This is a genomic window from Acetobacterium sp. MES1, assembly GCF_002237635.1.
Classification (GTDB): Bacteria; Bacillota; Clostridia; order Eubacteriales; family Eubacteriaceae; genus Acetobacterium; species Acetobacterium wieringae.
The window spans coordinates 1-43079 of sequence record NZ_MJUY01000021.1 but is presented as its reverse complement, the minus strand read 5'-3'; the positions used below and the strand labels follow the sequence as shown (position 1 = coordinate 43079).

General features: G+C 46.4%; 42 protein-coding genes, 2 rRNA genes and 2 riboswitches. Of the genes, 39 read left to right on the top strand and 5 right to left on the bottom strand.

The window, feature by feature from the left end:
* Positions 1-440 precede the first annotated feature (440 nt).
* The 12 genes from BI182_RS07835 (at position 441) to BI182_RS07775 (ending at position 13510) form a co-directional block, all read left to right on the top strand.
* Complete coding sequence (locus tag BI182_RS07835) at positions 441-1382, top strand: LysR family transcriptional regulator (RefSeq protein ID WP_286806686.1); 942 nt, start codon at positions 441-443, stop codon at positions 1380-1382.
* Between the two features lie 114 nt (positions 1383-1496).
* Positions 1497-2435 carry a nickel ABC transporter permease gene (gene nikB, locus BI182_RS07830; RefSeq protein WP_286806684.1) on the top strand — a complete coding sequence of 313 codons (939 nt, stop codon included), beginning with the start codon at positions 1497-1499 and terminating at the stop codon, positions 2433-2435.
* The gene (nikC, locus tag BI182_RS17260; RefSeq protein WP_353744759.1) at positions 2435-4867 is read left to right on the top strand and encodes a nickel transporter permease; all 2433 of its coding nucleotides are present in this window, start codon (positions 2435-2437) and stop codon (positions 4865-4867) included. Before nikB ends, nikC begins: the two co-directional genes overlap by 1 nt.
* Before the next feature lie 26 nt (positions 4868-4893).
* Complete coding sequence (locus BI182_RS07815; protein WP_286806683.1) at positions 4894-5676, top strand: ABC transporter ATP-binding protein; 783 nt, start codon at positions 4894-4896, stop codon at positions 5674-5676.
* 6 nt (positions 5677-5682) lie between these two features.
* Positions 5683-6435, top strand: coding sequence for an ABC transporter ATP-binding protein (locus BI182_RS07810; RefSeq protein WP_070370635.1), 753 nt, complete (start codon positions 5683-5685; stop codon positions 6433-6435).
* Positions 6436-6525: 90 nt separating this feature from the next.
* Positions 6526-6861 carry a metal-sensing transcriptional repressor gene (locus tag BI182_RS07805; RefSeq protein ID WP_286806681.1) on the top strand — a complete coding sequence of 112 codons (336 nt, stop codon included), beginning with the start codon at positions 6526-6528 and terminating at the stop codon, positions 6859-6861.
* Positions 6862-7050: 189 nt separating this feature from the next.
* Positions 7051-7242: riboswitch (cobalamin riboswitch) on the top strand.
* A 212-nt stretch (positions 7243-7454) separates the two neighbouring features.
* Positions 7455-9050, top strand: coding sequence for a nickel ABC transporter substrate-binding protein (gene nikA, locus BI182_RS07800; RefSeq protein WP_286806679.1), 1596 nt, complete (start codon positions 7455-7457; stop codon positions 9048-9050).
* A gap of 40 nt (positions 9051-9090) precedes the next feature.
* Entirely contained in the window at positions 9091-10017 is a 927-nt protein-coding gene (opp1B, locus tag BI182_RS07795; RefSeq protein ID WP_148637019.1) for a nickel/cobalt ABC transporter permease, read from the top strand.
* A 1-nt stretch (position 10018) separates the two neighbouring features.
* Entirely contained in the window at positions 10019-10912 is an 894-nt protein-coding gene (gene opp1C, locus BI182_RS07790) for a nickel/cobalt ABC transporter permease (protein WP_286806676.1), read from the top strand.
* On the top strand, positions 10909-11742 hold the full coding sequence (locus BI182_RS07785; protein ID WP_070370630.1) for an ABC transporter ATP-binding protein: 834 nt from the start codon (positions 10909-10911) through the stop codon (positions 11740-11742). Before opp1C ends, BI182_RS07785 begins: the two co-directional genes overlap by 4 nt.
* Complete coding sequence (locus BI182_RS07780) at positions 11735-12499, top strand: ABC transporter ATP-binding protein (RefSeq protein ID WP_148637022.1); 765 nt, start codon at positions 11735-11737, stop codon at positions 12497-12499. The genes BI182_RS07785 and BI182_RS07780 overlap by 8 nt, the downstream gene beginning before the upstream one ends.
* A 264-nt stretch (positions 12500-12763) precedes the next feature.
* On the top strand, positions 12764-13510 hold the full coding sequence (locus BI182_RS07775) for a TMEM165/GDT1 family protein (RefSeq protein WP_148637023.1): 747 nt from the start codon (positions 12764-12766) through the stop codon (positions 13508-13510).
* A gap of 94 nt (positions 13511-13604) precedes the next feature.
* On the opposite strand, the gene BI182_RS07770 is transcribed toward BI182_RS07775, so the two are convergent.
* A complete protein-coding gene (locus tag BI182_RS07770) occupies positions 13605-14408 on the bottom strand; it encodes an HAD-IIA family hydrolase (RefSeq protein ID WP_070370627.1) in 804 nt (267 codons plus the stop codon).
* Between the two features lie 230 nt (positions 14409-14638).
* Between BI182_RS07770 and BI182_RS07765 the strand changes: the two genes are divergently transcribed.
* From BI182_RS07765 to BI182_RS07745, 5 genes are all read left to right on the top strand, one after another.
* Complete coding sequence (locus BI182_RS07765) at positions 14639-14923, top strand: hypothetical protein (RefSeq protein ID WP_070370626.1); 285 nt, start codon at positions 14639-14641, stop codon at positions 14921-14923.
* A gap of 153 nt (positions 14924-15076) precedes the next feature.
* Entirely contained in the window at positions 15077-15271 is a 195-nt protein-coding gene (gene thiS, locus BI182_RS07760) for a sulfur carrier protein ThiS (protein ID WP_286806671.1), read from the top strand.
* 77 nt (positions 15272-15348) lie between these two features.
* Positions 15349-16113, top strand: a complete 765-nt coding sequence (locus tag BI182_RS07755; RefSeq protein WP_070370624.1) for a thiazole synthase — start codon at positions 15349-15351, stop codon at positions 16111-16113.
* Between the two features lies 1 nt (position 16114).
* On the top strand, positions 16115-17269 hold the full coding sequence (thiH, locus tag BI182_RS07750) for a 2-iminoacetate synthase ThiH (RefSeq protein ID WP_286806668.1): 1155 nt from the start codon (positions 16115-16117) through the stop codon (positions 17267-17269).
* A 76-nt stretch (positions 17270-17345) separates the two neighbouring features.
* Positions 17346-17930, top strand: a complete 585-nt coding sequence (locus BI182_RS07745; RefSeq protein ID WP_250934285.1) for a thiamine phosphate synthase — start codon at positions 17346-17348, stop codon at positions 17928-17930.
* 230 nt (positions 17931-18160) lie between these two features.
* On the opposite strand, the gene BI182_RS07740 is transcribed toward BI182_RS07745, so the two are convergent.
* On the bottom strand, positions 18161-20998 hold the full coding sequence (locus tag BI182_RS07740) for a bifunctional diguanylate cyclase/phosphodiesterase (protein WP_148637028.1): 2838 nt from the start codon (positions 20996-20998) through the stop codon (positions 18161-18163).
* Between the two features lie 165 nt (positions 20999-21163).
* Positions 21164-21279: riboswitch (FMN riboswitch) on the top strand.
* Positions 21280-21425: 146 nt separating this feature from the next.
* Here BI182_RS07740 and ribD point away from each other — a divergent pair.
* Genes ribD through ribH form a run of 4 tightly spaced genes read left to right on the top strand, consistent with a single transcriptional unit; the run spans position 21426 to position 24894 of the window.
* A complete protein-coding gene (gene ribD / locus BI182_RS07735) occupies positions 21426-22514 on the top strand; it encodes a bifunctional diaminohydroxyphosphoribosylaminopyrimidine deaminase/5-amino-6-(5-phosphoribosylamino)uracil reductase RibD (RefSeq protein ID WP_476756507.1) in 1089 nt (362 codons plus the stop codon).
* Positions 22515-22517: 3 nt separating this feature from the next.
* Entirely contained in the window at positions 22518-23180 is a 663-nt protein-coding gene (locus tag BI182_RS07730; RefSeq protein ID WP_228881851.1) for a riboflavin synthase, read from the top strand.
* 31 nt (positions 23181-23211) lie between these two features.
* Entirely contained in the window at positions 23212-24414 is a 1203-nt protein-coding gene (locus tag BI182_RS07725; protein ID WP_286806665.1) for a bifunctional 3,4-dihydroxy-2-butanone-4-phosphate synthase/GTP cyclohydrolase II, read from the top strand.
* 12 nt (positions 24415-24426) lie between these two features.
* The gene (ribH, locus tag BI182_RS07720) at positions 24427-24894 is read left to right on the top strand and encodes a 6,7-dimethyl-8-ribityllumazine synthase (protein ID WP_070370619.1); all 468 of its coding nucleotides are present in this window, start codon (positions 24427-24429) and stop codon (positions 24892-24894) included.
* Between the two features lie 44 nt (positions 24895-24938).
* On the opposite strand, the gene BI182_RS07715 is transcribed toward ribH, so the two are convergent.
* Complete coding sequence (locus BI182_RS07715; RefSeq protein ID WP_070370618.1) at positions 24939-25568, bottom strand: DUF975 family protein; 630 nt, start codon at positions 25566-25568, stop codon at positions 24939-24941.
* A gap of 111 nt (positions 25569-25679) precedes the next feature.
* On the opposite strand from BI182_RS07715, the gene BI182_RS07710 reads away from it, so the two are divergent.
* From BI182_RS07710 to BI182_RS07700, 3 genes are all read left to right on the top strand, one after another.
* The gene (locus BI182_RS07710; protein WP_286806662.1) at positions 25680-27188 is read left to right on the top strand and encodes a Sapep family Mn(2+)-dependent dipeptidase; all 1509 of its coding nucleotides are present in this window, start codon (positions 25680-25682) and stop codon (positions 27186-27188) included.
* Positions 27189-27286: 98 nt separating this feature from the next.
* Entirely contained in the window at positions 27287-28267 is a 981-nt protein-coding gene (locus BI182_RS07705; protein WP_286806660.1) for a biotin--[acetyl-CoA-carboxylase] ligase, read from the top strand.
* A gap of 12 nt (positions 28268-28279) precedes the next feature.
* Positions 28280-28849 carry a biotin transporter BioY gene (locus BI182_RS07700; RefSeq protein WP_148637034.1) on the top strand — a complete coding sequence of 190 codons (570 nt, stop codon included), beginning with the start codon at positions 28280-28282 and terminating at the stop codon, positions 28847-28849.
* A 53-nt stretch (positions 28850-28902) separates the two neighbouring features.
* On the opposite strand, the gene BI182_RS07695 is transcribed toward BI182_RS07700, so the two are convergent.
* Both BI182_RS07695 and BI182_RS07690 read right to left on the bottom strand, forming a co-directional pair.
* Positions 28903-30261, bottom strand: a complete 1359-nt coding sequence (locus tag BI182_RS07695; protein WP_286806659.1) for a sensor histidine kinase — start codon at positions 30259-30261, stop codon at positions 28903-28905.
* Positions 30258-30977 (bottom strand): response regulator transcription factor, encoded by a 720-nt coding sequence (locus tag BI182_RS07690; RefSeq protein ID WP_286806657.1) that lies wholly within the window; start codon positions 30975-30977, stop codon positions 30258-30260. Before BI182_RS07690 ends, BI182_RS07695 begins: the two co-directional genes overlap by 4 nt.
* A gap of 146 nt (positions 30978-31123) precedes the next feature.
* Between BI182_RS07690 and BI182_RS07685 the strand changes: the two genes are divergently transcribed.
* The 15 genes from BI182_RS07685 to BI182_RS07615 all read left to right on the top strand — a co-directional run.
* A complete protein-coding gene (locus BI182_RS07685; protein WP_228881861.1) occupies positions 31124-32038 on the top strand; it encodes an ABC transporter ATP-binding protein in 915 nt (304 codons plus the stop codon).
* Positions 32035-32787 carry an ABC transporter permease gene (locus BI182_RS07680; protein WP_286806656.1) on the top strand — a complete coding sequence of 251 codons (753 nt, stop codon included), beginning with the start codon at positions 32035-32037 and terminating at the stop codon, positions 32785-32787. Before BI182_RS07685 ends, BI182_RS07680 begins: the two co-directional genes overlap by 4 nt.
* Positions 32788-32790: 3 nt before the next feature.
* Entirely contained in the window at positions 32791-33525 is a 735-nt protein-coding gene (locus tag BI182_RS07675; RefSeq protein WP_286806654.1) for an ABC transporter permease, read from the top strand.
* A 424-nt stretch (positions 33526-33949) separates the two neighbouring features.
* Complete coding sequence (locus BI182_RS07670; protein WP_070370610.1) at positions 33950-34189, top strand: biotin/lipoyl-containing protein; 240 nt, start codon at positions 33950-33952, stop codon at positions 34187-34189.
* Between the two features lie 12 nt (positions 34190-34201).
* The gene (gene lipA, locus BI182_RS07665) at positions 34202-35068 is read left to right on the top strand and encodes a lipoyl synthase (RefSeq protein WP_148637041.1); all 867 of its coding nucleotides are present in this window, start codon (positions 34202-34204) and stop codon (positions 35066-35068) included.
* Positions 35055-36035: a lipoate--protein ligase gene (gene lplA / locus BI182_RS07660; protein WP_070370608.1), complete on the top strand. Its 981-nt coding sequence runs from the start codon at positions 35055-35057 to the stop codon at positions 36033-36035. Before lipA ends, lplA begins: the two co-directional genes overlap by 14 nt.
* 269 nt (positions 36036-36304) lie before the next feature.
* Positions 36305-37789 carry an arylsulfotransferase family protein gene (locus tag BI182_RS07655; protein ID WP_286806650.1) on the top strand — a complete coding sequence of 495 codons (1485 nt, stop codon included), beginning with the start codon at positions 36305-36307 and terminating at the stop codon, positions 37787-37789.
* Between the two features lie 26 nt (positions 37790-37815).
* Entirely contained in the window at positions 37816-38187 is a 372-nt protein-coding gene (locus tag BI182_RS07650; RefSeq protein WP_070370606.1) for an arsenate reductase family protein, read from the top strand.
* 105 nt (positions 38188-38292) lie between these two features.
* Positions 38293-38493 (top strand): hypothetical protein, encoded by a 201-nt coding sequence (locus BI182_RS07645; RefSeq protein ID WP_070370605.1) that lies wholly within the window; start codon positions 38293-38295, stop codon positions 38491-38493.
* Positions 38494-38844: 351 nt separating this feature from the next.
* Positions 38845-39438: a TatD family nuclease-associated radical SAM protein gene (locus BI182_RS07640; RefSeq protein WP_070370604.1), complete on the top strand. Its 594-nt coding sequence runs from the start codon at positions 38845-38847 to the stop codon at positions 39436-39438.
* Positions 39439-39445: 7 nt separating this feature from the next.
* A complete protein-coding gene (locus BI182_RS07635) occupies positions 39446-40198 on the top strand; it encodes a peptide arginase family protein (RefSeq protein ID WP_070370685.1) in 753 nt (250 codons plus the stop codon).
* 58 nt (positions 40199-40256) lie between these two features.
* The gene (locus tag BI182_RS07630) at positions 40257-41057 is read left to right on the top strand and encodes a hypothetical protein (protein ID WP_286806647.1); all 801 of its coding nucleotides are present in this window, start codon (positions 40257-40259) and stop codon (positions 41055-41057) included.
* 50 nt (positions 41058-41107) lie between these two features.
* Positions 41108-41224, top strand: a 5S ribosomal RNA gene (rrf, locus tag BI182_RS07625).
* A 410-nt stretch (positions 41225-41634) separates the two neighbouring features.
* Complete coding sequence (locus tag BI182_RS07620; protein WP_070370602.1) at positions 41635-42477, top strand: pirin family protein; 843 nt, start codon at positions 41635-41637, stop codon at positions 42475-42477.
* A 458-nt stretch (positions 42478-42935) separates the two neighbouring features.
* A 16S ribosomal RNA gene (locus BI182_RS07615) occupies positions 42936-43079 on the top strand; the annotation flags it as partial.

The window sequence follows — 43079 nt, the reverse complement described above, 5'->3', positions numbered from 1 at the left end:
CCATTATTACAATCGACGACGAATTTACAGTACAAATAATGGCTATCCACCGCTGGTTTATCGGGGGCTTTTTATCGACAATCATCAACTCGCTGCATAGCATTCAAAGTTTTGATGATTGTTACCGACGATGAGGGCTGGCTATTCTATAGGGGCTTGGAAAATTCCTTGCGTGTTTTGACTGAACTATTATTGACAATTCCAAAGACTATTTTGGCAAGGTTTTGCAAACTTGCATCGCAAAGTATGATGGGATCGTTCTTTATCAGGTCAGTTCGCTGGTAATTCTCAAAAACAGCCCAATGATTGCCTATGGAAAAATAAAAAATGATGGGGATAATAGCAACGAGAAATAAAAAAAGTTAAAGGTAGCGACAATTGATTTTAGCAGAAGGATGGTTTTTTAAATGAAGGATAATCACTTCAAAAAGGTGTGTGATATGATTGAACTTAAGCAACTGAAATATTTTGTGGTCTGTGCCGATGTGGGATCATTCAGTAAAGCTGCCGAAATCCTTTATACGACCCAACCCAATGTCAGCAAGGCGATCAAGGCGCTGGAAGAACATCTCGGATTTAGTCTCTTTCATCGCAAAAGTCGGGGGATTCTATTGTCATCCCGGGGTAAATACGTCTATGAGTATGCCTGCAAAGCCATTGATAACATCGAAATGCTGGCTTCGTTTTCGCAGACGGACCGGATTGAGCAATTGCAGATCGCCAGTAATCCCAGTGCCTGGATGGCTAAGGTATTTGCCGATTTTTATAATCAGTTTCACGTCAAACAATTGCATTTTGAGCTTTATACGGCTTCGGTAGCAGAAATCATCAAGCGGGTGGCCGGTTATCAGGATGAACTGGGTTTTGTCTATGTGATGGACAGTCAGAATACCGCCTTTCAGTATATCTTGACCAGAAACCACCTGGAATTTGTGGAGCTTAAAAAAACCCAGGTGGTTTTGTATCTGGGTCAGAAACACCCGCTCTATCAGGCCCGTGAGATCAGTGAAGCAGAACTGAAGAAGCTCAAGCTGGTGCAGTGCTATGAAGACGAATTTGATCTCAACAATTACTGGAAAATAACCAATCCGCAAGGAAAAGACATGCCCGCCCTGGAGAGTGTGGTGGTAACCAACAGCGACTGTGTGATGATGCAGCTGCTGCAAACCACTGATCTGGCTAATATCGGCAGCGGTTATATCACTGCTGACGTGGACGAGAAGGAGCTCAACGGTATTCCCCTATTCGAAAAGGAGAATGTCGTGATGTTTGGATATATCCGCAGACGGCAAGAAGAACACAGTGAATGGGGCAAGCGGTTTCTGGAATTTATGATGGCAAATCTGGAATCGGGGGATCCCGTTAAAGGCCAAATGGAATAAGAAGGTATGCTAAATTGGAATGGCGAAATAACCCCCCATGGAGGTTGTAATGCCATTTTTTAAGTGATAAAATCTTACCGGCAAATGCGCTAATGCGAGAAAGGCTTTGCATCAATGAAAAAATATGTTGGAAAACGTCTATTACAATTAATCCCAATCATTCTGGGTATCACCCTGTTATCCTTCACCCTGATGCAGTCAGCCGCCGGGGATGCCGTTGATGCCCTTTACGATAACGCCAGTGGCGGCGTATCAGAAGAAGTCAAGGCCGAGAAAAGGCACGAACTGGGGCTCGATCAGCCCTTTATTATCCAGTATACCAACTGGCTGGGCGGGGTATTAACCGGCGATATGGGCGTTTCCTATATTTCCAATAAACCGGTTTTTGAAACCTTTGTGTCAAAGTTGCCAGCGACGATATATCTGACACTAACTTCAATTTTACTTACCGTCCTGATTTCGATTCCCTTTGGGGTTTTAGCGGCCGTCCGTCATAATCGTTTCACCGATTATCTGATCCGCTTTTTCAGTTTTATCGGCAATGCCTTACCGGGGTTTTTTGTCTCGCTGCTGCTGATCTATTTTCTGGCCTTACAGCTCAAGCTGTTTCCGGTTATGGGCAATGGCAGTTTAAAGAGCATCGTTTTGCCGACGCTGACTCTGGCGATAGCCATGTCGGCCAAATACACCCGCCAGGTTCGCACCACGGTACTGGAAGAACTCAATAAGGACTATGTCATCGGAGCCCGGGCCAGGGGGATCAGGGAGCCAGTGGTGCTTTTTGCCAGTGTACTGAAAACTGCGATGCTGACCATTGTCACCCTGCTGGCGCTGTCAATTGGTTCCTTACTGGGTGGTACGGCAATTGTTGAATCCATCTTTATGTGGGATGGCGTCGGGAAGCTGGCGGTGGATTCGATTATGATGCGGGATTACCCGATGATCCAGGCCTATGTCATCTGGATGGCGATTATTTATGTGGGCGTTAATCTGGTGACCGATATCATTTATCATTATCTGGATCCCCGGATTCGATTGGAACAGGAGGCCTGATGGAAGTAACAGAGCGTACAGCGATTCGGGTCAGAACCCGGAAAATAAAAAAAAATCACACGATGACGAAATTCTATCTTTTTCTGACCTTGGTGATAATTTTATTGCTGGTGGCAGCCCTGGCACCCCAGATTGTTTCCTATGATCCCTATGCTCAGGATCTGATGCAGGCCTTGCAGCCCCCCAGTCCGGAGCATCCGCTGGGGACGGATCGCTATGGCCGGGATATGTTGTCCCGGGTGATAATGGGGGGACAAACCACTATTTACTCGGCACTGCTGCTGGTAGCGATCATCACCGGATTTGGAACCCTGGTGGGATTGTTCTGTGGGTATCAGGGGGGTAAAATCGACTCGTTTATCATGCGGGTTTCGGATGTCTTTCTGGCGTTTCCGGGAATGGTCTTTGCGATAGCCGTGGCTGGCATTTTAGGTGGTGGGCTGATCAATGCGGTGGTGGCGCTGGCCTGTATTTCCTGGCCTAAATTTGCCCGGTTGGCCCGAGGGCAGGTGCTGGCGATTAAAAACATGCCCTATATCGCCGCCGCCAGGCTGAGTGGTTCCGGTTCGATCAAAATTATTTTTAAGCATATTTTACCGAATATTATTGGCCCGATTCTGGTAACGGCCACCCTTGACATTGGCACCATGATGATGGAACTGGCGGGATTGTCCTTTCTGGGTTTAGGGGCAATGCCCCCAATTGCCGAGTGGGGTTCAATGATGAGTGAAGGGCGCAGTATGCTGCAGACATCGCCATGGGTAATTTTAGCACCCGGTTGTGCTATTTTTATATCAGTAACGTTATTTAACTTACTTGGGGATACGGTCAGAGATGTTCTGGATCCCAAAACTAAAAGAAAAAAAGGAGTAGAAATGAAAGTAAAAAGTAAGATTCTGGCAGTGCTGCTGACCACCACACTGGTTGGCGGGATGTTGACTGGCTGTGCCGGTTCGACCAGCACCAAAAGTGCGGAAGAAAAGGTATTTAATTATGGAACCGTAGCCTATAGTGTCGGTAATTCAAATGTGGGAATGAATCCACATGAATCCTACATCGGTTGGTCAACCCTGCGTTATGGGGTCGGTGAAACGCTCTTTAAGTTTAATGAGAAGATGGAGTTGGAGCCCTGGCTGGCCAAAGATTATGAACAGATTGATGACTATACCGTTAAAATCAATTTACGGGATGACGTTACCTTCTCCAATGGCAAGAAAATGACCGGAGAAGCGGTTAAAGCCTGCTTTGATAACTTGATTGCCGTTCATGATCGGGCCCCCAAAGATTTACAGATTAAGTCAATCACCGCCGACGGACAAAGCATCACGATCGTATCAGATAATAAGGTACCGGCATTGGTAAATTACCTCTGTGACCCCTATGGCTGCATCATCGATATGGAGGCTGGGGTAACGGCGGATAAAAACGTCGTTGGAACAGGACCTTATGTGGCCAAAAATATCACTGAGACCGAAATCAATCTGGAAGCCAACAATGACTATTGGGGTGGAAAGCCAAAGGTTGGAAAGGTAAATATCAAGAGTATTGTCGATGGCGATACCTTAACCATGGCTCTGCAAAGTGGCGAAATTGATGCGGCCCAAGGTCTGCCCTATGCCAGTCTGGAACTGTTTCAAAATAATGATGACTTTACCATCAGTTCCACCAACACTTCCCGGGTTTACCAGGCTGCTCTAAACTATGATTCAGCGGTGATTAAAGACGATGCCGTTCGTAAAGCCATGGCCATGAGCATGGATAAGGACGGTTTTACCACGGTGCTGTTAAAGGGCAATGGAACGCCAGCAGTCGGTCCCTTCCCGGCTAACTTTACATTTGGCGGCGATGTGGTTAAGGACACCGGTTATGACATCGACGGCGCCAAAAAAGTGCTGGAAGCAGCAGGCTGGATTGATTCTGATGGTGATGGGATACGGGAAAAAAATGGCCAGAAATTATCGATCAAGTGGCTGACCTACACCTCCCGTCAGGAGTTGCCGCTACTGGCCGAATCGGTTCAGGCCACCTATAAACAAGCCGGGATTGATGTACAGGTCAACGCCACCGATTCCTACAAGGATTTTTTGAAAGCCGGCGATTATGATGTTTTTGCCAACGCCTTTGTAACTGCGCCCACCGGAGATCCCCAGTATTATTTCACCACCCATGTGGTTGATAATTCTGACTACAACCGGGGACATTACCATAGCGACAAGGTGGAAGCCCTGGTTGCGCAGCTGCGAAGCGAATTTGACACCGAAAAACGGGCAACGCTGGCGGTTTCAATTGCCCAGCAAGTTCTTGATGACAATGCTTATATCTACGCCTCTCATTTAAAAATGTCTTTTGTGATGAAAAAGGGGGTAACCGGCTTTACCGCTCACCCATCAGACTATTATGAAATCACAGCCGATCTGGACATTAACGAATAAGTCGTCCCGATCAGAAGAGAGGGTTTATGCAACAACCATTACTGGAATTTAAAAATGTTGAAATATCCTATGATGGGGAGCCGATGGTTCGGGGGATCAACTTAACCATGCAACCGGGTGAAATCCTCGGGATTGTCGGCGAGTCCGGCAGTGGCAAAAGCACCCTGATCAAGGCGGCCATGGGTCTTCTGGGCCCGGATGGATTGGTCAATCGGGGCGAGATCGTATATAAGGGGAAGCCGGTTCTTGATCTTGATGATGAAGCATTGCGGATGCTGCGGGGACCAGAAATGGGGATGATTTTTCAGAACTGTGGCGGTGCCCTGTGTCCAATCCGGACCATTGGCGAGCAGCTTTATGAAACCATGGCCCAGCATGGCATCAGTGACCGCCGGCTGGTTCGGGAAAAAGCCACAGCTCTGTTTAAGAAGATTCATTTATATGACACTGAGCGGATTTTAAAGAGCTATCCCTTTGAATTATCCGGCGGGATGAATCAACGGGTCGGGATTGTCATGGCAATGCTGCTGGAACCGGAGCTGCTCTTTGCCGATGAGCCGACCTCGGCGCTGGACGTCACCGTCCAGGCCCAGGTGGTCCGGGAACTGATGGCGATGCGGGAAGCATTTGGAACCGGAATTGTGGTGGTGACCCATAATATTGGGGTGGTGTCATTTATGGCCGATACCGTGGCGGTGATGTGCAAGGGTAAGCTGGTTGAATATGGCAAAGCCCGGGAGGTCATTGATCATCCTCAGCAGGATTACACCCGCCAGCTGATTGCGGCCATGCCCCGGATAAAAAGGTGAAATGTGATGACGATTTTAGCAGTCAACAATTTAAAAAAAACCTATACCAAAGGAAAAACCACCATTTGTGCGGTTGATGAGATTAGCTTCCATGTCGAAAAAGGCGAATGTCTGGCCCTGGTGGGCGAAAGCGGCAGCGGTAAAAGCACGGTTGCCAAGCTGATCACCGGACTGGAATCGTTGGATGGCGGTGAGATTGTTCTGGATGGCAAAACACTTAAAAACCCTAAGGGAAAAGAACTGAAACGGCTTTACCATCTGGTTCAGATGGTCTTTCAGATGCCGGTGGATTCCTTTAATCCCCGGATTCGGCTGGGGGAAAGTGTCATGGAAGGGCTGATCAATCAGGGTATGGGGCGTCGGGAGGCTAAAAATAAAGCCATTGACTATCTGGAAATCTGCGGCCTTGGCCCGGAATTTGTTAGCCGTTATCCCAGTGAGGTCAGCGGTGGCGAGTGTCAGCGGGCCTCAATTGCCCGGGCACTTGCCCGGCAACCCCAACTGCTCATCTGTGATGAAGCGACCAGCGCCCTGGATGTAACCGTCCAGTCTCAGATTATGGCACTCCTAACACAATTGCGAAAAGATCAGGGGATGTCGCAACTGATGATCTGTCATGATCTGGCCCTGGTGCAGCAATGCTGCGACCGGGTGCTGGTAATGCATCAGGGGCGGGTGGTGGAAGCCGGTACCCCGGATGAGGTGATTGCCAATCCCCGGGAAGCCTATACAAAAAAACTGATCGATTCGATTCTGTAAAATATGAAAGGGCATCTCCCCTTGGGTGGTGTCCTTTTTCTATATCTGTTATAATGGGTTAAACAGATATAGAAAATGAGGTGAACGGAGATGCATAAACATCAGGGCGAATGGGAGGATGCTGGACATGATGCGGGCCACAGCGGAGATCATCACCATCATCATGAACATACCCAAACCAAATCCGTGTTGAATCGCCTTTCCCGGGCTGCGGGTCATCTTGAATCGGTGAAAAAAATGGTCGAATCGGGAAGAGACTGTACCGAGGTGCTGATCCAGTTGTCGGCGGTGAAGTCAGCCATTAATAACGTCGGTAAAATAATTTTACAGGATCATATTGAGCATTGTATCGTTGATGCGGTGGAAAATAACGACGAAAAGGCTTTGGAAGAACTCAGAAAAGCAATTGACCGCTTTATGAAATAATGGCTGTGGCTAAAAACCGGGTAAAACGCGACTGGCATGGAACGATATTCCAAAACAGAATATCATTTCCACAAAAGAGACTTGCATAGGTGGTTTAAGCATGTTAAAATGGCAAACAGAAACAATGAAAGACACCTGATTGTGGCATTGTTTCTGTTTTTTAGTGTTTTTTAAAACACCGACAACGAATTAAATATTAATAAAACAGGTGCCGGCAGTAACGAAGGGTTACAGGCCGGTGAAAAGGGAAGAGGGGTGAAAGTCCCCCGCGGTCCCGCCGCTGTAAAAGAAGAGTTCCTCCAGGAATGCCACCAGAAATGGGAAGGCAGGAGGTAATGTTGACGCTTGAGCCAGAAGACCTGCCTGCTTTAATTACTCAGACTCTACGTGCGATAGAGGAGGTGTTTTTTTTGCAGGCTTTTTGCGACCTCACTATCTTTTTGGAGATGGTGAGGTTTTTTTATGGAAAAAAGCATCAATATTGCCACAGTGAAGTCTTACATTGTGATAGAGCGGGGTTTCTTTACCAGAATGTGCAATGGTAAAAGCCGAGCAAATCAAATAAATAAGTATTTTTTGAGGAGAAAAAGAAAATGAAATTAAAAAAGGGTTTAGCGGTGGTAATGACTGCCGTGTTGTGTGCCGGAATGTTTGCCGGTTGCTCAGGAGCGTCCGCTAAAAGTGATGTGTCGACTAAAGAAGCGTTAAATTATGCCTGCACCAAGGATATTCGGGATATCAACCCGCATTTGTACTCGGGTGAAATGTCAGCCCAGAACATGGTGTTTGAAGGCCTGACCAAGAATGAAGGCGGAGAAGTGAAGCCAGCTCTGGCTGAAAGCTGGGAAATTTCAGCAGATGGACTGGAATACACCTTTCATTTAAGAAAAGGGGTCACCTTTACCGATGGTGCGCCGTTTAATGCTGCCGCAGTCAAGCTGAACATGGATGCCATTCTTGGTAATGCGGAACGCCATTCCTGGCTGGACATGGTTAATGAGATTAAAGAAAATGTGGTGGTCGATGACCACACCTTCAAACTGGTCTTAAAGCATCCCTACTATCCAACCCTGGTGGAGTTGGGACTGACCCGACCCTTCCGCTTTATTTCGCCCAACTGTTTTGTCAATGGCACCACCAAAGAAGGGGTTAGCGGCTATATCGGGACCGGCCCCTGGGTCTTATCGGAGCATGTCGACAATCAGTATGCCACCTTTACGCAGAATGAAACTTACTGGGGTGACAAAACTAAAATTAAAACCATTAACTGGAAGGTCATGCCAGATTCCCAGACGATTCTGTTAGCGTTGCAAAACGGCGAGGTCGATTTACTTTTCGGAGCCGATGGTGATCAGGTTGATCTGGATTCCTATAAGAAGTTGGAAGATGAAGGAGCCTACAAAACCTATATAAGTGAGCCGGTCGCTTCACGAGCGATTCTTATCAATAGTAATTCACCGATTACCAAAGATATTAAAGTTCGAGAAGCCATTGAATATGCCGTAAACAAGGAAAACATCATTCAGGGAATTTTAAATAACTCGGAGGATCAGGCCGATACGCTACTGTCTAAAGATGTTCCCTACTGTGATATCGATTTTAAAACCATCACCTATAATCAGGATAAAGCCAAACAACTACTCGATGAAGCCGGTTGGAAACCAGGAAGTGATGGGATTCGGGAAAAGGATGGTCAGAAATGTGAGATTACCCTTTCCTATAATTCCAAGAACGCCCAGGAAGGTACCATTGCCACCTCCATTCAGGCCGATCTGGCAGCCGTAGGCATCAAGATGAATATTCTCGGGGAAGAAAAACAGGCCTTCCTGGATCGTCAGAAAACCGGCGATTTTGATCTGCAGTATTCGCTGTCATGGGGAACCCCTTATGATCCCCAATCCTATGTTTCATCATGGCGAATTCCCGCTCATGGAGATTATCAGGCTCAGGTTGGTCTGGAAAAAAAGCAGTGGCTGGATGAAACCATCACGAAGATTATGATCGAATCAGACGATAGCAAGCGGGCCGACATGTATAAAGAGGTACTGACTTATATTAATGATCAGTATGTCTATGTCCCGATTTCCTATTCAAAAACCAAGGCAGTGGGAATCAAGGGACTTGAAGGGGTAAGCTTTAACGATTCGCAATATGAAATCCCCTTCGAAAAAATGTACTTTTCCAATTGACCACCAATTTTGATTATCCAAAAAAAAAGGGAGTAAGACCATGAAGCAATACTTCGTCAAAAGGCTCCTGTGGATGATTCCGATTTTGATCGGAATCTCCTTTTTTGCCTTTATACTGATTAATTTAAGCCCCAGTGATCCCGCTGAGGTGGCAATCCGGGTCAATGAGATCACCCCAACGGCTGAAAATGTCGCCCAGATGCGGGAGCAACTCGGTCTCGATGATCCCTTCTTAACCCGCTACGCTACCTGGCTGGGCAATGCCCTACAGGGTGATTTTGGTCACAGTTATGTCAATAATAAACCGGTAGCACAGGAAATTGCCAAGGCTCTGCCGCCAACGCTCTATCTGGCTGGGGTATCCTTATTGATCATTGTGGTTGTTTCAGTGGGGGTTGGGGTTTTATGTGCGGTAAAGGAAGATAGCCTTAGAGATAAGGCCTTACGGGGGATTGTCTTTGTGGGAACCGCTATCCCCGGTTTTTGGGCCGGGATACTCCTGATGTGGCTATTTGCCGTTAAGCTCAAGTGGTTGCCAACCAGCGGGATGACGGCTCCCGGTGCTGTCATTTTACCGGCAGTAACCCTGGCGCTGGGGTATATTTCCACCTATGTCCGGCTGATCCGCAACACTATGATTCAGAACAAGCGGGAAAATTATGTGCTGTATGGCCGGGTTCGGGGTCTATCAGAGAAGACCATCACCCGGCATGTTTTTAAAAACTCACTGCAAACTTCGCTAACCGCTTTGGGGATGTCAATTCCGAAGTTGATTGCTGGAACCGTGGTAATTGAAAATATTTTTGCCTGGCCGGGTATCGGTAGGCTTTGTGTGACCGCTATTTTTAATCGGGACTTTCCGATGATTCAAGCCTATGTCCTGATTATGGCGGTGTTGTTTGTTTTTTGTAATTTGCTGGTCGATATGGGATCGGTCTGGATTGATCCCCGCAGAAGGGAGGCCTGAGATGGTCGGTTTTTTTAAACGTTTCCGTAAAGATAGCCTGGCAATGTCTGTCAGCTTTTTTCTGGGGACGGTGATTCTGCTAGCTGTTCTGGCACCCCTGGTTGCGCCCTATGATCCGACTGCCCAGAACATTATCAATAAATTTCAGGGGCCGTCGCTGGCTCATTGGTTTGGAACCGATCAACTGGGTCGGGACGTCTTTTCCCGGATTTTATATGGTGGCCGGGTCACCATTCTGGTCTCGCTCCTGACCATGGCGGTAACGATTTTAATCGGCACGGTGCTGGGGGTGCTTGCCGGTTATTTCCGGGGCCGGCTTGATGATGTGATAATGCGGATTTGTGATATCATGCTGTCTTTTCCCAGTGAGGTGCTGATTCTGGCCATTGTGGGAATCCTCGGAACCGGAATCGCCAATATTGTTCTGGCCACGGTGATTGCCAAATGGGCCTGGTATGTGCGGATGATCCGGGCAATCATCATTCAGTTTATGGATAGTAACTATATCCGATTTGCCAAGGTATCCGGCTGTTCAACCGGACACATCATCAGAAAACATCTGTTGGTTGGAGCGCTGGGGGAGATTGCGGTGCTGGCGACACTGGATACCGCAGGAACAATTCTCAATATATCAGCCCTGTCCTTTCTGGGACTGGGGGTGCAGCCGCCCACCGCCGAGTGGGGGATGATGCTCAACGAAGCCAAAAATGTGATGACCACCAATCCTGGCCAGATGCTGGCGCCGGGCGTGGCGATTTTTATGGTGGTGGCAGCCTTTAATTTTTTGGGTGACAGTATTCAGGAAGCGATGAATCCCAAGATCGACAAGGTCTTTAAAACCAGGCGATCATTGTTTGGGGCGATGTTTGGGCGCAAAAAGGCGGTGATCGAATGAGTGTAATTCTTGAGGTGAATAATTTGCGGGTAACTGATTCGCGGGATCAGGATGAAATCATTCATGATATCAGTTTTTCAGTGGCCAAAAACTCTTGTCTGGGAATTGTCGGGGAAAGTGGCAGTGGTAAATCGATGATCACCCGGGCCCTGTTGGGAATCACCAACCCCTGGTTAAAACACCAGGGAAAGGCCGTTTTTAAAACGTCCGGTGAAGCCATTGATTTGCTCAGACAAAACGAAGATACCCTGCGGGAAATCCGCGGAAAACAGATTGCCATGATTCTCCAGGATGCCATGTCGGCCTTTGATCCGATCACCAGAATCGGCGATCAGATGGCCGAAACCTTTGTCGAGAATAAGGGGCTAACAAAAAAGCAGAGTATGAACCTGGCGAAAGAGGCCCTGGCGGTGATGAATATTCGGGAACCGGATCAGGTAATAAAAAAGTATTCCCACCAATTATCCGGCGGGATGCTGCAGCGTTGCATGATTGCCACCGCCCTGGCAATGGAGCCGGAGTTGATTATTGCCGATGAGCCGACCACCGCCCTGGATTCGATTAATCAGGGACAGGTTGTGGAGGAGTTTTTAATCATCCGCCAGAAAATTGGCACCGCCCTGATTTTTATTTCCCATGATCTGGGGGTGGTTAAGCATCTTTCCGATCAACTACTGGTGATGAAAGATGGGGTAGCGGTGGAATATGGCGACGCTGTTGACATTTTTAAAAATCCCCGGCATGCTTACACCCGATATCTGATTGATACCCGACTGGAATTGACACACGCTTTTCAGAGGGCGATGAAAAAAGGAGACCACCATGGCTAATCTGCTGGAAATAAAGGATTTGGAAAAAAGCTATCTGCAGGTAGGAACAAATTTTAAGGGAGCCCGGAATAAAATCCTCAATGGTGTTAATTTAAGCATCACTGCTGGCTCCTGTGTTGGCCTGATTGGTGAAAGCGGCAGTGGCAAAAGCACCCTGGCCCGGCTGGTGATGGGGCTGGAAAAGCCGGAGAAAGGCAGTATTTTATTTGAAGGGCTGCCAGTCAGACAGTGGCTTAAAAATAATAAGGGAAAAATGTCGGTGGTATTCCAGGATTATACCGCTTCGGTCAATCCCCGCTACACCGTAACAGAAGCAATAGCTGAACCGCTTTGTGCCAGTGGTGCAGAAAAAGATTTGGATTGGCACATTGAGCAACTGCTGGTGAGGGTAGGGCTGGAGCCAGAGGTCAAAAACCGTTACCCCCATGAACTCAGCGGTGGGCAGCTGCAACGGGTCTGTATTGCCCGAGCCATTGCCACGAAACCCCGCTTTATTGTGCTGGATGAAGCCATCAGTTCACTGGATGTATCGGTTCAGGCCCAGATTTTAAAGCTGCTTCATCAACTGCGGGTAGAGATGAACATCACCTATCTCTTTGTGGCCCACGATCTGCAGGCGGTGGCCCATCTTTGTGATAAGATTGCTTTTTTGTATCAGGGGCAAATTGTCGAAGAAGTAGAAAGTGGGGAATTGGCCCGGGTCAACAATCACTATGCCAGAGCTTTGCTGGCATCGGTTATTCCGTTTGAGGTTTAGATAAAACCGGAACGCCTGCGTAAAAATAGCATTAAAAAGGCGTTCCGGTTTATATATTGACAAAAGCAGGGATATTGTTGTAAAATAACACTGTTAAAAGGGAGTAGTTGTTATACAAAGTCAACATACTGGTGACGATGGTCGCCTGGCTTTGTAGCCGATTCCGGTAACGAGACTTTTAGCATAGTCCATTTTGTGGTGGGTTATGCTAGGAGTCTTTTTATTTTGGGATGCTTTCAAATTACAAAACAGGAAGGAATACAAATGTACACAGGATTTATTGCTTTTTTAGTAGCGGTAGGAGCCGTGGTGCTGGCTGAAATGGGAGATAAAACCCAGTTGTTGGCGATGGCCTTTGCTACCAAGTATCAGGCCGGGAAGGTGATGCTCGGAGTCTTTATTGCCACCGTCTTTAACCACGCCCTGGCGGTAGCCGTGGGAAACTATATCACCCGCTTTGATGGTGCCCAGATCTGGATTCAGGGGATTGCGTCATTGTCCTTTATCTTTTTTGGACTCTGGACGATTCGGGGGGATAAACTGGATGGCGAAGAGAACCGGACCACCCGCTTTGGTCCGGTGATTACCGTGGCGGTGGCTTTCTTTATCGCCGAAATGGGCGATAAAACTCAGCTGGCAACCATTGCCCTGGCCACCAAATTTCCCGAAAATGCTCTTGGCGTGTTGATCGGAACCACCACCGGAATGCTGATTGCCGATGCCATCGGGATTATCATCGGGGTGGTACTCTGTAAAAAAATACCCGAGCGGACGGTCAAACTGGTATCCGCCGGAGCTTTTATGTTGTTTGGTTTTATTGGTACCTATCAGGTGGCCACCCAGCAGTTGCAGTTGGCGATGACAACCGTGCTGCTGTTGATGTTGGCCTTGCTTATTCTAACAGCCGGGGCATCCTATTATCTGATTAAAAAGGAAAAGGAAGCAGGGCATTCGGATACGTATCCGTCATGTCCAGTGGATCAGACAAAAAAACGATCAGACGACAAATAAAAAGCAGGTAAGACTGTAGCGGTCTTACCTGCTTTTTATTATTGTTGAATGACATAAGCGCAAATACCCGGGGCTAAAGCCAACACAATTATTTTTATTGAAGTCCCAGACCGGCGACAATCTCATCAATACCGGTGAGAATATAGTTGGGACGGTAGGGGAATTGCTTAACCGTGTCCCGGGTTGACACGCCACTAAGGACCAGGAAGGTCGTCAAACCCGATTCAATACCAGCAATAATATCGGTATCCATCCGGTCACCGATAATCAGGGCATCATCACTGTGAACGCCCAGCCGTTTGATACCGGTACGCATCATCAGTGGATTGGGTTTACCGACGTAGTAGGCTTCTTTACCGGTGGCCAGTTCAATCGGTGCCACCAAGGCCCGACAGGCTGGTACAATGCCTTCTTCGGTGGGGCCAGTTAAGTCCGGATTGGTGGCGATCAGTTTGGCACCTTTCTGAATCAATTTGACTGCCCGCATCACGGATTCGTAATTATAAGAGCGGGTTTCGCCGAAAACGACATAGTCCGGATCGACATCATTCATGGTAATTTCGACGTCGTAAAGGGCATTAACCAGACCCGGTTCACCAATGACATAGGCCGAACAGCCGGGGGACTGATCTTTTAAGAATTTGGCAGTGGCCAGAGCACTGGTATAAAAATGGCTTTCATCAATTTCCAGACCCAGTCGAGCCAGTTTTTCTTTTAGTTCAATGGGTGAACGTTCGCTGGAATTTGTTAAAAAGAGGAAGTTCTTATCTTCAGCATAAAGCCAGTTGACAAACTCCTTGACTCCCGGCAACAGTCTGTTACCATGGTAGATGACACCATCCATATCGCAAATAAAGCCTTTTTTATCTTTAATTAATGCTAATAACTCTTCATTCATTTTATTACCTCCGATTAATTTTCACTTATTTACAATATTATACCCCAACAAAACCGGGTTCGTCTTAAAAATTTGGCAATTTTATGTAAAAAACTGAAAATATATGTAAAAAGATCATTAAAAATAAGCATGGCAAAATTTTTTCGTCTTCGCATAGGTATTTGCACGATCAGCTGTGATAAACTGCAATAAAAGAAAAATACGATGCCAGGAAGGCGAGGGGATAAAAAATGGAGACAATCTTAAATAATTATGATGATATGCGGGTGATGCGAATGATTAAAAAACAGTTGATCTCTTGTGAGTCAAACCTGGAACTGCTCCGTAAAGAGTATGAGGAAAAAGACGATCAGCTGTTAGCCCTGGGAATTAAGAAAGAAGTGACCAATCGTCCGGTTGACGAAGCAGAAGTAGCGGAATTAACAGTTCGGCTGGAAGCTTTAAAAAAAGAAATTCAGGAAATTGAAGAAGATAAGAGTAAAATGGCGGCCTACAACGCCTATACCCGTCGTTAGACAAAAACGGTTAAAAACAGATCTTGACTTTAGTGGGCTGATGTAATAAAATCAAAACAGAATAAATAAAGCACAAAATGGGGTACACCACCGAAAGGGTGTAATCGCATTTTGTGCTTTTTTTGCGTCTGCAACAGCAAAGGAGGAAGCGAGATGCGTGTCAATGGAAAAGAAATGACCCTGGTTAACAATCAGAGTCTGTTACAGTTTTTGGAAACCAATGGTTTTGATGTGGCTACTCTGGCTGTCGCCAGAAATGGTGAAATCGTTCCGAAATCGAGCTATGATGCGGTGCTGCTTTGTGAAACGGATACCCTGGAAGTGGTACGTTTCGTTGGCGGTGGGTGATGGTAAGTAGCCGACTAAAGATCACCATGAACGAACAGGGCTTAAAAAACAAGAAATAAAAAACAAAAGGAGAAAAGATGACAGATCAATTAGTAATTGGCGGACACACGTTTAATTCCCGGTTTATCCTGGGATCAGGAAAGTTTTCACTGGAAATTGTCAAGGCGGTGGTTGAAAACGGCGGGGCAGAAATCGTCACGCTGGCCCTACGGCGGGCGAATCACGGTGGGGAAGAAAATATTCTGGATTATATCCCCAAAAACATTACCCTGCTGCCCAATACCTCCGGTGCCAGAACGGCTGAGGAAGCGGTCAAAATCGCCCGGCTGGCCCGGGAAATCAATTGTGGGAATTTTATCAAGGTGGAAGTGATCAGGGATTCCAAATATCTGTTTCCCGATAATTATGAAACCATCAAGGCCACCGAGATTCTGGCCAAGGACGGCTTTGTGGTGATGCCCTATATGTATCCGGACTTAAATGTGGCCCGGGATTTAGTCAGTGCCGGGGCAGCGGCAGTGATGCCTCTGGCATCCCCGATTGGCAGCAACAAGGGCCTTTGTACCCGGGACTTTATTGAGATTCTAGTTAGTGAAATCCCAGTTCCGATTATTGTCGATGCGGGGATCGGGCGGCCGTCCCAGGCCTGTGAGGCGATGGAAATGGGCGTGGCAGCGGTGATGTGCAATACCGCAGTGGCCACAGCTAAAAACATTCCGCTGATGGCCAAAGCTTTTGGTCAGGCGATTGCGTCGGGCCGTAATGCCTATCTGGCCGGTCTCGGCCGGGTCTTAACCCATGGCGAAGCGTCCAGCCCCTTAACCGGATTTTTGGAGGATTAGAATGATAAAAAAACGCACCGATCCCATGGTCTATCAACCTGAGATGGAGAAAATAGACTCCGATATTCGGGATAAAGTCTTAAAAAATGTGGATAAGTATGATGATCAGAAAATTACCGACAGTGATGTGGAAGAAGCCCTAAAAAAAGAACGATTATCCATAAGCGATTATGGAGCCTTATTATCACCGGCAGCGACGCCATATTTAGAAGAAATGGCAAAAAAAGCGATAATCGAAACAAACAAACACTTTGGTAACAGCATCGGTCTGTTTACCCCGCTTTACATTGCCAATTATTGTGAAAATAATTGTGTATACTGTGGATTTAATTGTAAAAATAAAATCCGCCGGGGTAAGCTTAGTCTGGCGGAAATGGAGACGGAACTGAAAGCCATCGCCAAAACCGGATTAAAAGAGATCTTGATCTTAACCGGCGAATCCCGGCATCATTCGGGAGTGGAATATATCGGCGAAGGGGTTAAGCTGGCAGCAGAATATTTTGCCACTGTGGGGATAGAAATCTATCCGCTGAATACCAATGAATATGCGTATCTGCATAACTGCGGAGCCGATTTTGTTTCGGTTTATCAGGAAACCTATGATTTGAGCAGATATGAACAGGTTCATTTAAGTGGGCCCAAGCGGGTTTTTCCCTATCGCTTTGAGGCTCAGGAGCGGGCCTTGCTGGGGGGGATGCGGGGCGTTTCTTTTGGGGCTCTGTTGGGGTTGGGTAACTTCCGGAAGGATGCCTTTGCCACCGGACTCCACGCCTATTTTATTTTGCAGAAATACCCCCATGCCGAAATCAGCTTTTCCACGCCCCGGCTTCGCCCCTTTATTAACAAAGCCGATAACAACCCTAACGACGTCCATGAGAAACAGCTGCTGCAGGTGATGCTGGCCTACCGGTTGCTGATGCCTTTTGCCGGGATCACCATTTCCACCCGGGAACGGCCGGGCTTTCGGGACCATGTCATCGGGATGGTGGCAACAAAAATTTCGGCCGGTGTCAGTGTTGGGGTTGGTGGACATGAGCAGGAAGAAAAAGGCGATGAACAATTTGAGATATCTGATCCCCGCAGCGTTCCCGAGGTCCATCAGATGATTTTAAACCGGGGCCTTCAGCCGGTTTATTGCGACTATATCCGGGTATAATACCTTCACTAAAATGGGTGGTGTTTTTTAGTCGGGATATGATAGACTATAGACAAGAAAAATAAAGGAGCCAAGTATGCTGATTTGTATAACGAACCAGAAACTGTGCCAGGATGATTTTCTCGGTCGCATTGAAGAAATCGCCAAGGGGCAGCCCCATGCCATCATGCTGCGGGAAAAAGAACTCAGCGAGGCAGACTATAGGGAACTGGCCATCAAAGTAAAGGAAATCTGTGATCGGCACCTGATTAAACTGATTATCAATCATAATCTTGAGATTGCCGAGGAACTGAAGGTGGAAGCGGTACAGGTGTCAATTCATGACATTCGGAGAACCTGCGAAGCGATCCGGAACTTTAAGCAGGTCGGGGTCTCGATTCACTCAGTGGAACAGGCCCGGGAAGCCGAAGCCTGGGGGGCCAATTATTTAATCGCCGGTCATATTTTTCCCACTGATTGCAAAAAAGGTCTGCCAGCCCGGGGACTGATTTTTCTTAAAGAGATCTGCAGTTCCGTCTCAATCCCGGTTTTTGCCATAGGCGGGATCAGTCAGGCCAACTATAAAATTGCGATGATGGCTGGCGCTAAAGGCGTTTGCATCATGAGCGAAGCGATGACTACCGATCATCCTGAAACCCTGGCGCAACGATTTATCGTTTAATGAGTGGTTCTTTTATAGCACCACAACAATTGAAGCGGATCGGAGATAAATAAATAAAGGGATAAGGCTATGTGCCATATCCCTGAGGTTGTCGTAAACTATCGTACCGACCAATTGTTAATCTGTTGTACGCTGCGGAATCGGACAGGCGATGCCGTGTCCGCTCCGATGCGTACAACATGATGTAACAATTGTCGGTACTAGGTTATCTTTTTTGACGAGGGATAAGGCTATGCCATGTCCCTTTTTGTTTTTTCCATAAAAGTCAGTAGTCGATCCTCATCAAGCGGTTTGGCATAGTAAAAGCCCTGGGCAATATGACAATTATTTTTCAGTAAAAAGTCAATCTGTTCGGGGGTTTCCACTCCTTCGGCAATGACCTGGAGATTAAAATTTGAGGCCAGTTCAATGATAACTTTGGCAATGGTGCCATTGTCATAATGGGGAATCCCTTTAATAAAGGAACGGTCGATTTTGATCTTATCCACGGCAAATTTCTTGAGATAACTCAAAGAAGAGTAGCCGGTGCCAAAATCATCGATGGAAACCTGGATCCCCATCCGGTGAAATTCGCTCAGGATGGCTTCGCATTCGTCCTCATTATCCATCAGAATTCCCTCGGTGATTTCCAGTTCCAGCAGCTCTGGTGGTAACTGGGTGCGGGTTAAAATGGATTGAATCAGTTCCCCGATATAGGGGGCCTTAAACTGAAGCATCGAAAGATTAACCGCAATCGGTATTTGATAACCCAGCGATTGAAGCTTTTTCCCAAACTCACAGGCATTTTCCAGCACCCATTCGCCCAGAGGGATAATCAGATTCGATTCTTCGGCTATGGGAATAAAACTTGCGGGAGGAACCATCCCATTGCTGCTGTTCCAACGAATTAAAGCCTCCAGGCCGAGAATCTGATTGGTGGCCATATCCACCTGGGGCTGGTAGTAAAGAACAAATTCCTGATTGCTTAGGGCATTGCGCAGCTTGTTTTGCATTTCGTATTTTTGAATCGAGAGGCTGTTGATGTCCTTATCATAGAACTCAAAGCGCCGTCCCTTGTTGGCTTTGACATTATTGAGGGCAGAAGCGGCAGTCTTTAAAAGCTTGCCATAGTGGTTGGCATCGTTGGGGTAGAGACTGATTCCGATACTGACATCAACAATCAGTTCTTCATCATGGATGGAAATCTGTTTTTCCAGTTCCTTGCTTAAATCCATGATGTATTCATATAAATCTTCGTTGGAAGAAACATACGCTTTCAGTATACCAAACTCGTCATTACCCAAACGGGCCAGCACATCCTGATCGCTGACCAGGGTCTTTAGGCGATTGGCCAGGGCAATCAATACCTTGTTGCCAAAATCAAAACCTTTGGCCTCATTGATAATTCGGAAATCATCAATGTTGATTAGGATCAGGGCATGGTTCCCGGCAATGTTGCTGTCCCCGTTGATCAGTTCCATTCCTGATTCATCCAGAAAGACCTTATTGTTAAGCTTGGTAAGATGGTCGAAATACTTCAGATAATAAATATCCTTTTCAATTTGCTTATGGGCCGTGAGATTGGTGATGTTGCCGATATAATAATCAGCTCCGTCGTTTTTCACCTTACTGATCCGCAAAAACAGAAACAGCGTTTCGGTGGAATTTTGAGCATATTCAATTTCGCCGGACCAGACCGGATTCATCTCGAGGCTGTCAATCAGGGGTTGATTGATCAGGATGCCCTTTTCAGAAAGGTTCAGCGCCGGGATTTCAGTTTCCGGAATCCCAATCATTCGGGAAAAGGCGGTATTTTGATAGATACAGAAGAATTCTGCGTTTAAAATAAAAATACCTTCATCGGTACCGGATAAAAGCTCCAGAATCATTTCCAGCTGGGATTGAACAGCCTGGCGTTTGTCAATTTCCTGGTTCAACGCCTGATTGTTGGTTTGAACTTCTTCGATGTATTGGATGATCCGATGGCTCATCATTTTGAGCCCCCGGGATAAAATACCAAGCTCATCTTCCCGGTCATAAAGGGTGCTCGGCAGATTAATTTCCTGATCACCCTGGCTGAAGGTTTCAACGGCACCGGAAATGGTTATAATCGGTTCGGAAATAAGCCGGGTCATCCGCCGGATAAACAGCGCAATCATAAACAGCAGTACCAGGGAAATAAAGAACAGACTAAAAATAAACTGATTCAGCGGGGCCAAAACTTCCGACCGGGGGATGACCGTGACCACAATCCAGTTGGATGACTGGGTGGGCACATAGGCGATGTATTTGGCGTTATTTCCCATTTGGTATTCAATGACACCACTATCACCGGAGGTGATTTGGCTCATATAAAGGTCAAGATAGGCGAAGGGATTAACCCCTCCCGCAGCAAAAACTTCAGGATCATCAGGATGATAAAAAATACTGCCGTCTTTATTAATTAATAGGGTATAGCCGTTTTTGCCGACTTTGTAGGTGCTCATCAATTTGGAAATATCAGTCACCTGCAGGTCAATGCCCATGGCGCCGATCACATTGTTGTTTTTCAGGATCGGGGTCGTAATGGAGACCACCATTTTTTCGGTAACAATGTCAATATAGGGACTGGTGACGGTCACACCCCGGGATTGTAAGGTTTCCATGTACCAGAGTCGTTTATTCAGATCATAGTCTGGTTTGGGATCAAATTCGGGGGTCGAGGAAATCAGATCGTTGGATTTGGTAACCCCGATGTAAGCCAGAGAAATATTGGGATCAGAAGCCTTGATGGCCTGGAGTTCCTGGGTTATCACATTAAACAATGGATGTTGGCGCTTTTCCTCCCGGGTGTTGAGCGCTTCAGTGATAGCCTGATAATCCTGATTGGTTTTCATCTGTTCGACAATAATAATATTCTTCTCGATAAACTTGTCAATTTCAGTGGCAATTTGCTGGGCGTCCTTGGAAATTTGTTCTTTACTGTTGGTTTCAAAAAAACCACTTAACATTTGGATGGAAATGATCCCATAAACGGCAAAGGCAACAAAAATAAATCCAATAACAATTGTTCCCACCCGTCGAATCAGGCTTTTTTTAAACCAGTGCACAATGGGGCCATCCTTTCTCTGAAGGGTCAGTCAATAGTAGATATATGTTAGTTTTATCTTGCTTTTTCATGTTCCTATTATAAACGAAAAAGCGCTGAAAGAAAAATAAATTTTATTCTATTGACAGGAATATTGCGATTATGTTAAAGTTTAATCAATTAAATATGAAGTCTTCAGGGCAGGGATAGTTTCCCTACCGGTGGTATAGCCCACGAGCCGCAAGGTATGATTCGGTGAAATTCCGAGGCCGACAGTTAAAGTCTGGATGAAAGAAGATAATCAAGTTTGCATGTCAAATATCTTTGTTTATTTAGCTCTGAAATGGTAATCATTTCAGAGTTTTTTTATACGAGGATCAGGAAAGCTGTGAACAAAAGTGCCCTGGATGTTTATTCAGGGCACTTTTGTTTTTGAGGGAGGAATACTGGTGGAAAAACAGGATCATTACATGGAAATAGCCATCGATTTGGCTAAAAGAGGTCGAGGTTGGGTAAATCCCAATCCTCTTGTGGGAGCAGTCATTGTTAAAGATGATGTGATTATTGGCAGCGGTTATCACGAAAAGTATGGAGGACTGCATGCTGAGCGTAATGCGCTGGCGGCCTGCAATGAGTCACCGGTCGGGGCGACCCTATATGTGACGCTCGAGCCCTGCTGTCATTATGGCAACACACCACCATGTACCGAGGCCATTATCGAAAGCGGGATTAACCAGGTAATAATCGGTGCGACTGATCCCAATCCGTTAGTTGGTGGCAAGGGAATTGAGATTCTCAGACAGCAGGGGATCTCAGTGATAACCGGAGCGCAGGAAGAGGCGTGTCAGGAGCTAAACACTATTTTTTTTCACTATATCAAAACGAAAACCCCTTATGTGTTAATGAAATACGCCATGACTCTGGATGGCAAAATTGCCACCCGTACCGGGAAATCGAAATGGATTACCGGAGAGGCGGCCAGGAACGCCGTTCATCAGACCCGCAATGAAGTGATGGGAATCATGGTGGGGGTTAACACCATTTTACAGGATGATCCCCAACTGACCTGTCGGATTGAAGGCGGCAGAAACCCCATCCGGATTATCTGTGATACCTATTTGCGCACTCCGCTGACAGCACAGGTGGTGACATCGGCCCGGAAAATACCGACCTATCTGGCCACCTGCTCTGAGGATCAGCAAAAAATAAAACGGTTTGAAATCATGGGCTGCAGAATTTTAAAAAGTGCAAAAGACGGGGAGCATCTTGATCTCCGGGAACTGATGGTGCAATTGGGGCAGGAAGGAATCGACAGTATTCTACTGGAAGGGGGCGGTACCCTGAATTTCAGCGCTTTAAAAAGCGGTATTGTGAGTAAGCTCCAGGTTTATCTGGCCCCCAAAATATTTGGTGGTGCGGCCGCCAAAACTCCGGTGGAAGGCCTGGGGCTGGCAGATCCAGCCGAGGCCTTCCAGTTCACGGATCGAAAAATAAAAATATTCGGGGATGATATCTGCCTCGAATACACAAAGAGGTAAGACATGTTTACAGGAATTATTGAAGAAGTTGGCAAAATCACTGCGGTCATTAAGGGACAACGATCTTCCCAACTGTGGGTTCAGGGTGCGGTCACGATGGATGATTTAAAACTGGGCGACAGCGTGGCGGTGAATGGAGTGTGCCTGACGGTATCCCAGTTAAGCGGAAATAAGTGGATGGCCGATGTCATGAGTGAAACGCTGAACCGCAGCAATCTGGGCGATCTAAAAGGCGGATCAGCCGTCAACCTGGAACGGGCAATGCCCGCCAATGGCCGTTTTGGCGGGCATATCGTGGCTGGTCATATTGACGGAACCGGTCACATTGTGCAAATCACCAAAGATGATAATGCCGTGATCTTTGAGATTGGTGCACCGCCAAAAATACTCCGCTACATCATCGAAAAAGGGTCCATTGCCATTGATGGCATCAGCTTAACGGTCATCGAAATGACTTCCGTCAGCTTTAAGGTGTCCATCATTCCCCATACGGTGAAGCAGACGATCCTGGGCATTAAGAAACCTGGCGATCCGGTCAATCTGGAAAACGACCTGGTCGGCAAATATATCGAAAAGCTGTTGATGAATCCAGCCCCCAAAACAGACCGCCACCAGGAAAAATCCGCTGGTGTGACCATTGATTTTCTGACTAAGGCCGGGTTTTAATAAAAAAATAATCAAAATAAGTGAGGGTACTATGTTTAAATTTAATACCATTGAAGAAGCACTGGAAGATTTACGAGCCGGTAAAATTATCATCGTGACCGATGATGATGATCGGGAAAACGAGGGCGATTTTGTCTGTGCGGCTGAATTTGCCACCACCGAAAACGTCAACTTTATGGCTGTCTATGGCAAAGGGCTGATCTGTATGCCGATGAGCGAAAAATTGGTCAAAAAATTAGCCATTCCCCAAATGGTTGCGGATAATACCGATAATCATTGCACCGCCTTTACCGTGTCCATCGATCATGTCGATACCACCACCGGTATTTCGGCGGCAGAGCGCTCAGTTACTGCCATCAAGTGCGTCGACGAGAACGCCAGACCAGAAGATTTTAGGCGGCCTGGCCACATGTTTCCGCTGGTAGCTAAAGAAAATGGGGTATTGGAACGAAACGGCCATACCGAGGCCACCGTCGATCTGGTCAAACTGGCGGGGTTGAAAGAATGCGGTCTGTGCTGCGAAATTATGCAAGAAGACGGCACGATGATGCGGACTCCGGAACTGATCGAATTGGCTCAGACCCATCAACTGAAATTTATTACCATCAAAGATCTGCAAAACTACCGCAAACAAAATGAAAAACTGATCGATTGTGTCACAATCACCAAAATGCCCACCAAATACGGGGAGTTTATGGCTTATGGTTATGTCAACATGCTTAACGGCGAACATCATGTGGCGCTGGTTAAGGGGGATTTAAGTGGTGACAGCCCGGTGTTGTGTCGGGTTCATTCTGAATGTTTAACCGGCGATGCCTTTGGTTCGCTCCGCTGCGATTGCGGCGATCAGTTTGGGGCAGCGATGACCGCCATTGAAAAAGAAGGTCGGGGGGTGCTGCTCTACATGCGTCAGGAGGGCCGGGGCATTGGTCTGATCAATAAATTAAAAGCCTATGCCCTTCAGGATATGGGGATGGACACGGTGCAGGCTAATATTGAGCTGGGGTTTCCGGAAGACTTGCGGGAATACTATATCGGGGCCCAGATTTTAAGAGACCTGGGAATCAAACAGCTGCGGCTGCTAACCAACAATCCGCTTAAAATGGAAGGGTTGTCGGAATTCGGGCTGGAAATGGTGGAGCGGGTACCGATCCAAATGGAAGCATCCAGCCACGATCTGTTTTATTTGAAAACCAAACAGGAAAAAATGGGTCATATTTTAAATTATAACTAAAAGGAGAATGTTATGAACGTATATGAAGGACAATTAGTATCAAAGGGAATTAAAGTGGGGATTGTGGTAGCCCGGTTCAATGAGTTTATTGGCTCAAAGCTGCTTGGCGGTGCGATTGATGGCTTGAAGCGTCACGATGTCAAGGAAGAAGACATTGATGTGGCCTGGGTGCCGGGTGCCTTTGAAATTCCCTTGATTGCGGCTAAAATGGCCAAGCTGAAAAAATATGATGCCATCATCTGTCTCGGGGCTGTGATACGCGGTTCCACCACCCATTATGATTATGTCTGCAGCGAGGTGTCAAAGGGAGTGGCTCATGTCTCTCTGCAGTCAGAAATACCGGTGATCTTTGGTGTGTTGACCACTGAAAACATTGAACAGGCCATCGAACGGGCTGGCACCAAGGCCGGCAATAAAGGCTATGACTGTGCCCTGACAGCCATTGAAATGGTCAATCTGATCAACGAAATAACAAACTAAAAAAACAGGGAGCCGATTTTTGGGCTCCCTGTTTTAGATTAAACCTAAGCTAATTCGTCAAGGGTGACCACGCCATTTTGCAGGGCCAGTTCCTTGAGATCCTGATATTGTCCGGCGATGGCTACATAGAAGTAGGGATTTACATAAAAAATGCCAAGAATTCCAAAGGTCAATCCGTTTAGTAAAAACCAGCCCAGGAAGCTTAGTGACATCATAAAAATTTCGCCTTTGTGGCCCTGGGTTATCCGCATGGAAATTTTAACGGCTTCGGTGGCTGGGACATTAGGGTATTCGGCTAAAATATAAGGGGTGAATGAATAGGCAATTGCCTTGATAATACCGGGTACCACAAAAAGCAGGGACCAGAGAAAAATAAATAATTCCATCCACAGCATTCCCCCCAGTTTTCGACCAAAATCCGAAAAGCCGGTTTTAAACATGTCTTCAATGGTGGGAGCGGGGAGTTCGCCACGGTAAATCCACAGTGAGAAAAATTGCAGACCAACCATCATAGGCGCCCAGACAATCAGACCACCCAGGCCGCCAACGAAGGATGTGACTCCGGAAGCAGCACCAATCACCACAAATGCCAGCACAGTTGCGCCGACGCAGACCCAATAATTTTCGGAAAAGCTCTGCTTGGCCAGGGCTTTTATTTCCTGTCTCGTTTTCATAATAATCTCCTTTTCGTTTATGATTTTAAAGAGAAAGCTTAAGAAAAACATCACTTTCTTAAGCTTCTTTGTATATAATAGCACGACTGATGAAAAGAAGGAAGAATAAAAATGAGTAAAATACTAACGAAAAAAAAGATCCCTCTGGGCCGTTATCGGCATTACAAGGGCAATGAATATGAAGTCATCGGCGTTGCAACCCACAGTGAAACGCAAGAAGCCATGGTGGTTTACCGGCCATTATATGGTGAAGGCGGTTTGTGGGTGCGTCCGGCAGCGATGTGGAACGAAATCCTGGAAAAGGATGGAAAAATCGTCAGGCGCTTTGAATATCTGACTGACAAAAAAGTGGCGACAGAACCAGAATTGGATACAGTGGCCTTATTGCAGGATCTGAAAACGCTGTTGCAGATTAAGACGGTTAATGGCGATGCCGGTGAAATAACCGACGAAGCCCCTCTGGGAACTGGCATCAACGAAGCGCTGAACTTTGTCCTTTTACGGGGCCAAAGCTTTGGCATGCGCACCAAAAACTGCGATGGCTACTGCGGTTACGTAGAGTTTGGCGAAGGCCCGGAACTGGTGGCCGTGACCACCCACATCGATACGGTGGCGGTAGGGGAAGACTGGACCGTCCCCCCCTTTGACTTGACCATTGACGGCGACACTATTTATGGTCGGGGGGTGCTGGATGACAAGGGCCTGACGATGGTTTCGCTTTATGCGCTGAAAGAGTTAAAAGAAGCCAAGGTTTCGCTTGGTAAACGGGTGCGCCTGATTATCGGTGGCGATGAAGAAGGCGGTAACTGGGCCTGTATGAACCGCTATAAACAGACCGAAGAAGTCCCGGTCTGCTCGTTTTCACCGGATTCTGGCTATCCGGCCATCTTTGCCGAAAAAGGCATCATGAATATTATTCTGGAAAAAGAGCTGGATCACCAGACCCCGGCGCTTGTCTTTAGCGGTGGTGGTCAGATCAATTCGGTGCCGGATGCGGCCCAGGCCGTTTTTAATGGCCAGACTTTTGAAGCCAAAGGAAAATCGGCCCATGCCATGGAGCCGGAAAAAGGGGATAACGCCATCCTGAAACTGGCAGCAATATTGACGGCAGAAGGGATCACCCATCCAATCCTTACGCTCTTGGAGCGGGCTACCACAACCGGGTTTGGGATTGATCTATCGGATTCAGTATCGGGAGCGCTGACCTTAAACCCCGCCATTGTTCAAGTCGACGAAAACAAGGCGGTGTTGCGCTGTGATATCCGCTATCCGGTGACGCTAAAAAGCAGTGATGTTGTTGCGCCGATAAAAAAAGCGACAGCTGATCTGGGCTTTTGTTTGGAAATGGATCACGATGTCAAACCCCTCCATGTCGATAAAGACAGCTTTCTGGTAACCACCCTGCAGCAGGTCTATCAGGAATGTACCGGGGATATGGCCGAACCGATGGTTTCCGGCGGCGGTACCTATGCCCGGGCCTTTGACAACTCCGTGGCTTTTGGCGGTGGCTTTCCCGGCGAGGCCAACACCTGTCATCAAACCGATGAGTTCTGGAGCATTGAAAGTCTGGAAAAAAACTTTGAGATTATTGTCAAGGCCCTGGCAGTATTGGCTCAGTAAAAAGAAAACAGCAATGGCGAGAGTTATTGTCAACCAATAGTTCAAAAATGGTTGACAATAACTTTTTTTTTGTTTAGAATAACCCCAGAGGTGATCAAATGTCGACAAAATTAAAATTATTAAAAACCTTGGAAGAAAATAGAGAAAACTATTTATCTGGAGAAGTGCTGGCCAGCACCATGAACGTCTCCCGGTCGGCCATCTGGAAGGCCATTAAAGCGTTAAAAGAAGAAGGATACGAGATTGAATCCACCACCAACAAGGGTTACCGGTTAAAAAGTGAGTCGGATCTGATGTCGGCGGAAGGAATCCACCCCTGGCTGTCTCCTACCAATCAGGATCTTGAATTGATTGTCTACAAAACCATCGGTTCCACCAATCAGGAAGCCAAAAAATTGGCACTGGAAGGGGCCAAGACGGGAACCGTTATTATTGCCGAAGAGCAAACCCAGGGGCGGGGCCGTATGGGCCGTTCTTTTTACTCACCGCCAAAAAGCGGGGTTTATTTAAGTCTGGTGCTGCGCCCCGAGGTGGCCGCCCGGGATGCCGTGCTGTTAACTACCGGGGCATCGGTAGGGGTTTGCCGGGCCATTAAAAAAGTGACGGGGATCGATACTCAGATTAAGTGGGTCAATGATATTTACCGGGACGACCGGAAAATTGTGGGGATTCTCACCGAGGCGGTGACCAATTTTGAAAATGGACAGTTCGAGTTTGTGATCATCGGCATCGGCCTGAATTTCAAGCAGCCGGAAGCGGCTCTGCCTAAGGAACTGGAAGACATTGTCGGGACACTATTTAATGAAAAACCCGATGCCCTGACCCGTAACCGGCTGGCAGCGGAAATTATCAATGAGGTGCTGAGTATCTGTGACGATTTAACCAACCGGGATTTCCTGGCAGAATATAAAACCCATTCCATGGTTTTAGGAAAACAGATTAAGGTTTTCCGGAACAATCAGTGGGAAGTGGCAACTGCCCTGGATATCAGCGACGAAGGTGGATTAATGATTAAAAATCAATTTGGACAAATCGAAACCCTGAACACCGGGGAAATCAGTATCAGAAAATTAGAATAAAGGATGGAATAAATGCTAGAAAAAAATACAATTAATGTAAGAATGTTAGTACTTTGCGGATTGTTTTCCGCTTTGATCGTGGTCGGGGCGATGATTAAAGTGCCGCTACCGGGAATCCCCTTTACGCTGCAGACTTTGTTTGTGATTCTGGCGGGATTGCTGCTGGGCTCCCGGGGCGGCCTGATTGCCGTGCTGGTTTATATTTTTCTAGGCCTGGTTGGTCTGCCGGTATTTTCCGGCGGCGGTGGGCTGATGTATGTCTTAAAACCAAGCTTTGGCTATATTGTCGGTTTTGCCCTGGGGGCCTTTGTCACCGGTTGGCTGGCAGAAAAGAACACCAACAACGAAACCCTGCCGATGGTCATTGCTGCCCTGGCCGGAACGGCTGTGATCTACGGGCTGGGGCTAACCTGGTATTATATCATTGCCAATTACTACCTCAACACTCCGGTGGGGGCCGCCACGCTGATGATGACCGGCTTTGTGATGACCCTGCCAGGCGATCTGATTAAGATTGCCATTAGTGTGCTGCTGGCTAAACGTCTGGCCCCGGTGATTGCGCAAGGGATGCTCACAAAGTAATTTGTGTAAAAGCCGCTGGATTGAGTAGCATAGTCATAAAGACAGGATCGGGATTAAGTGCTAAAAAGAAGAGAAGTCGCACAGCCCTGTTGGGGCAAATTCTCAAAAACAATGTTCCCACCATGGATTTTCATGATTCGGCGAACAATGATCAGTCCCAAGCCGTGGTTTCCGAGTAACGGCGATTCATCCAATCCCCCTGAATTTTTAATAAGCTCAGGGGGATAGCCTTTGCCGTTGTCACTGACTTTAAGCACTAACCCATCTGTTGATTTGGTCACCGACAGTTTAATCGCACAGCCCCTGGGATTGTGACGGATGCTGTTGTCAATCAGGTTGGTCAGGGCCCGGCGAATCAGGGCCTGGTCACACAGTAGAATGGGGCCGTTGGCTTCCTCGGGCACATCGACGGAAAGTGAATAGGGCTCGGGGAGACCGTCATTGATGAAATCCACTGCCACCCCCCGGATTAGGGCAGCGGGTGAAATCGGAGCCAGTTCCATCGGTTGGGCATGGTACTCCAGTTTGGAGGCCAGGTTTAAATCGCTGATCAGGGACTTGATCCGTTGACTCTGTTGACGGATAATCCGGGCCTGATTTTGTTCGGTGGCGGGGAGGCTGGGGTTGCTTTCCAGTTCGCTGGCGTAGCCCATCACCATCGACAGCGGCGTGCGGATATCGTGGGAAACCCCGGCAATCCATTCCGTTCGAGCCTGATCCCGGTGAGCCAGTTGTTGTTCCTGCTGGCTGAGAATGACTGAAGTTTCATTAAGAATCCTTGACACTTCCCCGGTGACACCGCCGGTAGGCAGTGACAGGGGTTCTTTTTTTGGTAGGGCGGTAATGCCGTCATACAGGGGTTTTAGTTTGCGGTAAAGCCACAGTCCCAGAAACAAGGCCAGCGCCAGGGCCGACAGGACGTTTAAGATCAAAAAACCGGTCAGCAAACCTGGGACATGGGCAATGGTATCTTCGGTGGAGGTAATATTATATTTCCAGATGCTGTTTTTGGGGTCGCCTAAAACCAGTAAACCGTCGGGATGCTCCCAAACCGAGACCGGATAGTCGTTAAGATACCAACGGCTGAAGGAGGCCACATCGGTAAGGGTGTAGTGCCGGGGAATATCTCCGGGCAGGTTTTTATCCCAGATCACCTGACCATCCCGGCTAATCAGCATCGCCCAGGCATATTGTTCTTCCATCATCGTGGTGGCAGCGGCATTAAGGGTATAAGTTCCATCGACGCTCGAGAGGCCATCGGAAATATCGGCAATGGCGTATTTAAGGGGCTGACTGCCGGAGTATTTAAACATCCAGTTGGTGGTAAAAGCCATATTGATGGCCACCAGAAGCAACGCAATGGCAGCGGTCAGCAGTATCGAACGGGTGATGATTTTTCGCAGACTCTTCATTGCTTGTTTTCCCTGGCCAGTTTATAACCCATACCCCGAACGGTCAACAGGTATTGGGGTTGGGAGGGATCCACCTCGATTTTTTCCCGGAGCCGCCGGATGTGAACCATCAGAGTATTTTCGTAGCCATAGAGATCATCATCCCAGGCGCTGCGACAGAGGCTGTCAGCCGTGACGATATGGCCCTGATTTTCCCAGAGCTTTTTCAGTAGGGCATGCTCTTTGGCGGTCAGGGCTTTGTCACCATCAGCGGTTTTGACGATACCGCTTTTAAAATTGACGGTCACCGTTCCCAGTACCAGACATTCCTCTGCCGTTGGCTGAGCCTGTCGCGGCTGGTAAACCCGCCGCAGGATTCCGCTTAAACGCAGCACCAGTTCCCGGGGCAAAAAGGGTTTAGTAATATAGTCATCGGCACCCAGTCCCAATCCCAGAAGTCGATTTTCATCCTCATCCCGGGCCGACAAAAAAAGCATTGGCACATTTGATTGCAGCCGCAGCTCCTGCATCAGCGAAAACCCGTCGCCATCTGGCAGGGTTACATCGAGAATCGCCCCATCGGGCTTTTCCAAAGCAAAAAGTGCCCGGGCCTGCTGGCAGTTTTCGGCGCTGAGCACCCGAGCAAAGCCCGCCTGATGGAGGATTGCTTTTAATAGATTGATAATTTCCGGTTCGTCATCGACAACCAGAAGTTTTGCGTCAAAGATTGTTTTCATCCGAATCACCTCTTCGTTATTATACCTGAAAAAATAGTTGCTGTTAGTGGATGACCTTAAAATTAAGGTAAACGTAAGGCCGGGGACAATCCGCCGTAAGGTTCATCGGCTATCATAACGGTATACAAAAAGAAGGAGTGCATATTATGAACAATATTATCGAGACGGAGGGGCTCAGCAAACAATATGGCAATGTTTATCGGGTCAAAGATGTGGATCTGTCGGTTCCGGAAGGGGCGATTTATGGGTTTCTGGGGCCTAACGGCGCCGGGAAATCAACGACGCTTAAAATGATTCTGGGCTTGACCAAGCCCACGGCGGGGGCGATCACCGTTTTTGGAAAACGGGTCAACAGCAAAAACCGGCTGGAAAATCTTAAGCATGTCGGTTCGTTGATTGAATCGCCCAGCTATTACGGTCATTTAACCGGAGCAGAAAACCTGCGGATCTTTCAAACCCTTCGGGGGGTACCCAAACAGAACATTGCTGACGTTTTAAAAATTGTCCGGCTGGAGAACCAGCAGCACAAAAAAGTCAGCCAGTATTCGCTGGGAATGAAACAGCGCCTGGGGTTGGCCAGTGCCCTGTTGGGTTATCCCAAACTGCTGATTCTGGATGAACCCACCAATGGGTTGGACCCGGCCGGGATTTCGGAAATGCGGGAGCTGATTCAGTCGCTGCCGCAAAAATTCGGGATGACGGTGGTGGTCTCCAGCCACCTCTTAAGTGAAGTTGATCAGCTGGCCACCCGGGTGGGAATCATTCGGGAAGGCGAGCTGGTTTATCAGGACAGCCTGACCAAACTCCATCAGTACAGCAAACAGCATTTGGCAGTGCGCACCTTAAATAATGAGGTAACCAAAGCATTCCTCAGTCAAAACGGCGTGACCTGGGAAGCCGAGGACGATTATCTGATTATCCCGCAGATGAGAGATACGCGGATGGCTGAAATCAGCAAAGCACTGGGACAGAATAATATTGGTTTAGTTCGGATTGAAGAACGTAAAAAAAGCCTGGAGGATATTTTCCTGGAGTTGACTGGAACGGCGGTGAGCTTATGAGCGCCGCAATTTGGATGGAGGTTTTAAAAGCAAAGGGCCGCAAGATCTGGCTGGTGGTGGCGATAATGATGGCGGTTCAGCTGCTCTGGGCGGGCTGGGCTATTTCCAACAAGGATGCCAATGATCTGGCCCAGGGCTGGCTATTTTTTCTCTACCAGTTTCCGATGCTTAACTGCATCATCATGCCGGTGATCGCCGCAGTGGTGGCTTCTCGTCTTAGCGATGTGGAGCATAAGGGTCAAACCTTTAAGCTGTTGGAAACCATTATTCCGACCAAGCGGATCTTTGCGGCTAAGTTTATTTGGGGCAGTATCTATATGCTGGGTGCCGCCTTGGGCCAGCTGGCGATTATGATCGGCATGGGCGTCGTTCTGCATTTTGGTGGGCCAGTGCCTTGGGGGGCGCTGGTTGGGTATCTGTTGTTTACCCTGATGGTGAGTCTGACTATCTATGTCTTTCAACAGGGGGTCTCAATGCTCGTTGCCAATCAGATGGTGTCGATGACATTGGGACTAATTGGTGGATTTATTGGTCTGTTTAGCATGTTTTTCCCCCAGGGATTTCAAAAACTGGTTCTGTGGAGCTATTACGGGGTGTTGATGCAGGTTGGCATGAATTGGGATCCGATCACCCGAGCCACTGATTTTTATTGGAAGGCCATTGATTGGCCGGGGCTCGGCCTGATTTTGGTTTTCTTTGGGCTGATTTATGGCGTCGGCCAGATGTTATTTGTCAGAAGGGAGGTCTGAGCGATGTTAATACGGGCTTTACAAGCGGAAATGATCAAGATGCGACACAGTCCGATGTGGCTGGCTTTTTTACTGATTCCCATTATTCCGGCCTTTATGGGAACCTTCAATTATCTCAACAACCTGAGCATGCTGGAAAATAAGTGGTACAGCCTGTGGACCCAGCATACCCTGTTTGCCTGTTATTTTTTCTTACCGGTATTGATTGGGATTTATGCGTCCTATCTGTTTCGGCTGGAGCATGCCAATCATAACTGGAATGCGGTATTGACTGCCCCGGTTCCGATAACACAGCTATTTATGGCAAAACTGATAATGGGTTGGTTAATGGTGATTTTGACCCAGATCTGGATGGGACTCTTGTTTATCTTTTCGGGATTATTAGCGGGGCTTTCGGATCCGATTCCCCCGGAATTACCGCTCTGGCTGTTATTTGGTGCCTTGGGTGGCATGGTGGTATGCGCTTTACAGCTGAGTTTATCATTGGTGATTCGCAGCTTTGCGGTGCCGGTGGGAATTGCTCTGATGGGCGGGATCGCCGGGTTGGCACTACTATCGCAAGGCTATGGGCTCTACTTTCCCTATGCGCTGATCACCCTAGGGATGCGGGCCAATGATCCGGCGGCACCGATGGCGGTGGGTGAAATTGCCTTTCTGGTTGCCTGCGCTATTTTTACATCGGGGTTTTGTCTATTTGCCATCACTTGGTTAAAACAGCGGGATGTGGTGACGGGTTAATCAATTGAATCCAAGCATAAAGCAAAAATAGGCCTGTGTTGAGCGGTGACGATTATTGCCAAACACTGGCCTTATTGATTTTAGGTTATTTTAAATTGGCGGCGGGGTTTCTTAAAAGGTCAGAAAGATGAATAAATTAAAGTAGACGATCAGGCAAACCTCAGGTAAAATTAAGTCAATCCGGGATGTCAGATATGCGGCAAGCCTGAAATTAAGTAATCGACACGAACAGGCCGGTTTTTGACAGCGTCCATACCGACAGCGATGATCGCTTTGCCGGGAAGAAACGAGGTGGGCGGGCAATCCCCAAAAAGATAGATAATCTAACTAAATATTTTGTGAAATAGGGGTAACTGCGAAACAAAAGCAATGATGACTCTGCGTTTAGTTTTCACAAGAACAAAAAATAAAAAGGAGAAATGGTGTGAAAAAAAATATTCAAATGCCAAAATTAAGTGAACAAATGGAATCGGGAGTCTTGGCGTCCTGGAACAAAGAAGTGGGAGAGGTGGTCGAAAAGGGTGAGGTGCTTTTCGAAATTGAAATGGACAAGGTTGTCAGCGAGGTTGAAAGCATGGAATCCGGTGTTCTGGAAGCAGTTTTTTTTGAAGAAGGCGATGAAATTAAAGCCGATGAAATAATTGCGGTTATCAATTGCGATTGATCAGGGGATAAAATGAAAAAGAAACCAGAATGGTTAAAGGTCAGCTATAATAAAGCGGCTGTCGAAGAAGTGAATGGGCTGATGGCTAAACTGAAACTCAATACCGTTTGTAAGGAAGCCAATTGTCCGAATCTGGGAGAATGTTATAAAAAAAAGACGGCTACCTTTATGATCCTGGGGAGAACCTGCACCCGCAACTGCCGGTTCTGTAATGTAACCAGTGGAGCGGTGGAACCGGTTGATCCCAAAGAGCCTCAGCATTTGGCTGAAGCAGTTAAGGAACTCGACTTAAATCATGTGGTGATCACCAGTGTCACCCGGGATGATCTTAAAGATGGTGGCGCCGGACATTTTGCCGATACCATCAGGGCGGTTCGGGAGCTTAACCCCGGGGTTTCGATTGAGGTGCTGATCCCCGACCTCCAAGGCGTACAGAGGGACCTGGATCGTATTATTGCCGCCAATCCGGATGTGATTAACCATAATGTGGAGACGGTCCGGGAACTTTATTCGGTGGTTCGGCCGGAAGCGGACTATGACCGATCGATGGCGGTGCTTGAGTATGTCAAAAAACAGGCGCCTCATATCAAAACAAAAACGGGGATTATGGTGGGCCTGGGTGAGACCGACGAACAGGTTTACCAGGTCATGGATGACAGCCTGAAAGTCGGCTGCGATATTTTTACCATTGGTCAATATCTGCAGCCATCGCCGCAACATCTTGAGGTTAAGGCTTATGTAATTCCGGAAAAGTTTGCGCAGTACAAGAAAATTGGCGAAGCCAAGGGCTTCCACTATGTTGCCAGCAGTCCTCTGGTGCGCAGTTCCTATCGGGCAGAAGAGGCACTTAAGGAAGGGAAAAACAATGATTTATATTGAAAATGATTCCACGGATCCTTTTTTTAATTTTGCATTGGAGTATTACCTGATTACCGAGAAAAATCTGCCGGAGGATCAGATTTTTATTTTCTGGCGAACCGAACCAACCCTGATGGTTGGTAAGTACCAGAATACCATCGAAGAAATCAACCAGAACTATGCCAAAGAAAATGGGATCAAGGTCGTGCGTCGCATTACTGGCGGCGGAACCATTTATACAGATATGGGAGGTTGGCAGTTTAGTTTTATCACCCGTGGTCAGTCTGACACGATCGATTTTAGCAAATATATCAGCCCGGTAATTGAGGGCTTAAAAAAACTGGATGTTCCGGCTGAATTCAATAGTCGCAACGATCTGGTTATTCAGGGTAAAAAGTTTTCTGGCAATGCTCAGTGCATGTTAAATGGTTATACCCTACATCATGGCTCACTGCTATTCAGTACCGATTTTGAACAGATGGTCAAATGTTTGACGGTAGATGATTATAAAATTATCTCCAAAGGGATCAAGTCGGTGAAGGAGCGGGTAACGAATATCTCCGATCATTTAACAAAACCGATTGATACGGATACCTTCAAAAAATTGATGGTCGACAGCATTATGCAAGGATCAAAAGAACACTATCAACTGACGGATACCGATCTGGCCCGAATCAAGGCCATTGCCAAAGAAAAGTTTGCCAGCTGGGAATGGAACTATGGCAAATCCCCGAAGTTCAACATCACCAAGACCGGTCGATTTGATGGCGGAAAAATGGAATTTAAATTGGATGTCAATAAGGGAAAGATAACCGATTGTCATATCTATGGTGATTTTTTTGGAACCATGGACATTTCGGTTCTGAGTAATGCTCTGATTGGCGCTGATTATGAAAAAGAAAGCATTAAAAAAGCCATCGCACAAGGTGATATTAAGCAGGGGTTTTATAACATCAATGTGGATGAGCTGGCAGATATTATTTGTTGACCATATTAAAAAGGCAATCACCCCATCTTTTAATCAAGGTGGGGATTTTTTATGCCAGTACGATCACGAAACGACCAGGCCTTTACCTTTTTGTGGGAATGCGTTACAATAGTCTGATGAATGGATGGTGAGTCTATTTAAAATGTCAAACAAGATCACATGAAAATTTAAAATAGGTGTGATAGAATCATTCGCATGCTTATAATACAAAGGCGTATTTTAACAAAAACGGCATATGAAATGATTGGGGATCAGAAGGAGATGAATTTATGGATAATTCAAGTAAATTTCTTATTGCATCAGTAAGCGCAGCGGTGCTACTGATTATTTTAGTCAGCTTTACCCTGGCCTACGCAGGGCGGGATAATACTCTGATGTCAGACAAAACGCTGAGCTTTGAAATCAACGGTTTTAATGTGGAACTGCCCCTTTCCGAAAACGATGCAGTGTACGACGCGGTCAGCTTAAGTAGTGTCACTGAAAATAAAATAAAATTAATCAACGAGGTAGGTGCCACCGTTAAAATAGACGGAAAGGGCATCGGTGCGGGCACAACCATGGATTTAAAATTGGATCAGCTTTCTTCAGGCGACCTCATCAAGATTCAGGTGGGCAATGAAAAGGACGAGCGGGTGATTTATTTAAGAACCCTGTCATCCCAGCTACCCGAAATTATTCCCGCCGGAACAAGTAGTTATGAGGGAAATTACTTTGCTGCGGTCGCAACCGGGGGGGCAGCGCTATACGAACTGAATGAAAAGGGTGAGGTGGTTTTTTACATCGCCAAATCCCCGGAGCAAGCTAAGGGTGAATCCTATCGGGATTTCAAGAAACATGTTTTGGAAAATGGTACCATTCGCTACAGCTACCAACGGGTATATGGTGACAGCAATGGAATCGGTTATGCGGTGGGAGAACGGGTGATCCTGGATGATCGCTATCAGGAAATTGACACCATTACCCTGGCTCAAAGTGAATTGACAAATGAAGGCGACCCGGTGGATGGTCGGGATTTTATTCTGATTGCGGATAACCATTATATTGTGGAAGCATCTCAATTAGTATTGGTTCAAAATGTGCCAGATGGTCTGGGTGCCAATACCATGGGATCAAAGGTAGTGCGAAATCTGATTCAGGAAGTCAAAGATAATCAGGTCGTTTTTGAGTTTACCACGGATTCCCATCCGGAATTTTATGGTCTTAGTGTCAACGACCATGATTACAGCAATACCACCAGCCAGAGTCCGGATTATGCTGGGTTCAATCGGATGATTATAGATCCGGCGGATAACAATCTGATTGTTTCTTTTGGAAACATGAACACCATCATGAAAATTGATCGGGAAACCCGGGATGTAATCTGGAAGTTATCGGGAAATGGTGATGAATTTGGGATGTCGCCGGAACAAAAAACATCGGGTCAAACGGATATCGCTATCACCGCCGAAGATGAATTAACAGTGTTTGACAATGCGACAAGTACGGGTCAAACGAGAGTGCTCAAAATAAAACTGGATGAAGTCAACAAGAAGATTTTGAGCTATCAGGAATACAAGATACCAGGAAAAACGACCCTTGCTTATGGTAGTGCTCAAAAAATTGGTGATAATATTGAAGTATACACCATCGGATGGGGGTTGCTCAAAGATGGTAACGTGGCGATTTCGGAAATAGACTTCAACACCGGTAAAAAACTGCTGGAAGTTACCTTGCCGAATGGTCTTGCCAATGACCGGGTGCAGAAGTTTAAATAGACAGTTGATAAGAACGGAGATCAATGATGAAACCACTATTTTTATGCTATCCTAAATGTTCAACCTGCCAGAAGGCAAAAAAGTTTCTGGCCGAAAATCGGATTGATGTGGAAGAGCGGCACATTGTCGAGGAACATCCCCGAAAAGATGAACTGCTGGCATGGATGAAGTTATATCCGGGTGATGCCAAAAAGTTTTTTAATACCAGTGGCCTGGTTTATCGGGAACTGGGCTTAAAGGACAAGGTGAAAACCATGACGCCCGATCAGATGGCTGAAGTACTGGCTACTAATGGGATGCTGGTCAAGCGACCATTGGTTATTTTGGCCGATGCCGTCCTGATCGGCTTCAAAGAAGAACAATGGCAAACGGTATTATTAACCGATAAGCGGGATTAATCCTTAAAGTGGCCGTTATTTTTTCCTATAAATCATTTGTAAGGGCAGCAGGGATGGTCTATAATGAAAAAAGGATTATTAATCGAATACAAAGGAGAAAGTTAAATGTCACGAAAAACCATTGAGAAATTTAGAAAACAACCTGAGACTGATGTGGTGGAAATAGTTGAAATGGAACTGACTGAATATACCTACCCCAAAAGCGGTACGGGGATTTGTCCTCAATGCGGCGGTAAAATGAACGGCCTAGGGCTTGACTGGGAATGTGAAGGCTGTGACTTAAAACTGGTGGGACCGGTATTCTAAAGAAACGAAACCAAATAGAGACGCACAGGAAGCATGTTTACCAATTATGTTGATTGGAAAATGTGCTTTTTTACTGAGTAAGAAAAGTAGTTTGGGGTTGTATAAACATCAGGAAATCTTAAATATTTCCCAATGACAAGAGGAATAATTAGAGATATTCATAGAAAATCATGTTTTTACGTGACATCATGGTTAAATATGGTAAAATGTTGATAACTTTTTATAAGATTTGTTTGAAAGCAATATGTGGAAAAATAATTTACCCACCGATTCCAACGTCCCATAGGTGTTTATGACGAGGATGGATACGTGCGAAAACGAAAGATATACAAATCTCTGGAGGAAAATAAAATGACGATTACCTATGAATTAGGGAAATCTTTATATGTGAACATAACGAATCGATGTAGCAATGCCTGTACGTTTTGCGTAAGAAAAGATGAACCGACAATTAATGGCGTTGATGATCTCTGGTTGGAGATCGAACCGACGCAAGAAGAAATACAAGCAGATATCTTAAGGCGGGATCTGGATCAATATGATGAGCTGGTTTTTTGTGGATATGGTGAGCCAACCTATCGTCTCGATGAAATTTGTGCCATCGCCAAGGAAGTGAAAAAGGTTCATTCCATTCCTATTCGACTCAATACCAATGGCCATGGAAACCTGATCTATAAAAAAGATATGACACCGCTTTTAAAGGATGCAATTGACGTGGTATCGATCAGCTTAAATGCAAAGAATAAAAAAGAATATGATGAATTATGCCGTCCGGTTTTTGAAGATGCCTATGAAGAATTGTTGGAGTTTGCGCGACTAGCAGGAAGATATACCAAGGTGGTGTTAACCATTGTCGATATCCTTCCGATCGAGGATCAGGAAGCATGTCGTCGGATTAGTCAGTCGGTTGGGGCAGAATTGCGAATCCGTTCCTATATTGACTAATGACGAGATGATTAGCGACGGGACAGAAAACGCTGTTGATACAAGTCACTGCAATTTAAAGCCCCGGGGCCTGAACATCGGCGGCAAAGAGATTTGGGTGGTGGATGACCATCAATATGTGCTGCTGATCTGGGGGCGTTTATTTCAAATCCAAAAACAGCCGCTGGTTCTGGTTAGTATTGATTATCATCCCGATACCAACCCGCCGTTTTGGCTATGGGCTTATCAAAAAGCCATGGCCATTGATCCCGAGCGGGAAACCGAGCTGGTGAAAAAATTTCAGAATAGAATGTTGTCTGCCCTGGAGCCGCTTAATTTAAACAGTGTCGAAATGACGATGGATCAGATGCGTAATGATGAGCATATCAATACAGCCATGGAATTGGGCTATCTGAGCAATTACCATATGATCAATTGTATGGAAAAACATGTTTATTCACAGGGACATCACTATCTGGTTCCGGAAAACCAGTTTGGGAGCCTTAAAGATGACATGTTTAAAAATATTGGACTGCCGCTTAAAAAAATCAGTAACGAGGCGTTGATTCTTGATATTGATCTGGACTATTTTTTGAGTCCGGAAAATTTTGAGCTGGATCTTAATCAAAACCGCATTTTTGCAGATCTGGTCAAACAGGCTCAGATGATTACCGTGGCCCGTTCAAAAACGTATTTTGATTTTTTAAAAACAGATCCGTTTACAATTGGAAGCTGTGAAGAAAAGCTCATCGACCTGCTGGAAAAAATCATCGGCAAATAAATACTAAAAATGACACAACAAAGCAGAATCTGGAATATGATGATGGGAGAGAGACTTTATGGGAAAACACAGTGAAGAAACCCGAATCATTGAGCAATCTAAAGACCAGTGTGAAGAGCGTTTGTTAGCTTTTGACACCGGTAAATATGAATTGAAGAACCATATCGTAGACAAAGAAGAAAGCCTGCTTGTTCTCCACACAAAAATCGTTTTTGCTGCCAATGGCCAGCGGATTACCATTAAGCTGCAATCGGCGGGTGACCAGATGACCGAAGTGTGCGTCCGGTCAGAACTGATTTCAAATGTGGTGATGAATGATCGTGGTGCAAATAAAAAAAATATCAACTCCATGTTCGGCTATCTTAATGAAGAGAACATAGCGAATCAGCATCGGAAGCCGGATAGAACCAGAAACGATCAGCGCTCCAAACCGAAAAGCAAGCTTTTTTTCTGGGATAAAAACGCCACAGCTTTAAAAATGTCGATGATGGCCAGTTATCTGGGGGGCTACCAGGAATTTGAAAAGCCTCTGAAAGGAACCCTTGAAATTCACCAAGCTGGCATTGACTTTGCCGTAATGGGTCCCAAATTTAGTATTCCGTTTTTGGAGATAAAATCCGTCACCATTGCTTCGACATGGGATATTGTAAAAAATCAGGCCTGGCGGGAGACCTGCTTCAAAGATGAACTCAAAAAAGATAAAACGGATCATGAAAAAGCATCGAAAAACAAACTGGTGGTTACCTATCAGAATGATTCGGGGCAAACGCAGTGTATTTTTAGAGCTGACACTTCCTATGAGGTGGAAAAGAGTGTTGTAAAAGCGCAAATGTTGATCCAGGAATTGATGGAAGATTAAAATTTAAAAAGGGCTTGACAAACCATAATACATGATGTAAACTAATATAGTCTCGTAACGATGGCGGAAGGGCCACACCTGTTCCCATACCGAACACAGAAGTAAAGTCTTCCAGCGCCGAAAGTACTTGGTGGGTAACTGCCTGGGAGGATAGGACGTTGCGGGGCTTTTGAATTTTTTGCCCAAATTTTGCAAAAATTTGGTATGCAGCTGAGCAGAGCGAAGCAAAGGTGCAAAAAAGAACGCAGTTGACGAGGGTTTGATCCGATAAGGATTAAACAAACCCGAGGAAACTACGATCATTTAAAATGAAGCCGTGCAAAAAAATAGATATATAATCATTGATTTAAGTTTACTTAAAAATCAATGGTTATATATCTATTTTTTTATGGGGCGAAGCCCCTAACGGAGGCGCAGCGATAGCTGCGACGGAGTTGCACGGCTTCATTTAGTGGCAGTAATGTTAAGAGCAGCCATCTGGCGACAAATAATTATTTCCCAAACAGGTTTAAATAAAGCTGCATACGGTATAATCCTAATCATAAGTTCAAAAAAGAAGAAGAAAGAAGGCGTTCATATGAAAGAAAGAAAAGTCATGCAAGTCGTTCAGGGTATAAGTGCAGTGGATGGGGCCGGAGTTCATCTGACGAGGGTCTTGTCCCATTCAACCGTAAAAGCATTTGACCCCTTCCTGATGCTGGATTCCTTTGATTCGAAAAATCCTTCAGATTACATCAAAGGTTTTCCAATGCACCCTCACCGGGGTATTGAAACGGTCACCTATCTGGTCGAAGGGTTGATCGAACATCAGGACAGCCTGGGAAACAAGGGTGCCATCGAATCTGGCTGCTCGCAATGGATGACCGGGGGTAGCGGGATTCTCCACCAGGAAATGCCTCAAGCTTGTGAAAGAATGCTGGGCTTCCAGTTATGGTTGAATCTGCCCAGATCCGAAAAAATGACGGAGCCCAAGTATTTTGAAATCAGAAAAGAAAATATTCCTCTGTATAAAGGGGATGGTTTTAATGTTGGGGTTATCTCTGGAATCTACGAAGGTGTAAAAGGTGCAGAACCCCATCACATCCAGGCGATGATTTTAGATGTGGTCGTTGAGCCGGAAAAATCAGTTAGGATTCCAACGCCCAAAGGTGAAACCGCATTCGCGTTTTTAATTGAAGGACAAGGTTTGGTGGCAGGAACCTTATATAAAGAGAAATCGGCGCTGTTGTTTAGCGAGGGCGAATATATTGAAATAACAGCCGATGACAAGCCCCTTCGTTTCGCAGTATTTTCGGCACCGCCGCTAAATGAACCAGTAGCCTGGGGCGGTCCCATCGTGATGAATACCGAAGAAGAATTAAAACAAGCCTTTGCCGATTTGGAAGATGGCAGTTTTATAAAAACACGTCCCCAACTCTAGGGGATGTGTTTTTATTAATTGGGAATGCAAGCGCAGAATGAACACGATGCGGTAGTGTCAAAAAGAAATGAAAAAAACTTTCAAAAACCAGTTGACAGGAGGGTGAAAAGAGCGTATACTAATGAAGTTGTCTCGAGTGAGGCAGCGGACACAGCTGAAACATTGAAATGAACTTAAAAGAATTTCAAAAAACAGCTTGACAATCACAAGAAACGACGATATAATAGAAAAGCTTCTTCAGTCGGAAACACTGAAAAAACGACGGAGTGGCAACGGTCATAGAAAAGAGAATAGTACCATAAAACCTGTAAAACAGCCAAAACATCCGCGAGGATGAATGAGGCTAAAATAGAAACAGAGAGATGAACTCTATAAAACATTAACTCGGTAGAGTATAAAATACGCTTTATTCAAAATGAGACAGCATTTGAAAGCCTAACGGCTTTAAATACAAACTTTTTATTGAGAGTTTGATCCTGGCTCAGGACGAACGCTGGCGGTATGCTTAACACATGCAAGTCGAACGAGACGGGATGGAATGACCCTTCGGGGGAATGAAATCTTAGAAAGTGGCGAACGGGTGAGTAACGCGTGGGTAACCT

Excerpts from the sequence above, each read along its gene's own strand:
- BI182_RS07705 (WP_286806660.1), top strand. The coding sequence starts at position 27,287 with ATGTCGACAAAATTAAAATTATTAAAAACCTTGGAAGAAAATAGAGAA.
- BI182_RS07685 (WP_228881861.1), top strand. The coding sequence starts at position 31,124 with ATGAACAATATTATCGAGACGGAGGGGCTCAGCAAACAATATGGCAAT.
- nikC (WP_353744759.1), top strand. The coding sequence starts at position 2,435 with ATGGAAGTAACAGAGCGTACAGCGATTCGGGTCAGAACCCGGAAAATA.
- BI182_RS07835 (WP_286806686.1), top strand. The coding sequence starts at position 441 with ATGATTGAACTTAAGCAACTGAAATATTTTGTGGTCTGTGCCGATGTG.
- lplA (WP_070370608.1), top strand. The coding sequence starts at position 35,055 with ATGATTTATATTGAAAATGATTCCACGGATCCTTTTTTTAATTTTGCA.
- nikA (WP_286806679.1), top strand. The coding sequence starts at position 7,455 with ATGAAATTAAAAAAGGGTTTAGCGGTGGTAATGACTGCCGTGTTGTGT.
- thiS (WP_286806671.1), top strand. The coding sequence starts at position 15,077 with ATGCGTGTCAATGGAAAAGAAATGACCCTGGTTAACAATCAGAGTCTG.
- thiH (WP_286806668.1), top strand. The coding sequence starts at position 16,115 with ATGATAAAAAAACGCACCGATCCCATGGTCTATCAACCTGAGATGGAG.
- BI182_RS07690 (WP_286806657.1), bottom strand. The coding sequence starts at position 30,977 with ATGAAAACAATCTTTGACGCAAAACTTCTGGTTGTCGATGACGAACCG.
- BI182_RS07710 (WP_286806662.1), top strand. The coding sequence starts at position 25,680 with ATGAGTAAAATACTAACGAAAAAAAAGATCCCTCTGGGCCGTTATCGG.
- lipA (WP_148637041.1), top strand. The coding sequence starts at position 34,202 with ATGAAAAAGAAACCAGAATGGTTAAAGGTCAGCTATAATAAAGCGGCT.
- BI182_RS07730 (WP_228881851.1), top strand. The coding sequence starts at position 22,518 with ATGTTTACAGGAATTATTGAAGAAGTTGGCAAAATCACTGCGGTCATT.
- BI182_RS07775 (WP_148637023.1), top strand. The coding sequence starts at position 12,764 with ATGTACACAGGATTTATTGCTTTTTTAGTAGCGGTAGGAGCCGTGGTG.
- BI182_RS07695 (WP_286806659.1), bottom strand. The coding sequence starts at position 30,261 with ATGAAGAGTCTGCGAAAAATCATCACCCGTTCGATACTGCTGACCGCT.
- BI182_RS07785 (WP_070370630.1), top strand. The coding sequence starts at position 10,909 with ATGAGTGTAATTCTTGAGGTGAATAATTTGCGGGTAACTGATTCGCGG.
- BI182_RS07770 (WP_070370627.1), bottom strand. The coding sequence starts at position 14,408 with ATGAATGAAGAGTTATTAGCATTAATTAAAGATAAAAAAGGCTTTATT.
- BI182_RS07680 (WP_286806656.1), top strand. The coding sequence starts at position 32,035 with ATGAGCGCCGCAATTTGGATGGAGGTTTTAAAAGCAAAGGGCCGCAAG.
- BI182_RS07780 (WP_148637022.1), top strand. The coding sequence starts at position 11,735 with ATGGCTAATCTGCTGGAAATAAAGGATTTGGAAAAAAGCTATCTGCAG.
- BI182_RS07645 (WP_070370605.1), top strand. The coding sequence starts at position 38,293 with ATGTCACGAAAAACCATTGAGAAATTTAGAAAACAACCTGAGACTGAT.
- ribH (WP_070370619.1), top strand. The coding sequence starts at position 24,427 with ATGAACGTATATGAAGGACAATTAGTATCAAAGGGAATTAAAGTGGGG.
- BI182_RS07655 (WP_286806650.1), top strand. The coding sequence starts at position 36,305 with ATGGATAATTCAAGTAAATTTCTTATTGCATCAGTAAGCGCAGCGGTG.
- opp1C (WP_286806676.1), top strand. The coding sequence starts at position 10,019 with ATGGTCGGTTTTTTTAAACGTTTCCGTAAAGATAGCCTGGCAATGTCT.
- BI182_RS07725 (WP_286806665.1), top strand. The coding sequence starts at position 23,212 with ATGTTTAAATTTAATACCATTGAAGAAGCACTGGAAGATTTACGAGCC.
- BI182_RS07715 (WP_070370618.1), bottom strand. The coding sequence starts at position 25,568 with ATGAAAACGAGACAGGAAATAAAAGCCCTGGCCAAGCAGAGCTTTTCC.
- BI182_RS07810 (WP_070370635.1), top strand. The coding sequence starts at position 5,683 with ATGACGATTTTAGCAGTCAACAATTTAAAAAAAACCTATACCAAAGGA.
- BI182_RS07755 (WP_070370624.1), top strand. The coding sequence starts at position 15,349 with ATGACAGATCAATTAGTAATTGGCGGACACACGTTTAATTCCCGGTTT.
- BI182_RS07805 (WP_286806681.1), top strand. The coding sequence starts at position 6,526 with ATGCATAAACATCAGGGCGAATGGGAGGATGCTGGACATGATGCGGGC.
- BI182_RS07650 (WP_070370606.1), top strand. The coding sequence starts at position 37,816 with ATGAAACCACTATTTTTATGCTATCCTAAATGTTCAACCTGCCAGAAG.
- BI182_RS07815 (WP_286806683.1), top strand. The coding sequence starts at position 4,894 with ATGCAACAACCATTACTGGAATTTAAAAATGTTGAAATATCCTATGAT.
- BI182_RS07675 (WP_286806654.1), top strand. The coding sequence starts at position 32,791 with ATGTTAATACGGGCTTTACAAGCGGAAATGATCAAGATGCGACACAGT.
- BI182_RS07765 (WP_070370626.1), top strand. The coding sequence starts at position 14,639 with ATGGAGACAATCTTAAATAATTATGATGATATGCGGGTGATGCGAATG.
- BI182_RS07700 (WP_148637034.1), top strand. The coding sequence starts at position 28,280 with ATGCTAGAAAAAAATACAATTAATGTAAGAATGTTAGTACTTTGCGGA.
- BI182_RS07745 (WP_250934285.1), top strand. The coding sequence starts at position 17,346 with ATGCTGATTTGTATAACGAACCAGAAACTGTGCCAGGATGATTTTCTC.
- opp1B (WP_148637019.1), top strand. The coding sequence starts at position 9,091 with ATGAAGCAATACTTCGTCAAAAGGCTCCTGTGGATGATTCCGATTTTG.
- BI182_RS07640 (WP_070370604.1), top strand. The coding sequence starts at position 38,845 with ATGACGATTACCTATGAATTAGGGAAATCTTTATATGTGAACATAACG.
- BI182_RS07630 (WP_286806647.1), top strand. The coding sequence starts at position 40,257 with ATGGGAAAACACAGTGAAGAAACCCGAATCATTGAGCAATCTAAAGAC.
- BI182_RS07620 (WP_070370602.1), top strand. The coding sequence starts at position 41,635 with ATGAAAGAAAGAAAAGTCATGCAAGTCGTTCAGGGTATAAGTGCAGTG.
- nikB (WP_286806684.1), top strand. The coding sequence starts at position 1,497 with ATGAAAAAATATGTTGGAAAACGTCTATTACAATTAATCCCAATCATT.
- BI182_RS07635 (WP_070370685.1), top strand. The coding sequence starts at position 39,446 with ATGATTAGCGACGGGACAGAAAACGCTGTTGATACAAGTCACTGCAAT.